Source organism: Geobacillus sp. YHL (genome assembly GCF_022341265.1).
GTDB lineage: Bacteria > Bacillota > Bacilli > Bacillales > Anoxybacillaceae > Geobacillus > Geobacillus thermoleovorans.
Genome location: NZ_JAEIGB010000016.1, coordinates 1 through 56687, shown reverse-complemented (window position 1 = coordinate 56687; position 56687 = coordinate 1). Strand labels below are relative to the sequence as shown.

Sequence of the window (56687 nt, the reverse complement as noted above, 5' to 3'; positions counted from 1 at the left end):
TGTCAATCCCGGTGATCATTTCGGTGATCGTATGCTCAACTTGAATGCGCGGATTGACTTCGATGAAATAAAACTCATCTCCGGAGACGAGAAACTCAACCGTGCCAGCGTTGACGTAGCCGACGCTTCTCATGAGCCGGACCGCCGCCTCGCAAATGCGCTCGCGCAGCTCGTCCGACAACGAGACGCTCGGCGCGACTTCCACGACTTTTTGATGGCGGCGCTGCACCGAGCAGTCGCGTTCATAAAGGTGAACGATGTTTCCTTCGTGGTCGCCCAAAATTTGCACTTCAATATGCTTCGGCTTTTCGATCAGCTTTTCAACATAAACGTCATCGCTGCCAAACGCCGCTTTCGCTTCCGACTTAGCCCGCTCAAACGCTTCCTTCACTTCCGACTTTGAGCGGACGATGCGCATGCCCCGGCCGCCGCCGCCAAGCGCCGCTTTAATGATGATCGGGTATCCGTGCGTCTCAGCAAAACGGACGACGTCTTCAAGGCCGCCGACCGGTCCATCGCTGCCCGGGATGACCGGAATGCCCGCCTTCATGGCCGCATGGCGCGCTTTCACTTTATCGCCGAACATATCCAAATGTTCTTCGTTCGGGCCGATGAAAATAATCCCCTCTTCGCGGCACCGTTTGGCAAATTGAATGTTTTCCGACAAAAACCCATAACCCGGGTGGATGGCATCGACATCGTGGGCTTTGGCGATCTCAATGATGCCTTCGATGTCCAAGTAGGCTTCGATCGGTTTTTTCCCTTCCCCGACTAAATACGCCTCATCCGCTTTGTAGCGGTGGTACGATCCGGCGTCTTCCTTTGAATAAATCGCCACGGTGCGGATATCAAGCTCCGTGCAGGCGCGGAAAACGCGAATGGCGATCTCTCCCCGGTTGGCTGCCAGCACTTTGCGAATTCGTCTTGTCCTCATTCTGTCCCTCCTCCTTTATTTAATAAAAGTATAAAAGTTTTGCCGATTTGTAAATACACTTTCTAAAAAGTCAGACCTCTTTTCTGTTTGCTGACCATCGTTTTTTCCGCTTTTTTATACCGTTGTTCGTACTTTGCAAACATCGAAATGTTCACCAAAAGACCGAGCGAAGCCATGGTCAGGACAAGCGACGTTCCCCCATAGCTGACGAGCGGCAGCGGCACCCCTGTAATCGGAATAAGGCCAACGACCCCACCAACGTTAATGAACGTTTGAAAGCCGATCATGACGGAGATGCCGATCGCAAGCAGACTCCCAAACGCATCGTGGGAGCGGCGGGCAATCCAAAGCCCGCGCAGCACGATAAACGCCAATAACCCAAGCGTGAACGCTACACCGAATAATCCGAGCTCTTCGGCGATGACCGCCATAATAAAATCGGTGTGCGACTCTGGCAGGTAGCCGTATTTTTGAATGCCTTTGCCAAGCCCCACTCCTTTCAGCCCGCCAAGCCCGATCGCCAAATACGAATTCACGAGCTGGTAGCCATCGCCGTTTGCGTATTGAAAGGGATCCAAAAAGCTGTAAAGACGCGATACCCGTTCAGGAGAAAAAATTTTTTTGCCCGCAACCGGGAGCCAAAACGGTGACAGCACCGTCCCGATCAATGTAAAAAAAAGCAGCTGCTTTAGAAGCAACACGAGGCGCAAACCGGACGAAACAATGATGCACATCGCGATGGCAAACACGATCGCCGCCGTTCCGAAGTCAGGCTGTATGGCAATCAGGAAACAAATCACCAATGTATAATAAATGGGGAACAAATTGCTTTTCGCCGGCTCGGCCAGCCGCTTCCGCTTGTTGGCGAACGCTGCGGCCAAGTATAAAATCAGACCGAGCTTCGCGAGCTCCGCCGGTTGGATCGAAAGCGCCCCGACGCGAAACCAGCTTGTTGCGTTGTTGGCCGTATGGCCGAGAAAAGCGACGGCGATCAGCATCAATGGAGAAGCAAAAAAGACGAGTTTCACCCATCGCTCCGCCCGCCACACTTTATACGGAATCGCCATCATGATGGCGAACGCGATGAATCCGGCAATCAGCCACAGTTTTTGCCGCTCGTAAAAATAGTCGCTTGGCACTTCAAAGCGGATGACAGCGGTGACCATGCTTGAGCTGTACACCATAATCAATCCGAACAACGACAGCATGATGACCGCGGTGATCAGCGGATAATCATAGCACTTCAATACTTTTTTCCATAATTGTCGTTCCATCGTTCCTCTTCCCTGTGAACATGTATGTACTTAAAATCATTCGCAGCGGCGCGCTGTTTTCCTGCCGAAAAACAGAAAAACTCAAACGACGGGAAACCAATCGTTTGAGTTGTTTTATATATCCTTTATCGCACGCGCTTTTTGGCCACGGCCTCGTGCAACGTGGAAAGTTCGCGCTCAAGCCGGTCAAGGAGCGCCTTTCCGTCTTTCGCCTCCACAAGCCCGAGGCGCACCGCAAAATCAATTTCCCGTGACAACCCGAACATTTGCGTGTCAAGCACTTCTTCATACACCGGACATTGCGGCATCGTCAAATGGTCCATTTGCACGCGGATGAGTTGGATGATTTTCTCTGCATCCGCTTGTAAAAGCGCGTACGCCTTCTCCCGATAGCTCATCGATTCGTCCGTCACATCGATCCCTCCGTTCTCTCCCCTATCCTTCTTTACATCTTAACGTGAAACAAGCCATTTTGCAAGTTGAAACCGTTGACAGCAACCGGGCCTGGAACATGACAAGCTCTTTCATTATTATTATACTAAAAACGGTGGGAACATGCAGAGGAGAGGTGTTTCATGAACGATATTATTGTGCTGACAGGAAAGGTGAAGTTTACGATCACGCTTGACCCCGGCGTCTGGATTTTCGACGACCGGAAAGTGGACATGGATGCGTATTTTTCGGAGCCGGCTCCACAGCCGACGGAAGCGGAGCAAGAGGACGAGGAAATCAAAAAGCTGTCGGCATTTTGGGACCGGGAAATTCAAGAGGGCGCGGTTTTTCCGCCGACGTTGAAAACGGAGCGGCGCTTTTTGAAGGAGAAAATCATCACCGGCTCGTTCGGCATGCCGTTCGCCCCATTTTTGCGAAACGCTGAGCCGCATGAAGACGCGTCTGAACTTGTCATTGAGACGGAACATGGAGAAACCGTGATCCCTCTGGAAAAGGCGTACGACCTGATTTTCGCTTTTTCCCAAAACGGAAAACCGTTGCGCGACGACGGTCCGGTGCACATTTATTTTGGCGACGGCTCCAACCGCGAGGCGCCGATTACTCATGTGCGTCGGCTCGTCGTCCGATGACCGGGCGCCCCATGAAGGGGCGGCCCGGTGTTTGAGCTTTTGACGCCTTCAACCGCCTTAAGCGCTTTGACCCCAGATGTTTTCCACAGCGCCCCAGGCGGCGGGCGCCTTTCGAAACGTTCGCGGCGTCGGGCCGCGCGCCTGGCACCCGTTCTTTAACGGCGGATGCTCTGAGGAACGCCTAGCTACAGCAAATCAGCGGCAAGCTGTGCGAGCGCCGAACGCTCCCCTTTGACGAGCCGGATATGGCCGGCGATTTTTTGGTCTTTAAACTTTTCGACGACGTACGTCAACCCGTTGTTATATTCATCCAAATACGGATGGTCGATCTGTTCCGGATCGCCCATTAAAATAATTTTACTTTTCTCCCCAACGCGTGTCAAAATCGTCTTCACTTCATGCTTCGTTAAATTTTGCGCCTCATCAATGATGATAAACTGCTCCGGCAGGCTCCGGCCGCGGATGTACGTGAGCGCCTCCACTTCAATCGAGCTCATGCCGGCTAAAATCGCATCGAGCTCCCCCGGTTTTTTCGTGTTGAACAAGTATTCCAAGTTGTCAAAAATCGGCTGCATCCACGGGCGCAGCTTTTCTTCCTTTTCCCCCGGCAGAAAGCCGAGATCTTTCCCCATCGGCACAATCGGCCGAGCGACGAGCAATTTTTTGTATGTGCGCAAATCTTCCGTTTGCATCAACCCCGCGGCAAGGGCAAGCAACGTCTTGCCCGTTCCGGCTTTGCCGATTAGCGTCACAAGCGGAATGTCGTCGCGCATGAGAAGCTCAAACGCCATCGTCTGCTGCACGTTGCGCGGGCGAATGCCCCATATATGTTCGTGATGGAAGATGAGCTTTTTCACTTTTTTGCCGTTTTGGTCGACAATGCCAATCGCTGACGCCGAGCTGCCAAACGCGTCTTTCATAATGATGAACTGGTTCGGATAAAACGGGTGGTCGGCGATATCAGCGAGCACGAGCTCCCCTTTGTCGTAAAACCGCTGCAGGTGGTCCTTTCCTATGTACAGCTCCAAAAATCCGCTGTAAATATGGTCGACATCAACGACGCGGTCGCTTAAAAAGTCTTCTGCCTGCAGCCCGATGGCATCCGCTTTGACGCGCACGAGCGCATCCTTGCTCACCAAAATGACAGAGCGTCCATCTTCCTTCGCCTGCTCTTCAAGCGATAAATTTTTCGCCACCGCCAGAATGCGGTTGTCATTTGTTTTTTCGACAAAAATTTCTTGCAGTTGATGAAACGAACGATGGTTCAACTCAATGCGAAGCGCCCCTCCGTTTTCAAGCGGAATTTTTTCATGCAGCTTGCCGTTTTCGCGCAGACGGTCGATGAGCTTTGACACTTGGCGGGCATTCCTACCAATTTCATCCATATATCGCTTTTTCGAATCCACTTCCTCAAGCACGACCGCTGGAATGACGACCTCATTATCCTCAAACGCGAAAATCGAATACGGATCTTGCAACAGCACGTTCGTATCGAGCACGTAAATTTTTTTTCCCAAATTCCGCTTCCCCCCATGTGAGTTTTTCATGTTTTTCCGTTGGATGGGAATGGCTGTAATACAACATATGAAAACATGTATAAAGATAGAAGGACATTTGCAAACTAAAGAAAAAAAGTCGAGGTGGCCCATTATGAAGAGAAACTGCTGGCTCGCCGTTTTCTTCCTCCCCCTTTTGATTTTCAGCGGCTGCACGTTTGGAAACGATCATGAAGCGAACGAGTCCAATCGTTCACTCGTGCGCGTCAAAAATACAGTCGATGAACGCATCGAGAATAAATCCGGGCAAGAGATCGCCCGCCGGCTTGCAGAAATCGCCGACCGTGTTCCAAACGTTCACAATGCCGCCGCGCTCGTCGTCGGCAAATATGCCATCGTCGGCATTGACGTCGGCGCCAATATGGATGCCTCGCGCGTCGGCACCATCAAATATTCCGTCGCCGAAGCATTGCAAAAAGATCCGTACGGCGCGAACGCTATTATTGTCGCTGACCCAGATCTTTACACCCGCGTGCGCAACATCGGCCGGCAAATCGATGAGGGGAGGCCGGTGCAAGCGTTCATGAACGAAATCGCCGACATCGTCGGACGAGTGATGCCGGAAGTGCCGAGCGACTTGTTTGAAACGACGCCGAAGCCGACCGAAGAAAATGACGGACAGCTGAACGAACGGGAGGAGCGGCAACTGAACGAACAGCAAAACAAGCAATCGAATGAACATTTAAATCGATAAACGGTTTCTGTGTGGGTTATAATGGAACAGAAAGCGCGGCTCATTTCCGAGGAAAGCGGGAGTGAAATGCATTTGAATCAACAAACGATGGCGGGAAATGTGGTATAATGGGAACGAAAGAACACTCTACCATTTCGCGTTTGGATGTATTGAGGTGAACAATGAGAGTCAAATGCGTGCTTTGCGACCAAATCGATACGATCGACGATGAATCGCCGCTCGCCAAGCGGCTGCGCAACCGCCCGATCCACACGTACATGTGCCGCGAATGCCACGACCGCATCGCCGAAAAAACGAAACAGCGGCTGGCAACAGGAAAGTTCCGCTTCTATCGCGGCCGCCGCGCAGACGATGATTGGTGATCCTGCAAAAAAAAACGGTGCGGAAGAGCGATCGCTTTTCCGCGCCTTTTTGGTTGTCATCATCCATACTTTTCCGGTTCGGCTTCGATCTGCCGCCACATCGCCTCAGCCAGCTCAAGCGGGAAACACGCCGCCTTTGTTTCCCCGCCGCGCACATATTCGACGATGTATTGCCCATTCGTTTCATCTTTGACGGCGTCTACGGCCGTCACACCAAAGTCGTTTTCCAAGATGGCGCGGAAAAACGAGGCCGTATCGCGCGCCGCCGCATCGTGCGGACGGGCTTTGGCGACGATGTGGATCGTCAGCCAGTTATAAAGGGCATCCTGCACGGATTTCATGACTTTTCTCCCTCTTTCGCCTGCTTCAGGCGCACTTTATAAATGATTAATACGAGGGCGGCGACGGCCAATCCTTCTGCCACCGGCAAAAAGACGGCAAAAAAGGTCAAAACCGTGCAGCCAAGCGCCAGCAAGACGTAAATGATGACGTTTTTCAACAGCGGCAGGCGGCGGGCAAAACCGAGTCGATACACAAGCGCGGCAAGCAACAACACTGTCACATACAATAGCCACATACCTCGCTCGGGATGATCGTGCACCTTATAAAGCGAGGCGAAAAACGTGAGCCGTTCGAGCACATTCACATCATTCCCCTCCCGTTCATCCTAATAGCGCCCTTCTCCAAGGCGTTTTCGATTGTTCGCAAACTAAAGACGCGCGCATGGCGCTTCCGGCTATTTCGCCTGCTCAACCGCTTTCTTTTTCTTCTCCGCCTTTTCACGCTCGCTTTTATTCAAGATTTTTTTGCGCAACCGGATCGAGGCTGGCGTCACTTCACAATATTCATCATCATTCAAATACTCGAGCGCTTCTTCAAGCGTCAACAGACGCGGCTTTTTCATCGTCACCGTCTGTTCTTTCGTCGATGAACGCATGTTGGTGACATGTTTTTCGCGGCAAATGTTGACGACCAGGTCGTTTTCGCGGTTATGCTCGCCGACGATCATCCCTTCGTACACTTCAGTGCCCGGCTCAACAAAAATGGCGCCGCGATCCTCAAGTTGCATGATGCTGTAAGCCGTCGCCTTTCCGGTTTCCATCGAGACGAGCACCCCTTGGCGGCGGCCGCCGATGGCGCCAGGCTGCACGGGGGCATAATGGTCAAACGAATGGTTTAAAATTCCATATCCGCGCGTCAACGACATAAATTCACTCCGATAGCCGATCAAGCCACGCGACGGCACAAGGAAGACGAGACGCACCTGCCCGTTGTCGCCGTGCACCATATCGACGAGCTCGCCCTTGCGGCTGCCGAGCGACTCCATGATCGCTCCCGTATATTCCTCCGGGATGTCAATGACGACCCGCTCGATCGGCTCGCACGTGACACCGTCAATCTCTTTTAGAATGACTTCCGGCTTCGATACTTGCAGTTCGTATCCTTCGCGGCGCATGCTTTCAATCAAAATCGCCAAATGAAGCTCCCCGCGGCCGGAGACAATCCACGCATCCGGCGACTCGGTCGGCTCAACGCGCAGACTGACATCCGTCTCCAGCTGGGTGCGAAGCCGCTCCTCCAGCTTTCTCGCCGTCACGTATTTGCCTTCGCGCCCCGCAAACGGGCTGTTGTTGACGAGAAACGTCATTTTCAACGTCGGCTCATCGATGCGAAGCGGCGGCAGCGGCTCTTGATGATCGGGCGGGCAAACCGTTTCACCGACATTGATGTCCTCCATCCCGGCGACCGCGACGATGTCGCCAGCGTGCGCTTCTTCAATCTCAATCCGCTTCAACCCAATAAAACCAAACAGCTTCGTGACACGAAACATCTTGACGGCACCGTCGCGCTTTAAGAGAGCGACTTGCTGGCCTGTTTTCATCGTGCCGCGGAAAATGCGGCCGATGCCGATGCGTCCGACATATTCATTATAGTCGAGCAACGCCACTTGAAACTGCAACGGTTCGTTGCGGTTGTCCGCCGGCGCCGGAATATGCTCGATGATCGTCTCAAACAAGGCGGTCATGTCACCGTCCTGGCGATCCGGATCGAGGCTTGCCGTCCCGCGCAGCGCCGATGTGTACACGACTGGAAACTCGAGCTGCTCCTCAGAAGCACCAAGTTCGATAAACAGGTCGAGCACCTCATCAACGACTTCCGCCGGCCGAGCAAATTCGCGGTCGATTTTGTTGACGACGACGATCGGCACAAGCTGCTGCTCAAGCGCCTTTTTCAGCACAAACCGCGTCTGCGGCATGCAGCCTTCATACGCATCGACGACAAGCAAGACGCCGTCGACAAGGCGCATGATCCGCTCCACTTCCCCCCCGAAATCAGCGTGTCCCGGCGTATCCAAAATGTTGATGCGCGTTCCTTTATACAAGACAGCCGTGTTTTTGGCCAAAATCGTAATGCCGCGCTCCCGCTCCAGATCGTTGCGGTCAAGCGCCCGCTCCGCGACTTGTTCGTTTTCGCGGAACGTCCCTGACTGCCGAAGCAGCTGATCAACGAGCGTCGTTTTCCCATGGTCGACGTGAGCGATGATCGCGATATTGCGGAGATCGATTCGTTTGTTCGTCAATGTCGGTCACTCCTGTTCGGCAAACTGCTTGTCTATTATATCACAACCGATAGAAAATCGGCATGTTTTCCTGTACACTAGAAAAAGACGCCCACTTTGCCAGAAAGGAGTCAACCCAGTCAACTACCCCCACTTAGCTAACGCTTGAAGTGGGGGCTTGCCACTCCCCAGAAGTGCAAACGGACTTCGTCCTCCTTCCTTGACTTGGGGTTGCATCAGGGGGCAGGTTGACGACTACCCAACGACGCAGGTCATGCCTGCATCGTTACCGATTCTCTCGGTGTGTCTGTTGGCAGTACTTGGCTTCCACACACAACAGACGGACCTACGCTCGATGTTTTACGTTGCAACGTTTCCTGCAACCAACTCCATACATCGAGTAGCAGCTATTGGAGTGCCTTTATTGAACGGTTTTCTCCACGCCTTTATTCTATCATATACAAAAGAAAGGGGGAACGCGCATTCCTCTCCCACTTACTCCCTTTGGTCGTTGAAGTGGGAGTCTCCTGCGCGAAATAGGATGAAACGGATCGAGCCTGTACCGCTGTTGCTCGCCATTCTTGCCGTCGCCGCCATCATGGCGATCGGCGTCTTCATCGCCGAGCAAAGTTTGATCGGCATCGCCGCTTCCACGGTCATCTTGATCGCCGCCATGGGCGCCGGGTTCGCCCATAAAAAACGGACGCGTTGAAAAACGGGACAAGCTGGATGCTTGTCCCGTTTTCGCGATTTCGCGCCTCATCAATCGTGAAGATAGCGCCGCAAAATTTCTTCGTGCACCCCAGGTTTCGCAGCAAGCACCGAATTGCGGCCAAGCAGATCCAGCGGCTTCCCGTCAAGGGTCGTCACCATTCCGCCCGCTTCTTCAATCAAAATCATCCCGCCGGCGAAATCCCACGGCGACAGGCGCGGCGAAATGTAGGCGTCCAAACGGCCGGCGGCAACATACGCGAGCTCAAGCGCCGCTGAACCATACGAGCGCGTGCCGCGCGCCTCTTTCGCCAGCCTCATGAGCGGGCGATGGTCGAGGCGCTTGTTTTCCATGAGCCATGTCCCGTTGATGGCGATGATCGACTCCGCCACTGGCGCGGGCTGCAGGAGGCCGAGCGGCTCCCCGTTCAAAAACACCCCCCGCCCTTTTTGCGCCGCATACAGTTCGTCAAACACGACGTCATACACGTAGCCGAGCTGCCCGATGCCATCTTCAAAAATGCCGATCGATACAGCAAAATGGCGCCGCTGATGAACGAAATTCATCGTGCCGTCGATCGGGTCAATCACCCAAACAACGCCGTCCAAGGCATCGATCCGGTCGCCAAATCCTTCTTCCCCCAACAGGCGGTGGCTAGGGAACTGGCGACGGATGTGCTCGGCGAAAAACTGCTCAATGGCGCGGTCAACATTCGTCACTAAGTCGTTCGGGTTCTCTTTCGCTTCCACCGTCAGCTGTTTGGCAAACGAGGCGCGGATGCGCTTTCCTGCTTCGTCGATCCATTGCCGGGCGTATCGGTCGATTTCTTCCCATTTTTCTGCCATATTGATTCCTCCTGCCTTCGGTTATGTATAGATCGCAACCGGAACGGGGGCGGATGCGGCTCAAGAAAAAAACGAACCGGAAAGATGGTTCGCCTTGAATCAGAATCATACTTGAAGGCGCATCAGTTCTTGGCGCAGCTTTTCAAGCCGCCGTTTGCACTCTTTTTTCTTTTCTTCATCGTTTTCCATCATGGCCTCGTACAGCGTCGCTAATTCGTAATCGAGTTCGAGCCGCAACACCGCCATGCGTTTGTCTCCATCTGGTCGCTTCAGCGAATTGGCGGTTTTTTTCATATTCGTCCGCACCCCTTTCTCGATCATCCGCTAAACTTCCGGCGCCCGTCACGAATGTGCTGCTTCATTTTGTTTTATATTATATTATGTGGAAAAAGGGGTGTATGCAACTAATTTGTGCGTTTACCTACCGCGCTTCCGTTGTGGCTCGAATGATACCACAGCGATAATCCCAGGGGAACTATGACCATCAATGATTTCTTGTGTTGACCAGTCGTAGGAAAATGGATAGGAATAACCCATTGTTCCACCTCCACCGTTAGTTTGCCCAACGGCGCCGAATTTGTTCCGCCTCTTCCATCATGCGGGCAAACAACTCAGCGACGGACGGAACGTCGTGAATGAGCCCGATCGCCTGCCCGGCCCAAGCGAATCCTTCGTCCACCTTTCCTTCGTAAATGAAGCGCCGGTTCGCTTCTCCGCTAATATATTCTTTTAAATCATCATACGTACCGCCTTGGCGCTCGATTTCCAATATTTTTTCCGCCCAGGCGTTGGCCAGCACCCGCCCTGGCGCCCCGAGCGACCGTTTAATGATGACCGTATCGTTTTCGGTGGCGTTGAGAATCATTTCTTTATATGCGGGATGAGCATGAACACATTCTTTCGTGGCGATAAACCGCGTTCCCATCTCAATCCCTTCCGCTCCAAGCGCCAATGCCGCCATCAACCCGCGTCCATCGGCGATGCCGCCCGAGGCGATGACCGGAATCGATACGGAGTCAACGACTTTCGGAATAAGGACGAACGTGCCAGTATCGTATTTGCCGAGATGCCCGCCCCCTTCCTGACCGACGACCATCACCGCATCAGCACCGAGCTCCTCTGCTTTCACTGCCTGGCGGACGGCGGCAACGAGCACGAGCTTTTTCACGTTCGTTCCTTTCAATTGTTCAAAAAACGGCGCCGGATTGCCGCCGGTGACCGAAACGACCGGCACCCCCTCATCAAGCGCTGCTTCAAGCATATGAGCAAACGGGCGGCCGTGCTGGCCAATGGCGAAATTGACGCCGAACGGCCGATCGGTTTTTTCCTTCACCTTGCGGATTTCCTCGCGCAGTTGCTCCGGTCCATCGAGCGACATCGCCGTAATTTGTCCGAGCCCACCGGCGTTCGAGACCGCTGCGGCCAAATCAGCGTACGCCAAGTAAGCGAGCCCCCCTTGAATGATCGGATATGTAATGCCGAGCAGCTCTGTCACCCTCGTTCTCCATTTCATTTCGATAACGCCCCCTTTTTGCTTTGTCTTTCTTTTATTTCTCTCTTGAACCGCTGTTTTCCTTTTTCAGCGTCCATTCATTTCTTCTTTGCAAACGGAAAAATCCATGCTATAATGCACTTGTTTTATCCTCGAGATAAAGAGGTGTGAAAAACCATTGTCGCAACTCGAGACACCATTGTTTACCGGTTTGTTGGAGCATATGAAAAAAAATCCGGTTCAATTTCACATTCCCGGCCATAAAAAAGGGGCCGGCATGGATCCGGAGTTTCGCGCTTTCATCGGAGACAACGCCTTGGCGATTGATTTAATCAACATCAGCCCGCTCGATGACTTGCACCATCCAAAAGGGATGATCAAACGGGCGCAGGAGCTCGCTGCCGAAGCGTTCGGCGCCGATTATACGTTTTTTTCCGTGCAAGGAACGAGCGGCGCCATCATGACGATGGTCATGTCGGTCGCCGGGCCGGGCGATAAAATCATCGTGCCGCGCAACGTCCATAAATCGGTCATGTCGGCCATTGTCTTTTCTGGAGCGACGCCGATTTTCATTCATCCCGAAATCGACAAGGAGCTTGGCATTTCCCATGGCATTACGCCGCAAGCAGTGGAAAAAGCGCTCCGCCAGCACCCGGACGCCAAAGGGGTGCTCGTCATCAACCCGACGTACTTTGGCATTGCCGGCGATTTGAAAAAAATCGTCGATATCGCCCACTCGTACAACGTTCCGGTGCTTGTCGACGAAGCGCACGGCGTGCACATTCATTTTCATGAGGACTTGCCGCTCTCAGCGATGCAAGCGGGCGCCGATATGGCGGCGACAAGCGTCCATAAGCTCGGCGGATCGCTGACGCAAAGCTCGATTTTGAATGTGCGCGAAGGACTCGTCTCCGCGAAACACGTGCAGGCGATTTTAAGCATGCTGACGACGACTTCAACGTCGTACTTGTTGCTCGCTTCGCTTGATGTCGCCCGCAAACAGTTGGCGACGAAAGGGCGTGAACTCATCGACAAAGCCATTCGACTCGCCGACTGGACGCGTCGGCAAATCAACGAGATTCCATATTTGTACTGCGTCGGCGAAGAGATTTTAGGCACGGAAGCAACGTACGACTACGATCCGACAAAGCTCATCATTTCGGTTAAAGAGCTCGGGCTGACCGGCCATGACGTCGAACGGTGGCTGCGCGAAACGTACAACATTGAAGTCGAGCTTTCCGATTTATACAACATTTTGTGCATCATCACCCCGGGCGATACCGAACGGGAGGCGAGCCTGCTCGTTGAAGCGCTCCGCCGCTTGTCGAAGCAGTTCAGCCATCAGGCAGAGAAAGGGATCAAGCCGAAAGTGCTCCTTCCGGACATCCCGGCGCTCGCCTTGACGCCGCGCGATGCGTTTTACGCCGAAACGGAAGTCGTACCGTTTCACGAATCGGCCGGCCGAATCATCGCCGAATTTGTGATGGTGTATCCGCCTGGCATTCCAATTTTTATTCCAGGCGAAATCATCACGGAAGAAAACTTGAAGTATATTGAGACGAACTTGGCTGCCGGCCTCCCTGTCCAAGGGCCGGAAGACGACACGTTGCAGACGTTGCGTGTCATTAAGGAATATAAACCGATCCGCTGACCGCACAAGCCGGTTTGCCTGGCTTGTGCTTGTTTGCCAAAAATAAACGGCGCGCATGTGACTTGTCGACATGCGCGCCTCTATCCGTTCCTTTCCCCCATCGGTTTGACCGTTTTATTCTTTTTCTCCGCCCTCATTGTCATGCTCGCAGCAATCACATTTCCCATAAAGCGTCGTCACTTTTTCATCTTCGAAATATGCAATCGTCGCATCACACGTTTGACATACGATCGTGCCCATCCCCAAAACCCCTTTGTGATGATAAATTCGCTTGTTGATTTCATAATAATATATCACATTTCAATTGTCAATCCTAATTTGTATATCACATTTAATAAAAAAGAACTTTTTTGAAAACGCCCTTTTTCCATTTATTGTCCGCCAACATATGGTACAATAAGGATAAAGACGCAATGGAAATGGTGGGAGGGGAAGGAATGATGAACACCGATCTAAAGCTGCCTGCGGGGAAAACGATGACCATCGAGGACGTCAAACAGCTGCTCGAGCGCTACCAGATGGCGCTCAAAAAGACAGGGGAACAGCTTGGTTGGGCGTACGAACAGGCCGCCTTCCCGTATACGGTCCGCATACACGAATCCGTTCTCTACTTGCAAGGCGACGGCCGCTTGTACAAAGGGATGGCGATTTCCGTGCGAACAGCTGGAGAAGAGACATTCATTGACATCGCACTGCCGCCGGGGGCGACGCATGGGGATAAAGGGAAGGCCAATGAATTCAGCAAATGGCTGGCGAAAACGCTCGGCGGTGAACTGCACTTGTTCAGCGGCCGGACAATGGTGTTTGGCAGCGCGTAAACAGCGGGCATTCGACCGCTGTTTTTTATTGAACGGCCTGCCAAATGACATGCTGACCGGCAAAGTACACCGCCGCCGTCCCAATCGTCGTCAGCGCCGCCTTGCGCGTCGCCAAGCCGAGCTGGCGGGCCAGCAAAAACGCGATGTACATAAAGATGCACAGCATCAGCCCGCGGAAAAACAGGCGGTCTCTTCCTGACAGCCACTCGATCAATGAGAAACTGCTCCAAATCATCATCTGCATCAAAAATGCAACGTAAGCTTTCATTTCAACTCCATCTCCCGCTTGTTCTTTACCATAACGATATGAAGCGAGAGCGGAAAATAGTATGGGAAATTGGACAAGAAATGGACCAGGCCGCTCCTTTGGACAAAAGACTGTCGACCGGGCGCAGCAACAGGCGAACATACAGCTGTCGCCGCAGATTCATTTCTTTTCTGCCAATCATCTTGCTTCTGGATGATGTTCCCTGCTTATTGCACCGCAGGAAAAAGGTGCCCCGCTGTGTTTGGGGCACCTTCGTTTTCCGTTACTTCGCAATGATATGAATCGGCGTGCCAAGCGCCACTTCCGCCGCTTCCATGGCGATTTCGCCAAGCGTCGGGTGGGCATGAATCGTCAACGCGATATCTTCCGCCGTCATGCCGGCTTCAATGGCCAGCCCAAGCTCGGCGATCATATCCGAGGCGTTCGGGCCGATGATTTGCGCTCCAATCACAACGCCGTCTTCTTTGCGGACGACAAGCTTCAGGAAACCGTCCGTATCGTTGAGTGACAGAGCGCGGCCGTTGGCGGCAAACGGGAATTTCGCCGTAATGACGTCGATGCCTTCCTCTTTCGCCTGTTGTTCAAAGTAGCCGACCGAGGCGCATTCCGGATCGGAGAAGACCACAGCCGGAATGGCGATGTAATCCACTACCGACGGATGGCCGGCGATGGCTTCCGCCGCCACTTTCCCTTCATACGACGCTTTATGAGCAAGCGCCGGGCCTGGAACGATGTCGCCGATGGCGAAAATGTTCGGCACGCTTGTCCGGCATTGTTGGTCCACTTCAATCAAGCCGCGGTTGTTCATTTTGATGCCGATTTGTTCAAGACCAAGTTCATCTGTATTCGGTCGGCGGCCGACCGTCACCAACACATAGTCGGCGTCGATCGTTTTCGTTTCGCCGTTCGCCTCATACGTGACCGTCACGCCGTCTGCACGCTCTTCGGCTCCTTTTGCGAGCGCATTCGTCACAACTTCGACCCCTTTGTTCTTCAGACGGCGCTTAATGATGGACACCATTTGCTTTTCAAAGCCGGATAAAATCTCACCGGCCCCTTCAAGAATCGTCACTTTCGCACCAAAATTGGCGTAAGCCGTACCGAGTTCGATGCCGATGTAGCCGCCGCCGATGACAACGAGCGATTTCGGGATTTCCCCGAGGTTGAGCGCACCGGTCGAGTCGAGAATGCGGCCGGAAAACTTGAAGTTCGGCAGCTCGATCGGACGCGAACCGGTGGCCAGAATCGCGTTTTTAAACGTATACGTCTGCGCGCTATCGCCGTTGACCACGCGCACCGTATTGGCGTCGACGAAGTACGCTTCCCCCTTGACGATGTCGACTTTGTTGCCTTTGAGAAGTCCTTCGACGCCGCCCGTCAATTTTTTGACGATGCTCGCTTTCCATTCTTGCACTTTCGAGAAATCAACCGTGACGTTTTCCGCCTTGATGCCCATCTCTTCGGAATGCTTCGCCTGCTCGTAGCGATGGCTTGCCGAGATAAGCGCCTTGGACGGGATGCAACCGACGTTTAAGCAGACGCCGCCCAAATTTCCTTTTTCCACAATCGTCACTTTTTGGCCGAGCTGTGCGGCGCGGATGGCGGCGACATAGCCGCCAGGGCCGGCGCCAACGACGAGCGTTTCTGTTTCAATTGCAAAATCGCCAACTACCATCGTTTTACGCCTCCATTAATAATAATTCTGGATCGCTTAACAGCTGCTTGATATGGTTGAGCGCTTTTTGCGCCGTCGCTCCGTCGATCATCCGATGGTCAAAGCTCAACGAGAGCGCCAAGACCGGAGCAGCGACAATTTCACCGTCGCGGACGATCGGTTTTTCGGCAATGCGGCCGATGCCAAGAATCGCCACTTCCGGATGGTTGATGACCGGCGTAAACCATTGCCCACCGGCTGAGCCGATGTTCGTGATCGTGCACGATGCGCCTTTCATTTCGTTTGGCATCAGTTTGCCTTCGCGCGCTTTTTCAGCGAGTTCGTTGATTTCCTTCGCCAGCGCGAAAATCGGCTTCCGGTCGGCATGTTTAATGACCGGCACGAGCAACCCTCGATCCGTATCAGCGGCGATGCCGATGTTGTAGTAATGCTTATGAATAATTTCCTCCGTCGCATCGTCGATCGACGTATTCAGCACCGGATATTCACGCAGCGCGGAAACAAGCGCTTTGACGACATACGGCAAGAACGTCAGCTTGATGCCTTTTTCCGCGGCAATGGCCTTGAATTTTTTTCGGTGAGCAACAAGCTTCGTCACATCGGCTTCGTCCATCAGCGTCACGTGCGGGGCCGTATGTTTCGAATGCACCATGGCCTTGGCGATCGCCCGACGGATGCCGCTCATTTTCTCGCGCGTTTCCGGGAATTCGCCTTCCGGCACAACCGGTTTCGCCGCTGGCGCTTGCGGCGCTGCCTTCTCTTCCGCCGCTTGCGGCGTCGGCTCAGCCGCGGCTTTCGCGCCGCCGGCGAGGAAGGCGTCAATATCTTCTTTCAAAATGCGGCCGTTTTTCCCCGTGCCTTGGACGAGGCGGATATCGACGCCTTTTTCACGCGCATATTTGCGCACAGACGGCATCGCGATGACGCGGCGGTTCGGGTCGGCTTCCGCTTCGGCCGCCGGTGCGCTCGGAGCAGCGGTCTCAACCATTTCCTTTTTCGACACCGTTTCCGCTTTTTCCTCTTTTTTCACTTCTTCGTGTTCTTGTCCTTTAAACGTCATGTTTTCATAGCCCGGCGCATCGAGCGTAATGAGCGTTTGCCCGACCGTCGCCACCGTTCCTTCCGGGACGAGAATCTCAAGCACTTTCCCCTTGACAGGAGATGGGATCTCGACGACCGCTTTGTCGTTTTGCACTTCGCACAACACGTCGTCTTCGTTCACTTCATCGCCCGGCTTGACGAACCATTTGACGATCTCGCCTTCGTGAATGCCTTCGCCAATGTCCGGCAGCTTAAATTCAAATGCCACTGTAGGTCGACCTCCTATCGTTTGCCGAAAATGAGCGGGGGAAGGCGCTTCGCTCCCCCGGACTTGTCCACATTAGAAGTTGATCACTTTTTTCGCCGTCTCGATCACGTCTTTAAAGTTCGGCAGCCACACCGATTCTGCTTGAGCGAACGGATAGACGGTATCCGGCGCGGCGACGCGCAATACAGGCGCCTCAAGGCTTAAAATCGCGCGCTCGTTAATTTCAGCAACGACGTTGGCGGCGATGCCGGCTTGCCGTTGCGCTTCTTGAACGACGATGGCGCGGCCCGTTTTTTCGACCGAACCAATGATCGTCTCAATATCGAGCGGCTGCACGGTGCGCAAGTCGACGACTTCGGCAGAAATGCCTTCTTTCTCTAATTCTGCCGCCGCCTTTAACGATTCATGCACCATGGCCCCGTACGCGATAATCGTAATGTCTTTCCCTTCACGCTTAATGTCTGCTTTGCCGATCGGAATTGTGTACTCTCCTTCGGGCACCTCTTGTCGGAACGAACGGTACAGTTTCAAATGCTCAAGGAAAATAACCGGGTCGTTGTCGCGGATCGCCGAGATGAGCAATCCTTTCGCATCATACGGCGTCGACGGGATGACGACTTTCAAGCCCGGCTGTTGGGCGACGAGTCCTTCTAAGCTGTCTGAGTGCAATTCTGGCGTATGGACGCCGCCGCCAAACGGTGAACGAATCGTAATCGGAACATGGTAGCGGCCGCCAGTGCGGTAGCGGATGCGTGCCATTTGTCCGCAAATCGCATCCATCGCCTCATAGACGAACCCGAAAAACTGAATTTCCGGCACTGGGCGAAACCCTTGCAAGGCCAAGCCGATCGCCAAACCGCCGATCCCCGATTCGGCCAGCGGCGTATCAAACACACGTTCTTCGCCAAACTCAGCTTGCAGCCCTTCGGTCACCCGGAATACGCCGCCGTTGACCCCAACGTCTTCGCCAAACACCAGCACGTTCGGATCGTTTCTCATCTCGATGCGCAGCGCATCGGTGATCGCTTGAACCATTGTCATTTGCGCCATGGCTTACTTCGACTCCTTCTCTTTATAAATTTCATACTGCTCTTTTAAGTTCGCCGGCAGCTCTTCGAACATGATGCTGATTAAGTCGGTCACTTTTTGTTTCGGCGTTTCGTCCGCTTTTTTGATCGCTTCCTTGATGTCCTCTTTCGCCTGCTCGATGACGCGGTTTTCTTCCTCTTCGCTCCATAAACCTTTCGCTTCTAAAAACTTGCGGAAGCGGACAAGCGGGTCTTTTTTCGCCCATTCGTTTTCGAGTTCTTTCGAACGATAGCGCGTCGGATCGTCGCCGGACATCGTGTGCGGACCGTAGCGGAAGCAAAGCGTTTCGATGAGCGTCGGCCCTTCGCCGTTAATGGCGCGTTCGCGGGCTGCTTTCACCGCGGCGTAGACCGCAAGCGGATCCATGCCGTCGACTTGAATGCCCGGAATGCCGGCAGCGACCGCTTTTTGCGCCAATGTTTTGGCGATCGTTTGCTTCTCCACTGGCGTCGAGATGGCAAAGCGGTTGTTTTGCACAACAAAGATGGCCGGTGCCTTAAACGCCCCCGCGAAGTTGATCCCTTCATAAAAGTCGCCTTGCGATGTGCCCCCATCGCCGGTATATGTAATGGCCACCGCCTTTTTGCCCCGCATTTTCAAGCCGAGCGCCACGCCGGCCGCTTGAATGTATTGGGCGCCGATGATGATTTGCGGCGGCAAGACGTTGACGCCTTCAGGAATTTGGTTGCCATGAAAGTGGCCGCGCGAGAACAAAAACGCTTGATAAAGCGGAAGCCCGTGCCAAATGATTTGCGGAACGTCGCGATATCCCGGCAAAATGAAATCTTCTTTCTCAAGCGCAAAATGGCTGGCGATTTGGCTCGCTTCTTGCCCGGCGGTCGGCGCGTAAAACCCGAGTCGGCCTTGGCGGTTCAACGAAATGGAGCGCTGGTCGAGGATGCGCGTATACACCATGCGGCGCATCAGCTCTTTCAGCTGCTCATCGCTTAACTCCGGCATCGCCTCTTCGTTGACGATTTCGCCGTCTTCATTCAAAATTTGAAACGTCGGGAACTGCTCGGCTACTTTCTCGAGCTGCTCCGCAAATCGAAACTGGGAGGTTTTCACACCCATGTTATTCACCTCTGCCTTTCATTAGAAATTTTAGAAATGAGAATACATTCGCCCATATACTATTAATGTACCCAAAATGAAAGAGAAATAAAAAACGGCCGCCATCCGGCGCCAACACAAGCAACAAAGGCGCCGAAATCTGTTTCACTATTTTTCAAGACTGAATTAGTACAATATGCATTTGCAAGTTTTAGTTTACACGTTCTTGGATCAACCGTCAACGACTTTGATTTCTCATGTTTTTTCGCTTTATTTTTTGGGTGAAATTGGAATTGGCAATATTCCGCCCACAAACTGTTATATTACATTCCTCACCATCTGTATGAGTTCTGTATTATATTTTCACAAAATATAAAACACACAGTGGCTTGACAAGATAATGAAAACGTTTTCTCGAATTTGTCTTATTGTTTTCCTTATACTCGAATAATATATTCGTGCGGTTGCGTTTTTATTTACGATCGATGCTCATTTTGTTAGACTAAACGATAGACAGCGATGCCAAACGTAGGGAGTGAACGAAGCGAATGATCACGATGAAGGACATCATCAAAGAGGGGCACCCGACATTGCGGAAAATCGCCGAACCCGTTCCGTTGCCGCCTTCAGAGGAAGATAAGCGCATTTTGCAAAGCTTGCTTGACTACGTGAAAATGAGCCAAGACCCGGAGCTGGCAGCGAAATACGGCCTGCGGCCCGGCATTGGCCTTGCCGCCCCGCAAATCAACGTCTCAAAGCGGATGATCGCCGTCCATGTCACCGATGAAAACGGGACGCTGTACAGCTACGCCTTGTTCAATCCGAAAATCGTCAGCCATTCCGTCCAGCAATGTTACTTGACGACCGGGGAAGGCTGCCTGTCGGTCGACCGCGACGTGCCAGGGTATGTGCCGCGCTATGCCCGCATCACGGTCACTGGGACGACGATCGACGGCGAAGAAGTCACACTGCGCTTGAAAGGGCTGCCGGCCATCGTCTTCCAACATGAAATCGATCATTTAAACGGCATTATGTTCTATGACCGCATCAACCCCGATGACCCGTTTCAAGTGCCGGACGGGGCGATTCCAATCGGGCGCTAAAAAGCCCGCTGTCAATGGCGAGCGGCCTCGCCGAAAAGGCCAAGGCCGCTTTTTATCGGATGAGCTGCAGCTGTTTCAATCCGTACCAAATGCCTTCCTTATCGACCGGTTTCGTAACGAAGTCGGCGACCCTTTTCACTTCCTCATGGGCGTTGCCCATCGCCACCCCGGTTCCGACGAACGAGAGCATTTCAATGTCATTCAATCCGTCGCCGAACGCGTACACATCCTTCTTATCGATCCCGAGCTTTTCGATCATCATGCGGATGCCTTCCGCCTTCGAGCCCCCTGCCGGCAGCACATCCGTCGAGACGTCATGCCAACGGACGAAGCGAAATTCGGGATAGTTGCGCACATACGGTTCTTCTTCCTCGGCGCGGCAAAACAGAAGCGCTTGATAAATGTCTTTGTTCTCATAATAAAGAGGGTCGACAGGCGGGTGGGCGAATTTTAGACTCGCCATGCTGACGTGGATGTGCGGATGGTCGCCGATGCTCGCTCTCATTTTCTCCGCATCCATAAAGACGAGCGGATGGCCGTTTTTGTGGGCTTCCTCTGTCAGCGCCCTGACTTTCTCGCGCCGGAGCGGCTGCTTGTATAACACGTTCCCTTCAAAAACGACGTACTGACCGTTGAAGCTGACGAACGAATCGATGCCAAGCTGTTTGCGCACATGCTCAAACATAAACGGAGCGCGTCCGGTGGCGATGGCGACATAAACGCCCGACTGCTTCAGGCGGCGAACCGCTTCGATCGTTGACAGCGGCAGCTGCTTTTGCTCATCAAGAAGCGTGCCGTCGATGTCGAAAAAGACGATTTTTCTGCCCACGTTCACTTCCCCTTGTTAAAAAATTGTTCATTGTCTACCGTACTGAAAAACGCCCGGAATGTCAACCAAGAGGCACGATCTGTTCCATTTTTACCCATGAAAAACAAACCTCCGCCTACATATCATATATAATAGAACATTTACTTTCGCCGCAAAATGAGTACAATAAAAGGTAAGGAGTGATGAAACATGTTGAAAAAGCTGAAAAAAAAGCTGCTTCAACAGTGGAAAGACCTGCTCCGGAAAAAATTGATCGCCTGACCGTTACAACAACAGCCCTTCCATTCGAAGGGCTTCTTTCCCACTTTGGCGAATAAAGCGGGCAACATTCGTCAAAGATGATGCATATCGTCGGCACATCTCACGCCTGTTTTTTGCTTTTGGCAACAAAATACATGAAAAGAAAGTTACATTCTTATATAATAGATAGAGCAACCATTGTACGATAAGGAGAGATTTCACGATGATTTTCAAAGTGTTTTACCAAGAAAACGCAGACGAGGCGCCCGTGAGAGAAAAAACGAAAACACTCTACATCGAAGCAGAATCAGAGCGGGATGTACGCCGAAAACTCGAAGGCCGTCCGATCAATATTGAGTATATTCAGCCGTTAGAGGGAGCGCATCTAGAATACGAAAAGAAAAGCCCGAACTTTCAAGTATTGGAGATTTCATCATGAAGCTGTTGACAGATCAGCAAGTTGGCGTTTTTGCCCTCGGCGGACTGGGTGAAATTGGAAAAAATACATACGGCGTACAATTCCAAGACGAAATCATTGTCATTGACGCAGGCATTAAGTTTCCGGAAGATGAGCTGCTCGGGATCGACTATGTCATTCCAGACTACTCCTATTTAGTGAAGCACGCGGACAAAGTGAAAGGACTGTTCATCACCCACGGGCACGAAGACCATATCGGCGGCATTCCGTATTTGCTCCGGCAGGTGAACATCCCGATTTACGGCGGCAAATTAGCGCTTGGGCTGATTCGCAATAAGCTTGAGGAACATGGATTGTTGCGCCAAGCGAAACTCATTGAGATTCGCGAAGACGATGTCATCCGCTTTCAAAAAACGGCCGTCACCTTTTTCCGGACGACACACAGCATTCCGGACAGCTACGGTATTGTTGTGAAAACGCCAGTCGGGCAAATCGTTCACACTGGGGATTTTAAATTCGACTTTACGCCGGTCGGCGAGCCGGCCAATTTGACAAAAATGGCCGAAATTGGGAAAGAAGGAGTTCTTTGCCTGCTGTCGGACAGCACGAACAGCGAGATCCCGCATTTTACGATGTCGGAGCGGCGCGTCGGTGAAAGCATTCACGACATTTTCCGCAAGGTGGAAGGACGCATCATTTTCGCCACATTTGCATCAAACATCCACCGTCTCCAACAGGTGACGGAAGCAGCCGTCGCCAACAACCGAAAAATCGCTGTCTTCGGTCGAAGCATGGAAGCGGCGATTGAGATCGGACAAGACCTCGGCTATATCAAATGTCCGAAAGGCACGTTCGTCGACGCGAACGAAATCAACCGCCTGCCGGCCAACCGGGTGACGATTTTATGCACCGGCAGCCAAGGGGAGCCGATGGCCGCCTTGTCGCGCATCGCCAACGGCACGCACCGGCAAATTCAAATCATCCCAGGCGACACGGTCGTCTTTTCCTCATCGCCGATTCCGGGCAACACGGTGAGCGTCAACCGGACAATCAACATGCTGTACCGCGCCGGCGCAGAAGTCATCCATGGCCCGCTCAACGACATCCATACGTCCGGCCACGGTGGGCAGGAAGAACAAAAATTGATGATCCGGCTGATGAAGCCGAAATATTTCATGCCGATCCACGGCGAATACCGCATGCAAAAAATGCACGCCAAGCTCGCCATCGACTGCGGCGTGCCGGAGGAAAACTGCTTTATTATGGACAACGGCGAAGTGCTTGGCATCAGCGACAAAGAAGCGCGCATCGTCGGCAAGATCCCGTCCGGCTCCGTCTACATCGACGGCAGCGGTGTCGGCGACATCGGCAACATCGTCTTGCGCGACCGCCGCATTTTGTCTGAGGAAGGGCTCGTGATTGTCGTCGTCAGCATCAACATGAAAGAGTTCAAAATCGCCGCCGGCCCGGACATTATTTCTCGCGGCTTCGTCTATATGCGTGAGTCAGGTGACTTAATCAGCGAAGCGCAAGTGTTGATCTCCAAGCATCTCGAAAAAGTGCTGGAACGGAAAACGAACCAATGGTCGGAGATCAAAAACGAAATTACGGAAACGCTCGCTCCGTTCTTGTACGAGCGGACGAAACGGCGGCCAATGATTTTGCCGATCATCATGGAAATCTAAAGAAAAAAGGGCGTCCTTGTAAAAGGATGCCCTTTTTCCGTCATCATCATGCACAGGCCGCCTGCCAGCCGTCAACCGACCACTTTTTCCTCAAACCGGTCAATGTCGCTGTCAGCGCCGATGACGACCAACACGTCGCCTTTGCGGATGATTTCCGAGGCGAGCGGGGAGACGATGACGCTTGTTCCACGCTTGATGGCGACGATGTTGATGCCATAGCGGGCGCGGATGTCAAGCTCCAAAAGCGAATGGCCGTCAAGCCGCTCGCTTGCCACGATTTCGACAATGCTGTATTTGTCCGACAGCTCCAGATAATCTAGGACGTTGTTGGAAATCAAGTTGTGGGCGATCCGCTCGCCCATGTCCCGTTCTGGATGCACGATTTGGTCAGCGCCGATTTTTTTCAGCACTTTCTCATGGTAATCGTTCGTTGCCTTGACCGTAATATGGTTGACGCCGAGCTCTTTTAAAATCAGGGTCGTCAAAATGCTCGCCTGGATGTTGTCGCCGATCGCGACAATGACATGGTCGAAGTTGCGGATGCCTAAACTTTTCAGCACGTTTTCATCGGTCGTGTCGCCGACGACGGCGTGCGAAGCGATCGACGCAAATTCGTTTACCCGGTCTTCATCAATATCGATGGCCAATACTTCCATCCCTTGTTCGCTCAGCGTCCGGCAGATGCTGCCGCCAAAGCGCCCGAGGCCGATGACGGCAAACTGTTTCTTTTTCATTGACACTCCTCCATCGTTGATCAAGCATTGTTTCTCCCCTTATTTTAGCAAAAAAGAAAAAGGAACGAAAACGTTCTTCGTTCCTTTTCCACCATTCCTTTACGCTATGCGATTTTGCCATTTCGCCCAAAAGCGGGCTGCCAGCGCACACAGCCCGAACGTTCGTCATCAGCGAAGTTTTTCTTCGACTTTTTGGCAAATCTCTTCTGCGGTGAGCCCGCTCGCTTCAATGACCGGACCGGACGTCACGATGTTGTGAATGCCGGCGATATTGGCGTCCAGGCCGGTAATGACGCAGCAGTCGCAGCCTCTTGCGTCTTGCTCCCCTCGGAGCGGCACAACGTCATATCCTCGCTCTTTCAACGCTTCCTGTACGTCCGTCAACGATGGCTCAACACCAATTTTCGCCATCACAATCCACCTCCTCACACTCATTAATGTGTGTTGCTAGAGGCGGAACTATACTTCATTCTGCGTTTCCTTTCCATGAAAAATAGTCGATTAAAAACGCGATGGCGCGGTCGATCGCTTCCTCGTTCGGAGCCAGTTTTGCATGGTGCAGCCCATATGGTGAGGCGACGCCAAGCCAAAACATAAAACCCGGGATGTCCGCCAGCATATAGCCGAAATCTTCGCCAGTCATCGCTTCTTTGCAACGGATCACATTCACGCCGCCGTGCGCCTTGGCAAACTTCATAAATTCCGCTGTCAGATCCGGATCATTATACACTTCATGGTACATGGCACCGTAATCGATGGATGCTTCACATTCGTACGCGACTTCAATGCCATGCACGATCGCTTCAATCCGCCGCTTCACCTTCTGCATCGCTGCAGTCGACAGCGTCCGAATCGTTCCTTCGAGCCGGGCGTGCTCCGCAATGACGTTCTGCACCGTCCCGCCGGCAATTTTTCCGATCGTAATGACCGCGCTGTCGAGCGGATCGACGTTGCGGGCGACGATCGACTGCAGCTGCGTCACCAATGCGCAGGCGGCGACGACCATGTCATTCGCTAAATGCGGAAACGCCGCGTGGCCACCTTTCCCCTTCAGATCGATAAACAGCTCCGACGTATTGGCAAACAGCAACCCTTCTTTCGTTGCAATCGTGCCGACGGGATATTCCGGCGCAATATGCAAGGCGACGATGATATCCGGCTTCCATTCCCGCATGATGTCGCTTTCTAACATCGGCTTTGCTCCGCCCGGTCCTTCCTCGGCCGGCTGGAATACAAACAGCAAATCGTCTTTCAGTGGATGATGAGCAAAATGGGTGAGCACACCAAGAGCGATGCTCATATGCACATCGTGGCCGCACGCGTGCATGCGCCCTTCATGTTTCGACCGATACGGCAAGCCGGTCTCCTCGCGAATCGGCAGCCCGTCCATATCGGCGCGGTAGCCGATCGTTTTGCGCGGCGATGTTCCGTTGACTTTGACGAAAATCCCCGTTTTCCACGTCCGGACTTGAAGCCGCTCTTGCGGCAGGGACTGGATATAGCGAAGCAAATATTGCTGCGTCTTAAACTCCTGAAACCCAAGCTCCGGAATTTGATGCAAGTCGCGGCGAATGGCGACAAATGGGCTGATCGCAGACATCGTCTCTCCTCCATGGGCAAAAAAGCTGTCCTCGTGTGAAGGGACAGCTTTTATGATGATTATAATTGGCGAAGCTCCTGCTTAATCTCCGTTTTCGCCCGCGTTTGCTCGTCGATCTGCTTAATGACGCGCGCCGGCACGCCGGCCACGACCGTATACGGCGGCACGTCTTCGACAACAACGGCGCCGGCAGCCACAACCGCTCCTTTGCCGACCGTGACGCCTTCCAAAATAACGGCATTCGCCCCGACGAGCACATCGTCTTCAATGACGACCGGCTTGGCTGATGGCGGCTCGATCACGCCTGCCAACACCGCGCCGGCGCCGATATGGCAGTTTTTCCCGACCGTCGCCCGGCCGCCGAGCACCGCATTCATGTCGATCATCGTTCCTTCGCCGACGACGGCGCCGATATTGATGACCGCTCCCATCATAATGACGGCGTTGTCGCCGATTTCGACATGGTCGCGGATGATGGCGCCCGGCTCAATGCGCGCCTTGATGCCTTTCAAATCCAGGAGCGGAATGGCCGAGTTGCGGCGGTCGTTCTCGACGACATAGTCCTCGATTTTGTCTTGATTCGCTTCGATTGCCGCTTGAATGTCTTGCCATTCGCCAAACACGACGCCGACGTTGCCCGTGATAAATGTTTTGGCGCTTGAGCCGAAATCGATGCCTTCGAGATCCCCTTTTATGTATACTTTGACTGGTGTCGATTTTTTGCTGTTTTGAATAAAGGAAATGATTTCATTGGCGTCCATCATCTTCATGGGCGATATCCTCCTTTACACCTGTATTCTTTTTTACTTTAGCAAAACAGAGATCATTGTGACAAGCACAAATTCATCGAGCAAAATGCTGTAAATATCTTCTCGAAGGCTTGCACTTGCGGAAGTTGCCACGCAGCTTCCGAACTGATCAGCCAAAGCCAGCTGCTCTTGTTATTGCACACGATTATCTTTCTGCTCATTGTTCAGCCTCTTTTCGGCCTAGCTTCCGGCCGCCATTAGGCCTGTGCAGCTGTTTATTCAGTTGCTTCAGTACTTCCCGTCGAGTGAAAATGCCTGCAAAATATCCGTCGTCATTTTCCACACACACGAACGGATGATTGACAATAAGCCCCACTGCCTTCATCAGGCTGTCGTCAAGCCGCAGGCGCGGAATGTTTCGGTTCATCACTTCTTCGACCTTCATCGTCTCGAGACGTTCAAATTCGATGCGCTCCAATCCTAAAATTGCATCCATCATCATCGTCATGCTGATGAGCCCGTGAAGCTTATAAGATGTGTCCAATACCGGAATCGCCGAATAGCCGGTTTTCGTCAGGACGAGCAGCGCATGATCCAAATAATTTCCCGGCTGCACATGCGCCACTTTATCCGCCGGAATCAGAAATGGCTTGACAGTCATTTGCATGAATTCATTGTGTTCCCATGTCATGCCGATGTTCCGCCTTTCTTCTGCATCTTCTCCTCTCCACATTGTTATCATACCATAAAAAAGACTATCGCTTCCTGCGATAGCGATAGTGCACAACAATTTTTATCCTTCCTCTTCCTCTGTCAACAGTCGGTCGTATAAACGCAACAGCTGCCGGTACCGGTGTTCATCGACCTCCTTGTCTCCGTTTTCGATATCCGCCAGCTCGGAGCGGATGAGCTCGAGTGCATATTGCTGGCTGAACAAAACGTCAAGCAATAACGCCGCTTCCTCGCCCGACAGCCTTGTCGGCAGCCGCTTCGTCATCTCCATTCCCCCTTTGCCTCTTCCGCTTCCATATATATTCGCCGGCAAAGGAAAAAAGTCGTGGAAAAAAGCGTCATTTGCGGACAGGCAAAAAGGCCACCCATATGAATGGAATGGCCTTTTTTTCAATAATAGCGCAACGCCAAATAACCAATGGCAAAAATGGCGAGCAAGACAGCGAGTACGTAAGCGAGGAACACCGGGTTGCGCAAGTAGGCATGCTCCTCGACCGTTTTCGGAATCGGCCCGTCAAGCTCCCCTTGCCAACGCTGTTGGCGTCCGAGGCGAACCGTATAGACGAACCCAATGACCGCGATCAATACAGAGAGGGCGGATAACACAAAAGTTAACTGTGCCATAAGTTTCACCTCATGTTTACTTTGCCGCAATGAGGCGATTTTATGCAGTCAATAATGGGCGTCATGCTCAAACAAATAGCTGTACGACAAGTCAATAAACAAGTAATGGCGCTCATCGATCGGATACGAATACGTCCGGATCGTTTCCCCTGTTTCAATATCCGTGTATAAATCGGACAAAATCCCTCTTCGGCGCGAGCGCATGCGAATAATGTTTTCCAAAAAATACGGGCGCCAGCTCCAGTTTTTCATATAATATTGCGGCTGAAGCTCCCACCGGCCGCCGCGCTTGAACATATTGCCCGACTGCTGGAAGCCGTCCTCATCACAAACATAAATGCGGAAGCAAACATCGTCGAGCTCGCCGGCCAACAGGGAAATGAGCTCGTTAAAATCGGCGGCTTTTTTGTATTTGCCAAGCAGCGCGCTGATCCGCTGCTGAAACTGCTCAGCAATTTGATACAGCGTTTCAAGCTTTTTCTTTTCCTGCTGGATGAAGCGATGGCACTCTTGGCGGAGCAAGTCTTTCAACAAATCGCGCGGCACAACCTCTGGCGCCGGCTTGGCCAAATAATACCCTTGATAATAGCGGCCGCCATGCCGCCAAGCATACTGAAGCTGAAATGACGTTTCGATGTCCTCATACAGGAGCGTCGCTCCGATTTTGCGCGCCAACAGCGAAATCGAGTGAACGATTTCCTGGTATGCTTGATGAACGGACGTTTTCCGCAATTCACGCAAATCGATTTTTAAAATGTCAGGCGACAAGACGCCGATTCGCTCAAGATGAATGCTATGTTCGGCGATGTTGTCGACCGCCACTTTAACGCCGTATGTACGAAGATACGTCAATAAATGGCTGAGCTGATCGACGTCTCCCTTGAAATGCTGCTCGTTGATTTCCAAAACGATGCGGCTTGGGGCCAACCCTTTCGCTTCATAGGAGAGAAGCAGCTGCAAAAACGACTCGCCGCGGTCAAGCATCAGCAAGTTGGCGTCGCGGTTTAAAAAAATGAGCAGCGTTTGATCATCAAGCGACAGAAAATAGTCGAGCGCTTTTTTCGTGATCACATCATCCACTTCGATGCGAAATTCTTCTGGAATGGTTTCATCGTGAAAAAACGGCCCAAGGCTGACCGGCCCTGTTTCCGTTTGAAACCGACCGAGCACTTCATAGCCGACGACCCCATGCTCATCGGCGCTGAAAATCGGTTGATAGTGCGGAATCACTTGCGGCAAGTTGGCCATCACGTCTAATGCATCCATCGTGTTCACCTCATCCCCATCGACCATCTTTGCCTTTATTATAGCATAATTGCCCAATCGTTCCTGACTCGTAAAAAAAGCGGCTCCCCTGACAGCAGGGAATCCGCTTGTGACAAAGGCCGTTGCGTGCAATGAGCCGGTTGCCCGCGATAAATGAAGAAATACCGCCTGCAATCCCTTTTGGGTGAGGACCATCTTGCTTTATGGCAAATTTGATTAAAACGGCCGCCGGTTCAGCCATTGGCCGCCGTCGACTGTGATGCAAGCGCCGTTAATGTAAGCGGCTTCATCCGAAAGCAAAAACGAAGCGACCGCCGCGATTTCTTCCGGCGTCCCGAGCCGCCCGAGCGGCACGCTTTCCAACGTCATCCGCTCCGCTTCCTCTGATTCCCAAAGCCGCTCCGCCCCGCCGGTCCGCTCAATCGGTCCGGGAGCGATCGCATTGACGCGGAAGCCGTACTTTTTCCCCCATTCCACAGCAAGCGTGCGCGTCATTGCCAGCACTCCAGCCTTGGCGCTCGCTGAATGAATGACCCCGGCGCCGGCATGCCAGGCATATGTCGCAACGATGTTGATAATGTTCCCTTTCAAGCCGCGCTGAATCCAGTAGTTGCCGACTTCCCGGCTGCAGTAAAACGTGCCGTTTAACACAATGTTAATGACGCTGTTCCAGCCGTTGATCGACAACTTTTCCGCCGGGCAAATGAAATTGCCAGCCGCGTTGTTGATGAGGGCATCGATGCGGCCGAATTCCGCATCAGTCCGCTCCACCATGTGCGCCACTTGTTCCGGGTTGCGCACATCCATCGGGATCGTAAGCACTTTCCCTCCATCCGGCGCGGCGATTTCCCGCTTGGCCTCTTCGAGCGCCTCGGCCCGCCTTCCCGTAATGACGACGTTGGCCCCATCAGAAACAAACCGCTTCGCCATATATTTCCCCATTCCGCTCGACCCGCCGGTCACAATGATCACTTTTCCGTTCATCCATTTCTCCTCCTATGACTGATTACTCATTCATTTTTATCATATCATAAAATAGTGGAATATTCGAACATCTTAGTCCTCCTATTGTCCTTTTCCCTCTCTTTTCGTTATAATAAAGCTGCTTGTGAAAGGACGGCGAAACGATGCACCATATCGAAACAACCAAACTAAGCCGGCGCGCCTTTTTGAAAAAGCTGGCGCGCACAAGTTTCAGCGCAGCGCTGGCGATGGCAGCCGCCTCTGGATACGCCCGCTGGATTGAGCCAGCCGAGCTGACCGTGACGCACCATGCGCTGTCGCATCCGCTGATCCCAAAGTCGTTTGCCGGCGTCAAGCTGCTGCAGTTCAGTGATCTCCATCTCGGCCATTATTACGGCTTGAAACGCTTTTACCGCATTATCGGCCGCATCAACGAACTCGGGCCCGATCTCGTCGTATTCACAGGTGATCTGCTCCATGAGGCGAACCGGTATCCGCACGTCAACGCGGTCGCTGAGGCGTTGGCTGGCGTCCGTGCTCCTCTTGGAAAATTTTGTATTTACGGAAACCATGATCACGGCGGCTACGGGACAGATATTTACCGTCGATTGATGGAACGAGCCGGGTTCCGCGTTCTCGTCAATGAGCATGCACTCGTCCGGCGCGGCCATGACGCGATCGCTATCGCCGGCAGCGACGATATGATGCTCGGACGCCCGGACTGGTCGAAAATGACGAACGGCATTCCTCGGGCGACATATACGATCGCCCTCGTTCATGAGCCGGACGGTGCCATTGAGGCTCGCCGCTTCCCTATTCACGTTCAACTCTCCGGCCATAGCCACGGCGGGCAAATTCAGTTGCCGTTTATCGGACCGCTCATCACGCCGCCGTTGTCTGAGCGGTATTATGAAGGGTTTTACCACGTCGGCGGACTCTTGTTGTACGTCAACCGCGGCCTTGGCACAACAAGGGTGCCGCTTCGCTTCTTCGCTCCGCCGGAGTTGACCGTTTTTTCGCTTACCCCCGGATAGAAGTAGGACAAACCGGGCAACAACACCGCTTCCTATGTTATAATAGAAAGAAAAAAGGAGACATGCCGATGAAACCGGTGCAATTGACGGTCGACAATATTGCCAAAGCGATTTTTACCGTCAACCGCCATGCCAAAACAGCATTGAACCCTTCGTTTCTTTATCTTCTGAAGAAAAAAGCGATCGAGAAGCTGCTTGAGGAGGGCAAGGCGAAAAAAGTGGGCCTCCATTTTTCCCGCAATCCGAGATACAGCCAACAGCAATCCGACGTGCTTGTCGCCGTCGGCGACTACTACTTCCACATCCCACCGACAAAACAAGATTTCGCCGCCCTTCCGCACCTTGGCTCTCTCAACGATTCATACCGCAACCCTCCAGCTCGGATGCCGCTGTCAGAGGCAAAAGCCATTCTCATCGCCTACACCGGACTGAAGGAAAAGCCGGAACAAAAGCCGAAACGGCTGACAAGACCCGTATTTAAACGGCTCGGCGACCGCTATTAAGCGGACGCCGAGCCGTGACCTGGCTTTTCTCTTTGAATTCATCATGTTTTCGTGAATATTCCTCTTTGGGTTCGATCACGATCACTTGGGGAGACATGCACTGATTCGTCAAGCCGAGGCGCACCCTTTTCGCTCTATTCTCTACCTATGTTTACACCGACACTCCTTTTCGCTTTATGCTCCCCCATTGCTTTTTCCGGCGAACAGCGTCGATCACCCCTTCGCACCGCCACCAAGCGGTAAGCGGACGGTACCAAAACGTCTCGGTCAACGCGAAGAAAAACAGCTTCACCAAATCAGAGATGCTCGGGAGCTTTCGCTCAGTCCACTCTTCAAGCAAGACGGCGGCGGCCGAGAAGAGCGAACCGTACAAAACCGAAACCGTCAGCAACAAAAGAGCGAATTCAACGTACAAGTTTCCGAGAAATAAGGAGAAAACAACGACAATATAGCCCATCAATTCAACGATCGGGCCAAGAAGCCCAATGAACCAAAAATACGGCAGCGAAAGAAGGCCGATTGAGCCATATTTCGGATTGAACAGCATCGATCGATGCATCCATAAGCTTTCCAAAAGCCCGCGATGCCAGCGCCGCCGCTGCCTCCGCAAATCCCCATACGTTTCCGGCGCTTCTGTCCAGCAAACCGGGTCGGGGATATAGATGATTTTTTTCTCCTCGTTTTTTTCACGCGCCAGTCGATGCAGGCGCACAACGAGTTCCATATCCTCTCCAGCTGTATCCGTATATCCGCCTGCTTCGATCACCCACGGTTGCTGCCGTGAAGACGACCAACAGCGCCATCACTCATCCAGCTCCTTCAGCAGCCGGCGCAGCCGCGCCTCAAGTTCAAACCATTTGAACGGCTTTGTCACATATTCGTCCGCTCCTCGGTTCAGCGCATGGGCAATATCCCGCTCATCTTGGCGCGACGTCAGCAGCATCACCTTGTATGGCTTTCGCTCTTGACGGAGGCGGTTCAACACCTCAAGGCCGTCCATTTTTGGCATCACCCGATCCAAAATGACGACAGATTGCCGCCCGCTTTGATAAAACGGAGATTCGAGAAACGAAAGGCCGTCGCCAAACTCGTAAATGTCTGCTTTCCTCCCCTGCTCATTGACGAGCTTGCGGACAAGATCAGCAATCATCATCCGCACGAGTTCATCGTCGTCTACGATGGCAATCGCCCATCGCCGCCGATCCGTTGATGCTTGGCTTGGGGCCTCATCCGAAGAACCGCTTTTCTCACGCGCCGCCTCTTCGATCCGATTGCCGCCGCCTCGTTTCGCCGCATACAGCGCCTTGTCGGCCAGACGCAGCCAATAGTCAAGCGGCCGATCCGGTTCATCGCACTCAACCAGGCCGGCGGAAAACGTACATGATAGAAGTGCGCCATCCGCCTCGATTTTTTCGGCGGCGAACTGGCGTTGCAGCCGCTCAAGCACTGCACGAGCCTCGCTTTTGGACGTTTTGGCCAGCCAAACGACAAACTCTTCGCCCCCAAAGCGAACGACCGTATCCACTCCACGTGTATGTTGGCGCAAAAAGGCAGCCAGCTTTTGCAATACCGCATCGCCTGCAAGGTGGCCGAAACGGTCATTGACTTGTTTGAAATGGTCCAAATCAAGCAACGCCAAACAGCTTGGCGCTCCGTAACGCTCGAGGTCGCTCCGAAGGCGGGCGTATACCCGCGGCAAATACTTCCGGTTGTACACACCTGTCAATTCGTCAATGAGCACAAGGTCATCGATTTTTCGTTTTTTTTCAATGAGCCGGCGAACGCGAACGAACAGCTCATCTGCCGCTGGGGTGGTGATGACATCATCCGCGCCAAGCTCATAACCTTTCAACCGCCCCTCTTTGCCCTCGTCTCTCCTCACAATGACAACAGGAAGATAGGGGCGCTGTCCGGCGCGCTCAAGCAAAACCGTCAAGTCCGGATTCTCCCACTCTCCCTCCTTCACGCTGACGATGATGCAATCCGGGCTGAGACGAAACATCGACGCGGCCGCCTGCTCAAGGGAGGGAATCGTCGTGAAACGCCATGGCACGGTTTGCAGGGCGCCGCGGACGTAAGCAAAAAACAGGGGATCATTTCCACAGAGGAGAATCGCTGCTTTCGGCCCTTGGCGGTGCGAAGAGGGAATGGTGGCAGAAGCCGCTTCCCCGGCTTCATAGAAGCAGCGAAGGAGAGGAACCATCTCCATCAGCGCCTCCTCCGCTGTCCATTGCCGTTCCGTTTGGCCGTTCAACCGGTGAATGAGCCGCTCTGCTTCAGCAGCGATGTCGCTAAGGCCAATCACCGCCGCCGTCCGGCCGACAGCATTGAAAAATCGGGCCAATTCCACACCGTCAAGCGGCGGTCCCGTCCTCCATCGTTCGTATTGTTCATGGATGCGATCCAACAGTGAGGCGACAGATCGATCCATATTCCCTCTCCTTTCGATCATCGTTCCGTTTTCCCCAACCGACTGACATCCTCCTTTTTTCCTATTACTAATATAATCGATCCAAGCAAAAAAATTAAAAGAAAAGACGCGCAACAGCCAACAATTTCCCAGCCGCATAAAAAAGCCGCTGCCTTTTTTTGCAACGGCTTTGTTCAATACAAAAAGTCCAATAGGCGTCGGTCAGCTAAATTCGTGTCAACCGGGCAGACTTCTGCATCACGCCCGTACTGCCACACCCAGACATTCGCGCTGCAAGGCGGGGCAGCCGGCTGATAGCGCGGCGCTTTCTGCTCTTTCGTCGTTCCCGGCCTTGGTGCGGCGCTCCAAATGACCGCCTGCACCGCCACTTGGTTGTTCCGGCTGACCGCCTCGCAATAGGCAGCGGCGAAATCCCCTTTCGTCGGGTCCGCGTACAGCCCCGGCCGGTATCCGGTCGGATAGAGCGTTTCCACCCAAGCAGCGATCCAAGCGGCATCCACAGCGAAAAAGTCTTCGATGTTGGCAAACAGCAGTTTATTTTTCGGAATGCCGAGCCGCCGCGCATGGAACACCGCGTTGCGCGCCGCCACCTGACCGTTCGCATAGCCGACCGCTTCGCGGAAGGCGTTATAAATCGGCAGCACCTTCACGCCATAGCTGCGGATGCGGGCGATCTCGTCGCGTGTCAACCCTTCGGACACGTTCGGCACTTCCGACAAATAACGGCCCCAAAATTTCGGATAGCCAAGCTCCGTCCGCACGCATTGAAACAGCTGATCCGTTACGGCTTGCGCCGAGTCGACGCCCCAAACTCCTCTTGCCATCGGTTCCCCTCCTTCGCGCTTACGCTGCCGTCATTATGTAATTATATATATGAGGGGAACAGCCCGTTTTATACGGCTACTGGCGGCGCTCCCGCTCCTCCTTCGCCCAGTCGCCTTTCAACAACTGAAACCAGCCGTTGCGCTTAAACCAGACGAACATCGTCATGCCGATCACCGCCATGGCAGCCAATACAACAAAGTATCCGTACTTCCAGTGCAATTCAGGCATATAATCAAAGTTCATCCCATAAATGCCGGCAATAAAGGAGAGCGGCATGAAAATGGTCGTAATGGCTGTAAATGTCATCATAATATTGTTCATTCGATTCGAGTTGAGCGATAAATAGCTGTCGCGGATATCCGCGGTAATTTCTCGGTTTGTCTCAATCATTTCCGACAGCTTCAGCAAATGATCATAAATGTCATGAAAGTACAGCTGCCGTTCTTTCATGCGCTGCAGCCGGTCGGAATGGATGATGCGGTACAACAAGTCGCGCATCGGCACGATCGTTCGGCGCAGCTTCGATAAATCGCCGCGGATGTCAAACACTTTTTCAATAATGTCGTGAATCGGTTCATTGTTCGTATTCTCCTCTAAATCGTTCAGCACGTCTTCAATATGGTAAAGCGGTGGAAAATAATCATCCACAAGCTTGTCGATCAGCCGGTACATGACGTGAAACGGCCCCTGCTGAACATCTTCTTCATGCTTCAATCGCTCCCACACCTCATCGACCGCGTGAATGGCCGACTTATGAAACGAAACGATGAAATTTTGCCCGACAAACAAATCGACTTCCTCAGCCTCCAGCGTCATCCCGGCAATGGCATGAAGCACAACAAACAAGTAGCGGTCATAAAAATCGAGCTTCGGCCGCTGCACATATTCGAGACAGTCTTCAATCGCCAGTGGGTGAAAACGGAAAAAGGAGGCGAGCAGCGCCGATTCCTCATCCGTCGGCTCATGAAAGTCAACCCAATACCATGAGACGTCCGGGCTGTTGACAAGCGTTAAGTCAACATCATACAAAATCTCAAATTCTTTTGTCACGACACACGTGCGAATCATCGCCATCACCTTTGCCTTGTTCTCCTCTTATCATAACCGAAAAACTGTTAAGTCCCAACAAAAAACGGGTATAAAAATCATGTAGAGAAAAAATTGACAAAAAATATTTATCTAAATTTTCTTTACATTAGCATCAAAAACGACGATAATATAAGAAAGGGAACTGTTTCGTTCCCATATGGGAGGGACTGAATCATGTACGAAAAACAATACCCGAATGAAGGCGCCGTTTTGTTCAACCAGCCGGAAGAAAAAAGCAGCTACGGGCCGATGGCCGAACAAGTGCTGAAAGAAGCGATCTTCCAGTTTCAAAGAAAAAAACTGATGGAACAAATTGATGAAGCGCTCGCGGCCGGCAACAAGCCGTTGTTTTTCAAGCTTTCCGCCCAATATAACGACCTGTTGAAAAAATACGGCGCGTAAAAGGAGCGAACGAAGTTGGAAAGTGAATCGTCGATGACCAAGTGAGCCCCATTTCCGTTTGTGGGAACAATCCGGACGGAAAGGGGCTCATTTTTGTTTTTTCGTTTTCCTCGCCAATGGTACAATAGAAACAAAAAAGAAAGGTGGACAACCGTGAAACACCTCATTCAACCACGTGTTCAAGCCATTCAGTTATCAGGCATCCGCCAATTTTTCAACCTTGTCGCCGACCGGCCGGGACTTGTTTCCTTGACGATCGGCCAGCCTGATTTCCCAACGCCCGATCATGTCAAAGCAGCCGCTCAGGAGGCGATCGCCGCCGATTTCACGACGTATACAGCGAACGCCGGCCTGCTGGAACTGCGCCAGGCGGCTTGCCAATTCGTCGCTGACAAGTACGGCCTTCGCTACACGCCGGATGAAGTCATCGCCACCGTCGGCGCCAGCCAGGCGCTTGATATTACGTTTCGCACCATTTTAGAAGAAGGGACAGAAGTGCTTCTTCCCGCACCAGTCTATCCCGGCTATGAACCACTCATTCGCCTGTGCGGGGCGAAACCGGTGTACATCGACACAAGGCCAAACGGTTTCCGTCTGTCGGCTGAGCTCATTGCGCCTTATTTGACGGAAAAGACGCGCTGCCTCGTTCTTCCATACCCATCCAATCCAACCGGGACGGCGCTGTCAGCCGAAGAGCTTGAGAACATCGCTTCCCTTTTGAAAGGACGGCCGATTTGGATCGTTTCCGATGAAATTTACAGCGAGCTCGTCTATCGCGGCCGCCATCACTCGATCGCCGAGTGGCTGCCGGAGCAGACGATCGTCATCAACGGTTTAAGCAAATCGCACTCCATGACCGGTTGGCGCATCGGGTTTGTCTTCGCTCCAGCGTTCGCCGTTGAACAAATGGTGAAAGTGCACCAATACAGCGTCTCGTGCACGTCATCGATCAGCCAAAAAGCGGCGGTGGAGGCGCTGACCGCCGGCAAACACGACGCCGAGGCGATGCGCGCCGCTTACGCCGAACGGCTTGAGTATGCCTATCATCGTCTCACCGCCATGGGGCTGCCGGTTGAGAAGCCGGATGGAGCCTTTTACTTGTTTCCGTCAATCGCCGCCTTTGGCATGTCTTCGTTTGATTTTGCCCTCGATGTCGTCGAAAACGCCGGCGTCGCCCTCGTTCCCGGCAGCGCCTTTTCCGAATACGGTGAAGGCCATGTCCGCCTGTCGTACGCTTATTCGCTCGATGTGCTCAAAGAAGGGCTCGACCGGCTCGAGCGGTATATCCAAACGAAGCGCCGCAGACCGTAATGGTTTTCAAAAATCGTATTGGCTTAGACCGCCATGCCCCCATAAGAAAAAGGCTGCTTTTCTTTCGACTTTTGTTCACCATTGGCTTTAGGGGAATATACAAGAAAAGGGGGTCCCAAAAGGATCGGGACACCCTCTTTCGTCTCTATATATACGCACTGACCGATTCTTCCGCACTATATTTTGTGTCTACCCTGAAGGCAGACAGCCTTTTGGGTCAGCCCCCTCTTCTTTACTTATGGCACAAGCAATAGCTTGCCATGCGTTTTCCGCCCCTGCAGCAGCCGATGCACTTCAGAAGCCTGCTCAAGCGGGTAGACGCCGCCGATCATCAGCTTCAGGCTTCCTTCCTGCACCCACGCGAGCAATTCCCGCAAACTTTGTTCGTACAACGCCCGCTTTTTCATGATTTGCGGCAAGAAAAAGCCGATCACTGACCAGTTTTTCGCCATCAGCCGGACTGGATTGAGACGCGTCATTTCCCCGCTCGCCGCCCCATATACGACCAGGCGGCCGAACGGAGCAAGGCAATCGAGCGTCTGATGAAAGACATCGCCGCCCGCCATTTCCAAAGCGACATCGACGCCGCGCCCACCGGTCGCCTCCATCACGTCCGCAGCCCAGCTGTCTTTTGTATAATCAATGGTGACATCAGCGCCAAGCTGTTTGGCGAGCGCTCGTTTTTCCTCCGTGCTTGCCGTGGCGATGACCATTTTGGCGCCGAACCGTTTCGCCAATTGGACGGCAATCGTCCCAACGCCGCCGGCTGCGGCATGAACGAGCACCGTCTCCCCTTCTTCCAAGCGGCCCATCGTTTTGAGAATATGGTAGGCGCTTAGCCCTTGCACCGGCAAGGCCGCCGCCTGGCGGGCATCCATTCCATCCGGAAGCGGCACGACCGCCCGTTCATCGACAGCGACAAACTCAGCGTAGCCGCCGGATTCGATCAACGCGACGACGCGTTGCCCCGGGCGGATCGTTTGCACTTCCGGACCAACTTCACGGACAACGCCGGCCACTTCCGTCCCAGGGATGAACGGAAGCGGCGTCGGCACAACATAGCGGCCTTCCCGTCGGGCTGTATCCGCATAGTTGACGCCAATCGCTTCAGCTTCAATCACGACTTGCCGCCCCGTGGGTTTCGGACGTTCGCCTTCACAAACACGCAAGACATCCGGTCCACCGTATTCAACGAATTGGACAAATTTCATGGCGATATCCCCTCTTTCGTTACTTTTGTCGACGCCATATTGCGCAGTTCCAGGCCGAACGGCCCCAGCTCAAGTTTTGGAACGGCAGAAAGCGACCCGTGCCGGTTGATGTAGTCGATTTCTTTTTCCAAGCCGTACGCCGTCATCCAACGGCCGACGCGCGAGGCAGACAACACTTCTTTCGCCTTTCCTTCATCTGAATATTGCCGGTAAAAGAACCATGCGGCCGTCGCGCTGTCGGACAGCTCCGCCGCGTTGATCCCTTGCTCGATCAAGCAGTGCACAAAGTAGCCGGCGCCATAAAAGTCTTCTAGGCAAAAACGGCCCGACGAGCCGGAACAAATCACAATGATCGTCTCTTCCTGATGCAAACGGCAAATATGCTCGCTGACCGCCGGGCTGTTCAGCAAGCTCGCCGCGTACACCGCACGGGCTGGCTGAGCTCTGCGAATCGCCACCGTGCCATTGGTCGTCGATAGCACGACTGTTTTCCCTGGACAAACCGTTTGCAAAAATAGCGGCGCCGGCGGATGAAAACCGGCGATCGTCCGCCCTTCGTATTCGCCGACGAGCTCATAGCTGCCCTCTGGCAAGCGAAGCGCGATCTCCTTGGCCTCCTCGGCATCGCGCACCGGGATCACCGAACGAGCGCCGGCAGCGAGAACTGCTGTAATCGACGAGGTGGCAAGCAAAACATCGAACACGACAGCCACCTTTCGATCAGCAAGCGCCATCTCATCAATGTCTTCTTTGCGCAGCACGACATGCACTTTTGTCATCACGCCGCCTCACCGTCCTGTCGCCAGCTGCCATGCATGCTCAATGAGCGCTTCGACAAACTGGCCAAAATGGCGAAACCGCTCATCGTTCGTCTGTCCGCGGCGGTAGCGGTAATAAATTTGCTGGCAAATGACCGCTAATTTAAAGTAGGCAAACGTTAAATAAACGTGTATATCGGACACATCACGTCCACTTTTTTTGGCATATGCCTCAATAAACTGTTCGCGCGTATAAAAACCGGGACGGACGGTGACCGGCGCGCGGCCAAACCCACTTTTAATGAGTGGAGGATCGTCTTCCTCAATCCAATAACTCATGGCCACCGCCAAATCGGCAAGCGGATCCCCGACCGTCGACATCTCCCAATCAAACAGCCCAACCATTTTGGTGATGTCGTCTTTGGCAAACAAAGCGTTATTCAGCTTAAAATCGTAATGGATTACGGTTGCTTCGCGCTGCGGTGGAATATGAGAAGCGAGCCACTTCATCAGCGCCTCGGCTTCCGGAATATCATCCGTCTTGGCCCGCTCATAGCGCTGGATCCATCCGTGCACTTGCCGTTCCATAAATCCATCCGGCTTTACCATCTGAACGAGGCGTGTGTTCGTATAATCAATTTGATGGATACGGACAAGCGTCTCGACCATCGTCTCGGAAATGCCGCGGCAAACCTCCTCCGTCGGAGTGATGCCATCGGGAAAATCACTGTCAATCACGACGCCATGCCGCCGCTCCATGACGAAAAACGGACTGCCGATCACCGATTCGTCTTCACAAAAATAGAATGGTTTCGGGGCGAGCGGGAACAGCGGATGGATTTCAGAAAGCCACGTGCTCTCCCGCTTCATATCATGCGCTTTCGGCGGCACCGGGCCAAACGGCGGCCGGCGCAGCACCGCCTCCCACTCCCCACAGCGGAGCAAATACGTCAAATTCGACCGGCCGGCGGAAAATTGCTGGATCTCGAGCTCCCCATCCGGCATGTCCGGCAGCACCGTGCGCAAAAACTTGGCCAGCTTCCCTGCCGGCAGTTCTTCCCCCTTGCGCACTGGAATAATCGCTGTCATCTCCCTCTCCCCCTTGGTCAACAATTCAAGCGCGCCATTGCCGCCGCACGAACAGCATCCATCGACACACCTCGGATCAAACTTGTTTGTCTCTCTTTTCACTCGGCTTTCGAGACAGACGGCGCGCTCATGCCATCAAGCAGGATCTCCACCATCTGCTTCGCCACCTCGGCATCGGTCAGCTCTCCGTCCGGACGAAACCATTGGTAGCTCCAATTGGCCGCCCCAAGAACGGTAAGCGTGGCGATCGATGGTGACAAATCGCAGCGCAGTTCACCGCTTTTCATTCCTTCCTCAATCAACGACTGCAGCCGATAGCGGAACAAATCGCGCTTTTCTTTTACTTTTTGTAAATGCTCCTCACTCAAATGCTTCATTTCACGAAAAAAAATGCGAGCTTCCCTTCCTTGCCGCTCGACATTATGAATGAGCATGAAGATAATGTCATACAGCTTCTCCCGCAACGGGCGCCGTTTATCGCTTATAATGCGCTCCTCTTCGTCAAGCAGCCCTTCAATGTAGCGAAGGTGAATATCCATCAACAGTTCTTCTTTGCTTGTAAAATAGTAATAAAACGTCCCTTTTGTCACCCCGAGGGCGTCAACGATGTCTTGGATCGATGTTTCGCTGAACCCATTTTGTTCAAACAGCTCAATGCTGGCAGCCATAATTTTCTCCTTCATGTTTTTACACCTCTTGCCTAAAATGTAGTCGCTGCCAGCTATTGTACCATAAAACGGCCAAGCCTGCTTCGGACTTGGCCGAAAGCCCTCTGTTATTGCGGGCGGGACGCCTCTTCACGCAAGGCGCGGCGCAAAATTTTCCCGACGTTCGTCTTCGGCAGTTCGGCACGGAACTCGACAATGCGCGGCACTTTGTACGCCGCTAAGTTTTTTCGGCAATGGGCGATGATCTCTTCCTCGCTTGCTTGCATCCCCTCTTTCAGGACGATGATCGCCTTCACCGTTTCGCCGCGGTACGGATCAGGCACACCAACTGCCGCCGCCTCTTTCACCGCTGGATGTTCGTACAGCACTTCTTCGATTTCACGCGGATAAATGTTATAGCCGCCGGCGATGATCAGATCTTTTTTCCGGTCGACAATCGTCACATACCCTTCCTCGTCAATCGAAGCCAAATCGCCAGTGTACAGCCATCCGTCGCGCAGCGCCGCCGCCGTTTCTTCCGGCATGTTCCAATAGCCTTTCATCACTTGCGGTCCACGGATAATCAGCTCGCCGACTTCGCCTGGCGGCAGCTCTTGCGTGCCAGTCGCCACATCGACGACTTTGTACTCGGTCAGCGGCATGCCGATGCCGACCGTGCCTGGCTTGCGCGCCGCAAACGGCGGATTGCAATGCGTCACTGGCGAGGCTTCGGACAAGCCGTATCCTTCAAGGATAACCGCTCCCGTTTTCGCTTCGAAATCGCGCATCAATTCAAGCGGCATCGGCGCGCTGCCGCTGTTGCACGTTTTAATGCTACTGATGCCGTATTGCTCGACTCCAGGAGTATTTGTAATAGCGACATACATCGTCGGCACGCCTGGAAACACGGTCGGTTGCTTGTCGCGAATCGTCTCCAACACTTCTTTCAGCTCAAAGCGCGGCAGCAAAATGTTTTCCGCTCCTTGGTAAATGGCCAAGTTCATTCCCGACGTCATCGCGAACACGTGGAACAACGGGATGACAGTTAAATATCGCTCTTTCCCGAACTCAAATGTCCCTTTGAAAAATTCGGCGCATTGCAAGACGTTGGCGAAAATGTTGCGGTGGGTGAGCATCGCCCCTTTTGAGCGCCCTGTCGTCCCGCCAGTATATTGCAACACAGCGACGTCATGCGTTGATTCGATCGACACCGGGCGCACAGCTCCGCTTCCTGCAGCAAGAAATTCGTCAAACGTGACATCTCCTTCAGCCAGCGAAACGGATGGCGGCGCTCCGAAGCTGACAGTGATCGCTTGTTTGACGGCTGTCTCCCCTCTGACGGCGGCAAGGCGCGGATAAAGCGGTTCATAAATGACGATCGTCTCGGCGCCGGAGTCTTTGAGCAAATAGGCAAGTTCGCGCTCAACAAGCATCGGGTTCACTTGTGTGACGATCGCGCCCGCCTGCAAAATGCCGTAGTAAGCGATGACATACTGCGGGCAGTTCGGCAGCATAATCGCGACGCGGTCGCCTTTTTGCACCCCAAGCGCCTGCAGGCTTGAGGTGAAACGGTTGACCGCCGCCTCAAGCTCGGCATAGGTGATCGTCTTGTCGTAAAATGTCAGCGCCGGCTGGGAGCCGAATTCCGCCGCTCGTTCATGCAGTACATCGCATACCGTTTTGTCGGGAATATCCATATAGAACGAAATGTGTTCCGGATAAAGAGACAACGCCCGTTTTTCGCTCATTTGCGTTTCCCCCTTTTTTAATTAAATGCCGGTCGCATGGCTGCCGCCGTCAACGACGAGGAGCGCGCCCGTGACAAAGGCGGACGCCGGGGAAGCGAGAAACAAGACGGCCCCTTTCAAGTCATCTTCGCCGCCAAAGCGGCCGAGCGGCGTATGCTCGAGCACTTTTTTCCCAACGCGTTCAAGAACGACTTTTGACATTTTCGTCGGGAAAAAGCCCGGCGCCACCGCGTTGACGCGAATGCCGTGCTTCCCCCATTTGGCTGCTAGGTCCCTCGTAAACGTAATAACCGCCCCTTTGCTCGTGTTGTAGCCGATCGTATTTAAAATGTCCGGGTGCGTGCCGCCAAGGCCAGCGACGGAAGCGATATTGATGATGGAACCGCCGGTTTGTTTGGCGATCATCACCTTGCCGACCGCCTGGCTCATGAGAAACGTGCCGGTAACGTTGACGTTGATCACCTTTTGCCATGCCTCAAGCGGCATTTCCTCGACCGGCGCTCCCCACGTCGCTCCGCTGTTGTTGACTAAAATGTCGATGCCGCCAAACTCTTTGACGGTCGTTTCGACGACATGTTTGACCTCCTCCGGATTCGTCACATCGCACCGCAGCGCCAGCGAACGGACGCCGAGCTGTTCAAGCTTTTCTTTCACTTGCTCGCACGCTTCCACTTTCCGCGAACAAACGACGACGTTCGCCCCGGCTTCGGCAAGACCGACGGCAATTTGCTCGCCGAGCCCGCGCCCACCGCCAGTGACAATGGCGGTTTTCCCCTCGATTTTAAATAAGTCCAACACATGCATACGACCACTTCCTCTCCCTTATTGTTGATATTGCCGCAATTCAAGCTTGGCAACTTGCTCTTTATGCACTTCGTCCGGCCCATCGGCCAGACGGAGCGTGCGCGAGTTCGCCCACATGGCGGCAAGCGGAAAATCGTTGCTCACCCCAGCGGCGCCAAACGCCTGAATGGCACGGTCGATGACCTTCAAAGCGACATTGGGCGCCACCACTTTAATCATCGCAATTTCTTTGCGCGCCGCTTTGTTGCCGACCGTATCCATCATGTACGCCGCCTTTAGCGTCAGCAAGCGCGCCTGCTCGATCTCAATGCGCGACTGGGCGATCCACTCGCGGATGACGCCGTGTTCAGCGAGCGGCTTGCCGAACGCCACCCGCGACTGTACGCGCCGGCACATGAGTTCAAGCGCTCGCTCCGCCGCTCCGATGAGGCGCATGCAATGGTGGATCCGTCCCGGGCCAAGCCGGCCTTGAGCGATGGCGAACCCTTTTCCTTCGCCCCAAATGATGTTTTCTTTCGGCACGCGCACATGGTCATACGTAATTTCGGCATGCCCGTGCGGCGCATGGTCAAAGCCGAACACCGGCAGCATCCGTTCGATTTTCACGCCCGGCGTATCAAGCGGAACGATGATCATCGACTGTTGCTCATGTTTTGGCGCATCGGGGTTCGTTTTTCCCATCACGATGGCGACTTTGCAGCGCGGGTCGCCGGCGCCAGACGACCACCATTTTCGTCCGTTGATGACGTATTCGTCGCCGTCGCGGACGATGGAGGCGCGAATGTTCGTCGCATCGCTTGACGCGACGTCCGGCTCCGTCATCGAAAAGCACGAGCGGATTTCTCCGTTCAAGAGCGGGATGAGCCACTTTTTCTTTTGCTCCTCTGTGCCATAGCGGACGAGCACTTCCATATTGCCCGTATCGGGCGCATTGCAGTTGAACACTTCCGGGGCGATGAGCGAGCGGCCCATTATTTCGCAAAGCGGCGCGTACTCCACATTCGTTAATCCCGCGCCGTATTCGCTGTCTGGCAAAAATAAATTCCAAAGCCCTTCTTTTTTCGCCTTTTCCTTCAATTCTTCGATGATCGGCGGCACGCCCGACCATCTCGACTCTTGTGCGTTCAGCTGCTCCTCATACACCCTCTCGTTCGGATAAATGTAATCCTCCATGAAAGCGCTTAATTTTTTGATCAACTCTTTCACTTTTGGTGAATAAGAAAAGTCCATATGCTCCCCTCCCTTTTATACTAACCGGTTGGTATGTTGTTTCTACTTTTACTATACCTCTACCAGAGGAAATATTCAATATTTTTCGATAAATACATCCGAATTTGCGCTTCCCATCTCCCCTGCTTCGCTGAGAAGACAGAGAAGATAAAAAAGGGCGAACAACCGCCCCGATTACGCCTTAACATACCGCTTGTATAGCGCTTGCGTGCCGCTGTTTTCCTCACCGGCTTGCGCCAACTCTTCGTACAGTTGTTTGGCGAGCGCCAGGCCTGGCAGCGGCAAGTTCATCCGCTCGGCTTCCTCAAGCGCAATTTTCATATCTTTAATGAAATGCTTGACGTAAAACCCAGGAGCAAAATCTCCTGACAACATGCGCGGCGCCAAGTTGCTCAGCGACCAGCTGCCGGCTGCCCCTTTGGCGATGCTTTCAAGCACTTTGAATGGATCAAGACCAGCCCGCTTCGCATACGCCATTGCCTCGCACACCCCAATCATGTTCGTCGCGATGGCAATTTGGTTGCACATTTTCGTATGCTGGCCGGCTCCAGCTCCTCCTTGCCGCACGATGTTCGTGCCAAGCCGCTCGAGAATCGGCTTGCACGCCAAAAAGACGTCCTCATCACCGCCGACCATAATCGTCAACGTTCCTTCGCGCGCGCCGATGTCGCCGCCGGACACCGGGGCGTCCAAAGCATGGATGCCCTTTTGCTTGGCCGCCTCGTAAATCGATTGCGCGAGCGTCGGCGTTGACGTCGTCATATCGATGACATATGTTCCCGGCCGCGCATTCTCCAAAATGCCGCCCTCGCCGAAATACACTTGCTCGACATCGCGCGGATCGCCAACCATCGTCATGACGACATCCGCCTCCCGCGCCAAATCAGCAACCGTTTCCTTCCAAACCGCTCCTTCTTGAAGCAAGTCTTCCGCCTTTTCTTTTGTGCGTGTATAAGCTAGAAGTGGATAGCCCGCCTTCAGCAAGTGGCGCGCCATGCTTTTCCCCATGACGCCAAGGCCGATGAATCCGATCGTTTTCATCCGGTCTTCCCTCCTGTCGGTTTGCCTTAAATCGCCTTCACCATGCCGCCATCGACAATGAGCGCTTGACCAGTAACGTACGAATTCGCTTCGGACAGCAAGAAGACGACGACATTGGCAAACTCTTCAGGGGTTCCGTAGCGGCCGAGCGGAATGGCGCTTTTCATGCGCGCTTCCATTTCTTCTTTCGTAATGCCGAGTTTCTCGGCATTCACTTTGTCCAAAAAGGCGACGCGCTCCGTCGCGATCCGACCAGGAGCCACCGTATTGATTAAAATGCCATCCGGAGCCAGCTCAACAGCAAGCGTTTTCGTCAGCCCAACGATGCCAGTGCGGAACGTGTTGGATAAAATAAGTCCCGGAATCGGCTCTTTAATCGATGACGAAGCGATGTTGACAATTTTTCCTCCCTTTTTCTTTAAGTAAGGGAGCGCTTCGCGAATGAGGCGAATATAGCTCAACAAATTGAGCTCAAACGCATATTGCCAGTCTTCGTCGCTCACCGTTTCAAACGTTCCCGCCGGAGGGCCGCCGGCGTTGTTGACGAGCAAATCGATCGTCCCAAACGTCTCGACCGTTTTGGCGACAAGCTGGCGAATGTCGTCGGCGTTGGTGACATCTGTGCGCGTATAAGCGACGCGTCCCTTATGTAAACTGTTCAATTCTTCCGCCACTTCGTGCAACTTTTCTTCGTTTCGGCTCGTGATCATCACGTTTGCTCCTTCAAGCACAAGCGCCCGGGCGATCGCCTTGCCAAGCCCTTGGCTCGAGGCAGCGACAAGCGCCGTTTTTCCCGCCAATCCAAGTTCCATCGTCATCCCTCCAACAAAAGAATGGGTGTTACGTAACCATATTCGCGCTCATTCGTCATTTTCCTTCTTTCGATCAGCGAAAAAAGTGATCCGCTGGGCGGATCACCTCTCTTCGAAAAGCGACTGAAACCGTTTCATCTCTTCCTCGACGTCAAGGCGATCAACGTGAAACGGATTCGGATTGGCAGCCTTCATCGGATCAGCATCAGTCCGCACCCCAATCGCCTCGGCGCCGTCGGCGGTCGGATCGTTGATGACGCTTTCACGCGCGCCGTCGCGGTAAAACATGTGCGGGTGATCGTTTCGTCCACGCTCTGGCATCAAATTCCCCCCTTTTTTCCGGTAGTGTTCCGTAAGACATGGAAAATCATTCACCGATCAGGGAAAGGCGGGGAAAAAGAAAGAGCCCGCGCATCGCAGGCTCCCCTTTTCCTTCCTAATCAACTTTCAAGCAGCAAATCTTCCGGATTTTCGATCAAGTCTTTCACCGTTTTTAAGAACCCTACGGCCTCTTTGCCATCGATGATGCGGTGGTCGTATGACAAGGCGACGTACATCATGGGACGGTTTTCGATCCGCTCTTCATCGACGGCGACCGGACGCAGTTTGATCGAATGCATCCCTAAAATGCCGACTTGCGGCCCGTTGAGAAGCGGGGTCGACAGAAGCGAACCGAACACACCGCCGTTCGTGATCGTAAACGTGCCGCCTTGCAAATCGGCGAGCGACAACTTGTTGCTGCGCGCTTTCGCTGCCAATTCGGCAATGTCGCGCTCAATTTCAGCGAAGTTTTTCCGGTCGCAGTCGCGCACAACCGGAACGACAAGCCCTTCGTCCGTCGACACGGCGACGCCGATATCATAATATTTTTTCAACAAAATTTCGTCGCCTTGAATTTCCGCATTGACGTACGGATATTTTTTCAGCGCGGCGACAGCCGCTTTGACGAAAAATGACATAAAGCCGAGGCGGACGTCATGCTCTTCGAAAAATTTATCTTTTTTCCGCTTGCGCAGATCGATGACCGCCGACATGTCAATTTCGTTGAACGTCGTCAACATGGCGGTCGTTTGTGTCACTTCAAGCAGCCGTTTGGCGATCGTTTGCCGACGGCGCGACATTTTTTCGCGGATGACCGGCTTGCCGGCCTCAGCGGCTGGAACGGCGGCCGGCGTCGACGTCGGCGCGGCTTGCGGAGCCGGCTGCGGGGCGGCGGCCGGTTGTGCGGCAAACGAGGCGACGTCTTGTTTGCGCACGCGCCCAAGCGGATCAACGGTCGGCACTTGCGTCAAATCAATTCCTTTTTCGCGCGCCATCTTTCGAGCGGCCGGCGAGGCGATCGGTCGTTGGCCCGGAGCTTGGGCGGCCGCGACTGGCTGCGGCGCTGGCTGTTCATTGCTGTCGGCCGGCGCGACCGTTTCCGTTTCATCGGCTGGCTGCGGAGCAGCTTGCAAAGCGGCAGTCGGTGCTGCCGCTCCTTCGCCGATAATGGCGATCGCTTGGCCAACCGCAACCGTATCGCCTTCATTGGCCAGCAGCTGCTGCAAAACACCCGACTCTTCCGCCATAATTTCCACGTTCACTTTATCCGTTTCAAGCTCGCAAATCGATTCTCCTTTTTCCACGTAGTCGCCCGGTTTTTTCAGCCATTGGGCGATCGTTCCCTCCGTGATGGATTCTGCTAACTCTGGTACTTTGATCTCAGCCACGTTGATGCCCTCCTCAAATGTTCCGTAGTCATCATTCATGCTTCGTCAATGCACAGCGGATGATGCGCTCTTGCTCTTTTCGGTGGACGACCGGATCGCCTTCCGCCGGGCTGGCCCGCCGGCGCCGCCCAATGTAGCTGACATCGACACCCTCTGGAGCCAACGCCCGCAGGCGCGGTTCCATATACAGCCATGCCCCCATGTTTTTCGGTTCTTCTTGCACCCAGACGAGTTCTTTAACGTTCGGATAGCGGGCGATGATGTCTTTCACCGCTTCTTCCGGGAACGGATACAGCTCTTCAATGCGCACGATATGCAGCCAGTCAAGACCTTCCATTTTGCCGATTTGTTCCGCCAAATCGATCATCAATTTTCCGGTGCCAAACACGATGCGTTCCACTTTGCCAGCGTCAGCGCCCAATCCCGGCTGTTCGAGCACCGGCGAGAACGCGCCGTCAACGAACGCTTCCGCATCCGACGCCGCCAGCGGATGGCGGAGCAAGCTTTTTGGCGTCATAATGATGAGCGGACGCACTTCTTCTCTTGTCAACAGCGCCGCCTGCCGCCGCAAAATATGGAAATATTGCGCGGCCGTCGATAAGTTGGCAACCGTCCAGTTGTTTTCCGCCGCCAGCTGCAAAAAGCGCTCGACGCGGCCGCTTGAATGTTCAGGGCCTTGCCCTTCGTAGCCGTGCGGCAAGAGCATGACAAGCCCGGATTTTTGCCCCCATTTCGCCCGGCCGGATGAAATGAATTGATCAAACATCACTTGCGCCATGTTGGCGAAGTCGCCAAATTGCGCTTCCCAAAGCACGAGCGTCTCCGGCGCGTAAACGTTGTAGCCGTATTCATAGCCGAGCACGGCGGCTTCCGTCAGCGGGCTGTTGTACACGACAAACGACGCTTTGGCGCCGCTGATGTGGTGAAGCGGCACATACTCTTCTCCGGTTTTCACGTCATGGAGCACCAAATGGCGCTGCGCAAACGTGCCGCGCTGCGAATCTTGCCCGGTCAAGCGGATCGGCACGCCGTCTTGCAAAATCGTGGCAAACGCTAAAATTTCCGCGTGCGCCCAATCGACTTTGCCGTTTTGCGCAAACACGCCGCTTCGCCGTTTTAAAATGCGCTCAAGCTTGTTAAAGACGTTGAATCCATCCGGAAACTGCAGCAATTCTTCGTTCACCCGATGGAGCACGTCTTTCGCCACGCCCGTTTTCACTTCCGGCAGCCGATCGACGACCGGTTTGGGCGGATCCATGATGAAATCGAGCTCGTCTTCGTTTTTCGGCACCCGCTCGTAGGCGATTTTCAGCCGTTCGACCACCTCTTGCTCCATTTCGTCGACTTCCCGCTCGGTGATGATCCCTTTTTCCATCAATTTTTGCGCATACAGCCGGCGTACGGTCGGATGTTGGTTGATGATCGCGTACATCGTCGGGTTCGTCGCCATCGGCTCATCCATTTCATTATGACCGAAACGGCGGTAACCGATTAGGTCAATGACAAAGTCTTTTTTAAACCGCTGGCGGTAGGCAAACGCCAAGCATGCGGCCGCCAAACAAGCCTCCGGGTCGTCGGCATTGACGTGCACAATCGGCACCTCAAACCCTTTCGCCATATCGGAAGCATACGTCGTCGAGCGTGAATCGTAACTCTCCGTCGTAAAGCCGATCATGTTATTGGCGATGATATGGATCGTCCCGCCGGTCGTATAGCCGCGCAGCTGGCTTAAGTTGAGCGTTTCCGCGACGATCCCTTGTCCCGGGAACGCGGCATCGCCGTGAATCAAGATGGCAAACGACGCATCCGTATTTTGCACCGGCACGCCTGGTTTTGTCCGATCTTCTTGCGCGGCGCGCGTGTAGCCAAGCACAACCGGATTGACCACTTCGAGATGGCTTGGGTTGTTAGCGAGCGTAATCCGCATCGTATGCGCGCTTTTATTGCGAAGGCGGCGCGCCGCCCCTAAGTGGTATTTGACATCGCCCGTCCACCCGTACGTGATCGCCACTGACCCTTCAGACGGAATGAAATTTTTGCTTTCCGCATGCTGAAACTCGGCGAAAATCATTTCGTACGGCTTGCCGAGCACATGGGCAAGCACATTCAGCCGGCCGCGGTGCGCCATGCCGATGTTGACAGCATCGATTTCATGTTCGATCGCTTGGCGGACGAGCTCATCCAAAAGCGGCACCATGGAATCAAGCCCTTCGATCGAAAACCGTTTTTGCCCGACATACGTCCGGTGGATGAACTTTTCAAACCCTTCCACTTCCGTCAGGCGGCGCAACAAAGCGACCCGCTCTTTGTTCGCCAAGCTCGGGTAATACGCTCCGGACTCGATTTGCTGAATGAGCCAGTTCCTCTCTTCAAGATTATGTACTTGCGAGAATTCGAACGCGATTTTGTCCGTGTAAATTTTGCGCAAATGCAAGATGGCATCCCAGCCGTTTTTGACATGCGCCGGAGCGTGCGGGCAAAGAAACGCGACCGGAATGCGCTTTAAGTCCTCTTCGGTTAAGTCGTATTCGTCAAGCTCCAAGCGGCGCAGCTTTTTCTCCTTTTTGACAAGCGGATTCGTATCGGCAACCAGATGGCCATAATGGCGAATGCTGTCCGCCAGCTTGACGGCAGCGACAAGCTTGCTGAAAATCGTCGGCGTCTCCGGCAGCCGGAACGTTTGATGCGTTTTGGCTGTTTCGTCATCCGCAGGAGAAACCGGTTCTTCCAAGACCGGCGCCCCCCACTGTTCGAACAATTGTTTCAGTTCCGGGTCGATGCTGTTAGGGTCATCGAGATACTGTTCGTACATTTCGATGACATAACCGAGGTTCGGCCCGTAAAACTGGCTCCACGGTTGAGCGTAGTTCGTCTGTTTTGCCATCGTGAAAAAACCTCCACCTTGTTTTCGCATCGTTCGGGCTGGGCAACAGCTATGCATGAAAGTCCTCATTTAGCTGCCAGTATCCCCAAACGTACAGCAAAATAACAGTATAAACGTTTTCACTGTTTATTTTAGCACTATCGCCCACTAAAATCGACGAAGAAGCTGAAAAAATTTCACTTATTATCATTGTATGAATACAAAAAAGATCGTGACTGCACGGCGGCGGGACATTCATGATTTTAAGTAAACGCCGACCGACATTCATCTCCCGCTTATTTTGGACTGCACCCTGTACAAAGCGAAAGTGAAAGTCTCCTATTCGAAAATGATTGAACGCCTCTTGCCTGCGCAAACGTTTAGCGGTGGGAGATTCTTTGGAACAACCGCTCCACGACAGGCTTGCCAGCCAAGCCATCCTCGTGTGTCCCACGGTTCCGTTGTCTTACGAAGACAGCAAGCGAAATCCTTCTTTTTTTGGGCGGCGTTAGGGAACATCCTTGATGCTTCATCCCCCACTTACGCACGCGGAAATGGGAGCCTTCTCGGCTGGAGATGATAAAAAAGGCGCCCCGTTGCCGCTAGGACGCCTTCCATTTTTTATGAAATCTTAAACTTCTCAACCAGTTGTTTCAACTGCCGGCTCATTTCGCTTAACGCCTCCGCCGATTCGGTCACCGTCGAAAGCGCCTGCAACTGATCATCAGCCGAAGCAGCCACTTCTTCCGCCGCTGCCGCTGCTTGTTGGGCGATGGCGGCGATGTTTTGCATCGCCCCGACGACATCGTCTTTGCTCGCGTTCATCCGCTTTGCTTCCTCCATAATCCCAGCAAGCGCATCAGCCACTTGCTCCATCATGCCGGTGATTTTGACAAACGAATCGCCGGTCGTGTGCACCGCTTCCCGCTGTTCGTCGTACGCCTGCTTGGAGCGGCGGACCGCCTCCATCACCAGCCCGGCTTGCTGCTGGATGGCGGCGATCGTCGCGCGGATCATCTCCGTCGCTTTCGCGGATTGTTCGGCCAGCTTGCGCACCTCATCGGCGACAACGGCAAACCCTTTCCCATGCTCGCCAGCCCGCGCCGCCTCGATGCTGGCGTTTAACGCCAGCAAATTCGTCTGTCCGGAAATGGCCGTGATCGTTTGAATGACACCGTCAATTTCATCCATCTTTTTCACAAGGTCGCTAATGACATTTTCTACAGACTCGAGTTCATTTTTCGCTTCCTCCGATTTTTTCTGCAAAATGTTTAAATGCTCCAAGCCGTCGTAGCTCGCGGTTTTCGTTTCATCGGACAGCGACTCCATGCCAGCCGTCGCATTCGTGACCGCTTCGATTTGCTGCGACAGCGCCGTCGTCCGCTCATTGATCGTATCAAGGCTTCCTGCTTGATCGGTCGTTCCTTTGGCGATTTCGCCGATCGCTTTGGCCACTTGTTCGCTTGTGGCCATCGTTTCTTCGGAGACAGCGCTCAAATGGTCGGCCGAAACGGCCAATTCATTGACCGAGCGGTTCACCTCACCGATCAGCGCGCGCATATGATCGATCATCTCGTTAAAATGGCGGGCGAGGCGGCCGATTTCATCTTTGCCAACGGTGCGCACTTGCACGGTCAAATCACCGCCCGCCGCCTTTTCGACTTGCTCTTGCAGCGCCACAATCGGCTTGGTGATTGAGCGCGCTAAGAAATAAACGACGACCAAAGCGATGATAAACGCAATCACCGTAATGACAAGCATGGTTGCTCCGAGCGAGCGGCTCATCGCCGATAAGTCTTTTTCTTTATAGACGGCGCCGACTTTCCAGCCAAGCTCTGGAATCGTAGTGAAGTAAATCACCCGCCGTTCGCCGTCTTGCTCATATTCGTGCATTCCTTTTTCATGCTCGAGCATGTAGCGGACTGTCGCATTGTTCGCCATATTTTTCCCTTTATCTTCCGGATGAACAACCGCCGTTCCCTTCGTGTCAAACAGCACCGGATAGCCGTGATAGCCGACGTCGCTCGCATTGACGATTCTTGTCACCGCATCGAGCGTCATATCGATGCCGATGACCGCAGCAATGCGGCCGTTTTCGCTCACCGCTTTGGCCAACGTCACAACGTGCTTGCCGGTAATCGCATCGACGTACGGTTCGGTCCACACCACTTCATCCGGACGCTTCATCGCTTCTTTATACCACGGGCGGCTCGTCGGATCGTATCCATCCGGGAGCTCTGTCATCGGCGATATGTACATTTTCTTCTGCTCCGTGCCAATATAGATGAATTGCACATTCTCATGCAGGCGCAAAAACGTGCGGAACTGTTTCTCAAGCTGCAGCCACATTTTTTCATCTTGAACCATTTGCAAAGCCAACGGCGATTCACTGAATTGCACTAAGCTATTCTCCTCACTTTGAAAACTGTCGCGAATATCGCCGAGCAGTCCGTCAAGCGCCGTCTGCGCCCGCTGTTTCACGTCAGCATCCACCATCTTCCGCATTTGCACAACCCCAACGAGTTGTGTTGCTGCCAATGAAATCACTAACAATAAAGCCATCAAGACGATCAATTTGCTGCGCAATGTCCGGAACACTCTCTATTTCTCCCCTCTGTTTCCTCTTTTTGTCGAACCACGTCCATTATAAAAGGACAATCGTCCTGCGTCTATAGGATGAGCTTCTTATTCATACATAGAGAGCCGCGCCTGTGGGACATTAAACGTAGGCAGGTGAACCACAATGGGCGCGATTGAACATGAGGGCTATATATTTGAGATCGAATACAGCGTCTTGCTGCAAAAAGGGGCGCTGCACGTTTATCGCGACGGTGAATTGATTGAGGAAATTGAGTTTGCATTTTGCGGCGAAAAGCCCGATGAACAGCAAATTGAAGCGCTTGTGAGCGAGTATGTCGAGCAAAAAGCCCGCGGCCGCTAACAGCGGCCGTTTTCTTTTCTTGCCATTTTTTCGAGTTTTCCGTTATGATGAGGGTAAAAAAGCAAGGGGGATCGGCATGTACTATAAACGTTTATACGTCTTTGACGGCAACACCCCGCGCGAAGCGGTCATCCGCAACTATACGAAAGACGACTTTGCTGATCTCATCCGCGTGCAGCAAGAAAGTTTTCCGCCCCCGTTTCCATCGGAGTTATGGTGGAACGAACAACAGCTTCACAACCATGTCACCTTGTTTCCCGAAGGAGCGCTTTGCGTCGAAGTCGGCGGGCGCATCGTCGGATCGATGACTGGCTTGATCGTTGACTTTGATCCAGCCCATACCGATCATACATGGGAAGAGATCACCGACGGCGGCTACATCCGCAACCACCGCCCGGATGGCAACACGCTTTATGTCGTCGACATTTGCGTCTCGCCGCCATACCGGAAGCTCGGCCTCGGCAAGTGGCTCATGCAGTCGATGTATGAAGTCGTCGTCCATCTCGGCCTTGACCGGCTGCTCGGCGGCGGGCGGATGCCTGGCTACCATCGTTACGCTAATGAATTATCACCCGAAACCTACATCGACAAAGTGGTTGCTGGCGAGCTGAACGATCCGGTCATTACATTTTTGCTCCGTTGCGGGCGAACGCCGCTTGCGATTGTCCGTAATTATTTAGAAGACGAAGAATCGCTCAACCATGCCGTGTTAATGGAATGGCGCAATCCATTTAGGCAGATGACCAAAAAAAATTAACAGACACCAAATGACAGGAATTGTCGGCAACGAACGCAAAAAAATAAGGTTCATCACCACAACGTGTACTTGACAAGCGAGGCTTTTTCTCGTGTCACCATGTAGGAAAATCGTTGATTTACTGATTTTCCTTATGCATGTAAGCAAGACATGATCTGAAACAGTCAAGTACAACTTTTGGTGAAGAGCTACAAGATCAAGCTGATGAAACGTCGGGGATACGGATACCGAAATATCCAGCGTTTTGCATTGCGGGTTCGGCTAGAAACAGCTAACATACTTTCATGACAGGTGCAAGTACAACTTTTGGTGATGAACCATATAAATTATCTTACCCTATAAGGCTTGACATGGAGCCTCTGCGTGCATGGATTATTTTGCGAAGGCCGCAGCACAAAAGGAATTCGCAGAGGCAACCAGCCTTACCATGCACGCCACTCCATGTAAAGCCGTGTCTCTGAAATTATAATTGTAAATTATCATTTTATTTCAGCACAAAACGCCCATTTTTTTGCACATTCTTTCAGAAAGCCCTCTCCCCTTTTCTGAAGGAATGTGCTAAATTTTTTGTGAATTGTTTCGGACAAAGATTTCCATTCGTTTCAATGAGGGGGAGGAAGTGTGATCCAGTTTCACGACTTTGGCATTGACATTCAAACGTATACGGATCGTGGGAAAGGGAACGATTTTCCCGACGTGAACCAAAGCCCCACTGTCCATCCCGCCGCCCCTTGCATCGTCACGGATACTACCAACGCTATGCGTTGACGGCAGAGGGGGAGTATCACCATACCCATCAAGTTAAGAATTTTGGTCTTTGTGCATCGTCAAAAACATGGTATCCTTTCTAACGAACACTCCACGTTAGAAAGGATTTTTTTCATGGAAAAACAAATGAAAGCATGGATTCAAACCATTCGTCAACTCTTTTCTCCCGAAGAATGAACCCGTCTCGCACGGAAAACAGGCTTTATCCGGCGGCAGCGTTCGTTAACGGCGGAAGCCTTTCTGACTCTCTGTGCATGGGGAGATGGCTCACTGGCCAAACAGTCGCTTCAGCGGTTGTATGCGGCCTTGACGCTCTGGCATGGCTGTTCCCTTTCAAGCGAAGGCTTGAATCAGCGTTTTACCGATCGGGCCGTGGCATTTTTGCGAGAAGTGTTTT

57 protein-coding genes and 3 pseudogenes (1 of these 60 running past the window's edge) are annotated in these 56687 nt (G+C 53.2%); 17 read left to right on the top strand and 43 right to left on the bottom strand.

Translation table 11 applies throughout. The features are described 5' to 3' along the window. The 3 genes from pyc to JCR24_RS13070 all read right to left on the bottom strand — a co-directional run. Window positions 1-934, bottom strand: partial view of a pyruvate carboxylase gene (pyc, locus tag JCR24_RS13080; protein WP_053413753.1) — the start only. 2510 nt of this gene lie to the left of the window's left edge; 934 of the gene's 3444 nt are visible here — the first part of the coding sequence; the start codon lies at window positions 932-934; its stop codon lies off the left edge, out of view. Between the two features lie 62 nt (window positions 935-996). Further along, window positions 997-2208 carry a putative lipid II flippase FtsW gene (ftsW, locus tag JCR24_RS13075; protein WP_011230578.1) on the bottom strand — a complete coding sequence of 404 codons (1212 nt, stop codon included), beginning with the start codon at window positions 2206-2208 and terminating at the stop codon, window positions 997-999. Window positions 2209-2333: 125 nt separating this feature from the next. Further along, the gene (locus JCR24_RS13070; RefSeq protein WP_011230577.1) at window positions 2334-2621 is read right to left on the bottom strand and encodes an Fpa/YlaN family protein; all 288 of its coding nucleotides are present in this window, start codon (window positions 2619-2621) and stop codon (window positions 2334-2336) included. A 162-nt stretch (window positions 2622-2783) separates the two neighbouring features. Between JCR24_RS13070 and JCR24_RS13065 the strand changes: the two genes are divergently transcribed. Beyond that, window positions 2784-3290: a molybdopterin-binding protein gene (locus JCR24_RS13065; RefSeq protein WP_011230576.1), complete on the top strand. Its 507-nt coding sequence runs from the start codon at window positions 2784-2786 to the stop codon at window positions 3288-3290. Between the two features lie 185 nt (window positions 3291-3475). Here the strand turns inward: JCR24_RS13065 and JCR24_RS13060 are convergent, their stop codons facing one another. Next, on the bottom strand, window positions 3476-4837 hold the full coding sequence (locus JCR24_RS13060; RefSeq protein ID WP_015731675.1) for a PhoH family protein: 1362 nt from the start codon (window positions 4835-4837) through the stop codon (window positions 3476-3478). Window positions 4838-4940: 103 nt separating this feature from the next. Here JCR24_RS13060 and JCR24_RS13055 point away from each other — a divergent pair, with 103 nt between their 5' ends. Then, window positions 4941-5540: a YhcN/YlaJ family sporulation lipoprotein gene (locus tag JCR24_RS13055; RefSeq protein WP_011230574.1), complete on the top strand. Its 600-nt coding sequence runs from the start codon at window positions 4941-4943 to the stop codon at window positions 5538-5540. 161 nt (window positions 5541-5701) lie between these two features. After that, on the top strand, window positions 5702-5902 hold the full coding sequence (locus JCR24_RS13050; protein WP_011230573.1) for a YlaI family protein: 201 nt from the start codon (window positions 5702-5704) through the stop codon (window positions 5900-5902). A gap of 59 nt (window positions 5903-5961) precedes the next feature. Here JCR24_RS13050 and JCR24_RS13045 read toward each other — a convergent pair whose 3' ends face one another. From JCR24_RS13045 to typA, 3 genes are all read right to left on the bottom strand, one after another. Continuing rightward, complete coding sequence (locus JCR24_RS13045) at window positions 5962-6243, bottom strand: hypothetical protein (RefSeq protein ID WP_011230572.1); 282 nt, start codon at window positions 6241-6243, stop codon at window positions 5962-5964. Then, window positions 6240-6548 carry a YlaH-like family protein gene (locus JCR24_RS13040; protein WP_011230571.1) on the bottom strand — a complete coding sequence of 103 codons (309 nt, stop codon included), beginning with the start codon at window positions 6546-6548 and terminating at the stop codon, window positions 6240-6242. Before JCR24_RS13040 ends, JCR24_RS13045 begins: the two co-directional genes overlap by 4 nt. 90 nt (window positions 6549-6638) lie before the next feature. After that, complete coding sequence (gene typA, locus JCR24_RS13035; protein ID WP_238980762.1) at window positions 6639-8483, bottom strand: translational GTPase TypA; 1845 nt, start codon at window positions 8481-8483, stop codon at window positions 6639-6641. Between the two features lie 520 nt (window positions 8484-9003). Between typA and JCR24_RS13030 the strand changes: the two genes are divergently transcribed. Further along, complete coding sequence (locus JCR24_RS13030; RefSeq protein ID WP_014195347.1) at window positions 9004-9174, top strand: DUF5325 family protein; 171 nt, start codon at window positions 9004-9006, stop codon at window positions 9172-9174. A gap of 50 nt (window positions 9175-9224) precedes the next feature. Here JCR24_RS13030 and JCR24_RS13025 read toward each other — a convergent pair whose 3' ends face one another. The 3 genes from JCR24_RS13025 to JCR24_RS13015 form a co-directional block, all read right to left on the bottom strand. Then, a complete protein-coding gene (locus tag JCR24_RS13025; protein ID WP_013523314.1) occupies window positions 9225-10019 on the bottom strand; it encodes an inositol monophosphatase family protein in 795 nt (264 codons plus the stop codon). A 105-nt stretch (window positions 10020-10124) separates the two neighbouring features. Beyond that, window positions 10125-10340 (bottom strand): hypothetical protein, encoded by a 216-nt coding sequence (locus JCR24_RS13020; RefSeq protein WP_013145893.1) that lies wholly within the window; start codon window positions 10338-10340, stop codon window positions 10125-10127. A gap of 232 nt (window positions 10341-10572) precedes the next feature. Continuing rightward, window positions 10573-11532: an NAD(P)H-dependent flavin oxidoreductase gene (locus JCR24_RS13015; protein WP_015374337.1), complete on the bottom strand. Its 960-nt coding sequence runs from the start codon at window positions 11530-11532 to the stop codon at window positions 10573-10575. 157 nt (window positions 11533-11689) lie between these two features. Between JCR24_RS13015 and JCR24_RS13010 the strand changes: the two genes are divergently transcribed. Beyond that, window positions 11690-13162: an aminotransferase class I/II-fold pyridoxal phosphate-dependent enzyme gene (locus JCR24_RS13010; RefSeq protein ID WP_011230565.1), complete on the top strand. Its 1473-nt coding sequence runs from the start codon at window positions 11690-11692 to the stop codon at window positions 13160-13162. Between the two features lie 114 nt (window positions 13163-13276). Here JCR24_RS13010 and JCR24_RS13005 read toward each other — a convergent pair whose 3' ends face one another. Further along, entirely contained in the window at window positions 13277-13402 is a 126-nt protein-coding gene (locus JCR24_RS13005; RefSeq protein WP_011230564.1) for a GapA-binding peptide SR1P, read from the bottom strand. Window positions 13403-13599: 197 nt separating this feature from the next. Between JCR24_RS13005 and JCR24_RS13000 the strand changes: the two genes are divergently transcribed. Beyond that, complete coding sequence (locus JCR24_RS13000; protein WP_013145895.1) at window positions 13600-13980, top strand: DUF1885 family protein; 381 nt, start codon at window positions 13600-13602, stop codon at window positions 13978-13980. Window positions 13981-14005: 25 nt separating this feature from the next. On the opposite strand, the gene JCR24_RS12995 is transcribed toward JCR24_RS13000, so the two are convergent. From JCR24_RS12995 to pdhA, 5 genes are all read right to left on the bottom strand, one after another. Further along, the gene (locus tag JCR24_RS12995) at window positions 14006-14248 is read right to left on the bottom strand and encodes a hypothetical protein (protein WP_011230562.1); all 243 of its coding nucleotides are present in this window, start codon (window positions 14246-14248) and stop codon (window positions 14006-14008) included. A 262-nt stretch (window positions 14249-14510) separates the two neighbouring features. Then, window positions 14511-15923 carry a dihydrolipoyl dehydrogenase gene (gene lpdA / locus JCR24_RS12990; protein ID WP_060788367.1) on the bottom strand — a complete coding sequence of 471 codons (1413 nt, stop codon included), beginning with the start codon at window positions 15921-15923 and terminating at the stop codon, window positions 14511-14513. 4 nt (window positions 15924-15927) lie between these two features. Further along, complete coding sequence (locus JCR24_RS12985; protein ID WP_013145897.1) at window positions 15928-17232, bottom strand: dihydrolipoamide acetyltransferase family protein; 1305 nt, start codon at window positions 17230-17232, stop codon at window positions 15928-15930. A 72-nt stretch (window positions 17233-17304) separates the two neighbouring features. Next, the gene (gene pdhB / locus JCR24_RS12980) at window positions 17305-18282 is read right to left on the bottom strand and encodes a pyruvate dehydrogenase complex E1 component subunit beta (RefSeq protein ID WP_011230559.1); all 978 of its coding nucleotides are present in this window, start codon (window positions 18280-18282) and stop codon (window positions 17305-17307) included. A 3-nt stretch (window positions 18283-18285) separates the two neighbouring features. Continuing rightward, on the bottom strand, window positions 18286-19395 hold the full coding sequence (pdhA, locus tag JCR24_RS12975) for a pyruvate dehydrogenase (acetyl-transferring) E1 component subunit alpha (RefSeq protein ID WP_238980761.1): 1110 nt from the start codon (window positions 19393-19395) through the stop codon (window positions 18286-18288). Window positions 19396-19922: 527 nt separating this feature from the next. Here pdhA and def point away from each other — a divergent pair. Beyond that, entirely contained in the window at window positions 19923-20477 is a 555-nt protein-coding gene (gene def / locus JCR24_RS12970) for a peptide deformylase (RefSeq protein ID WP_011230557.1), read from the top strand. 52 nt (window positions 20478-20529) lie between these two features. Here def and JCR24_RS12965 read toward each other — a convergent pair whose 3' ends face one another. Continuing rightward, window positions 20530-21312, bottom strand: a complete 783-nt coding sequence (locus tag JCR24_RS12965; protein WP_020278630.1) for a Cof-type HAD-IIB family hydrolase — start codon at window positions 21310-21312, stop codon at window positions 20530-20532. A 176-nt stretch (window positions 21313-21488) separates the two neighbouring features. Here JCR24_RS12965 and JCR24_RS17500 point away from each other — a divergent pair, with 176 nt between their 5' ends. The 3 genes from JCR24_RS17500 to rnjA all read left to right on the top strand — a co-directional run bounded on the left by JCR24_RS17500 (window position 21489) and on the right by rnjA (window position 23649). Continuing rightward, window positions 21489-21623, top strand: coding sequence for a hypothetical protein (locus JCR24_RS17500; protein ID WP_014195339.1), 135 nt, complete (start codon window positions 21489-21491; stop codon window positions 21621-21623). 146 nt (window positions 21624-21769) lie between these two features. Continuing rightward, on the top strand, window positions 21770-21985 hold the full coding sequence (locus tag JCR24_RS12960) for a DNA-dependent RNA polymerase subunit epsilon (protein WP_011230554.1): 216 nt from the start codon (window positions 21770-21772) through the stop codon (window positions 21983-21985). Then, window positions 21982-23649 (top strand): ribonuclease J1, encoded by a 1668-nt coding sequence (gene rnjA, locus JCR24_RS12955; protein ID WP_011230553.1) that lies wholly within the window; start codon window positions 21982-21984, stop codon window positions 23647-23649. Before JCR24_RS12960 ends, rnjA begins: the two co-directional genes overlap by 4 nt. Before the next feature lie 71 nt (window positions 23650-23720). On the opposite strand, the gene JCR24_RS12950 is transcribed toward rnjA, so the two are convergent. From JCR24_RS12950 to fadH, 9 genes are all read right to left on the bottom strand, one after another. Further along, window positions 23721-24383: a potassium channel family protein gene (locus JCR24_RS12950; RefSeq protein ID WP_011230552.1), complete on the bottom strand. Its 663-nt coding sequence runs from the start codon at window positions 24381-24383 to the stop codon at window positions 23721-23723. A 168-nt stretch (window positions 24384-24551) separates the two neighbouring features. Beyond that, complete coding sequence (locus JCR24_RS12945; RefSeq protein ID WP_011230551.1) at window positions 24552-24794, bottom strand: YkuS family protein; 243 nt, start codon at window positions 24792-24794, stop codon at window positions 24552-24554. 55 nt (window positions 24795-24849) lie between these two features. Further along, entirely contained in the window at window positions 24850-25983 is a 1134-nt protein-coding gene (locus JCR24_RS12940; RefSeq protein ID WP_011230550.1) for an N-acetyldiaminopimelate deacetylase, read from the bottom strand. A gap of 59 nt (window positions 25984-26042) precedes the next feature. Then, a complete protein-coding gene (gene dapD / locus JCR24_RS12935) occupies window positions 26043-26753 on the bottom strand; it encodes a 2,3,4,5-tetrahydropyridine-2,6-dicarboxylate N-acetyltransferase (protein WP_011230549.1) in 711 nt (236 codons plus the stop codon). Between the two features lie 196 nt (window positions 26754-26949). Then, on the bottom strand, window positions 26950-27423 hold the full coding sequence (gene cbpB, locus JCR24_RS12930) for a cyclic-di-AMP-binding protein CbpB (protein ID WP_011230548.1): 474 nt from the start codon (window positions 27421-27423) through the stop codon (window positions 26950-26952). Window positions 27424-27525: 102 nt separating this feature from the next. Then, a complete protein-coding gene (abbA, locus tag JCR24_RS12925; protein WP_013145903.1) occupies window positions 27526-27729 on the bottom strand; it encodes an antirepressor AbbA in 204 nt (67 codons plus the stop codon). A gap of 125 nt (window positions 27730-27854) precedes the next feature. Further along, window positions 27855-28088: a hypothetical protein gene (locus JCR24_RS12920; protein ID WP_011230546.1), complete on the bottom strand. Its 234-nt coding sequence runs from the start codon at window positions 28086-28088 to the stop codon at window positions 27855-27857. Window positions 28089-28136: 48 nt separating this feature from the next. After that, entirely contained in the window at window positions 28137-29354 is a 1218-nt protein-coding gene (locus JCR24_RS12915; RefSeq protein WP_011230545.1) for an EAL domain-containing protein, read from the bottom strand. A 216-nt stretch (window positions 29355-29570) separates the two neighbouring features. Further along, window positions 29571-30338, bottom strand: coding sequence for a 2,4-dienoyl-CoA reductase (gene fadH / locus JCR24_RS12910; RefSeq protein WP_011230544.1), 768 nt, complete (start codon window positions 30336-30338; stop codon window positions 29571-29573). 143 nt (window positions 30339-30481) lie between these two features. Between fadH and JCR24_RS12905 the strand changes: the two genes are divergently transcribed. Next, window positions 30482-31351 (top strand): metallophosphoesterase, encoded by an 870-nt coding sequence (locus tag JCR24_RS12905; RefSeq protein ID WP_020278634.1) that lies wholly within the window; start codon window positions 30482-30484, stop codon window positions 31349-31351. A 68-nt stretch (window positions 31352-31419) separates the two neighbouring features. Then, on the top strand, window positions 31420-31854 hold the full coding sequence (locus JCR24_RS12900) for a YkyB family protein (RefSeq protein ID WP_014195334.1): 435 nt from the start codon (window positions 31420-31422) through the stop codon (window positions 31852-31854). Window positions 31855-32005: 151 nt separating this feature from the next. Here JCR24_RS12900 and JCR24_RS12895 read toward each other — a convergent pair. From JCR24_RS12895 to corA, 4 genes and pseudogenes are all read right to left on the bottom strand, one after another. Beyond that, window positions 32006-32623: pseudogene (locus JCR24_RS12895) on the bottom strand (glycosyltransferase family 2 protein); the annotation flags it as partial. A gap of 33 nt (window positions 32624-32656) precedes the next feature. Then, window positions 32657-34285, bottom strand: a complete 1629-nt coding sequence (locus JCR24_RS12890) for a diguanylate cyclase (RefSeq protein WP_031212924.1) — start codon at window positions 34283-34285, stop codon at window positions 32657-32659. 173 nt (window positions 34286-34458) lie between these two features. Continuing rightward, complete coding sequence (locus tag JCR24_RS12885; protein ID WP_238980760.1) at window positions 34459-35109, bottom strand: glycoside hydrolase domain-containing protein; 651 nt, start codon at window positions 35107-35109, stop codon at window positions 34459-34461. A gap of 76 nt (window positions 35110-35185) precedes the next feature. Then, window positions 35186-36184, bottom strand: coding sequence for a magnesium/cobalt transporter CorA (gene corA / locus JCR24_RS12880; RefSeq protein ID WP_020278637.1), 999 nt, complete (start codon window positions 36182-36184; stop codon window positions 35186-35188). Window positions 36185-36373: 189 nt separating this feature from the next. Here corA and JCR24_RS12875 point away from each other — a divergent pair, with 189 nt between their 5' ends. Together JCR24_RS12875 and JCR24_RS12870 are read left to right on the top strand one after the other, a co-directional pair. Beyond that, entirely contained in the window at window positions 36374-36601 is a 228-nt protein-coding gene (locus JCR24_RS12875) for an IDEAL domain-containing protein (protein WP_011230536.1), read from the top strand. 153 nt (window positions 36602-36754) lie between these two features. Continuing rightward, window positions 36755-37912, top strand: coding sequence for an aminotransferase A (locus JCR24_RS12870; protein WP_031212926.1), 1158 nt, complete (start codon window positions 36755-36757; stop codon window positions 37910-37912). A gap of 236 nt (window positions 37913-38148) precedes the next feature. Here JCR24_RS12870 and JCR24_RS12865 read toward each other — a convergent pair whose 3' ends face one another. From JCR24_RS12865 to JCR24_RS12805, 13 genes and pseudogenes are all read right to left on the bottom strand, one after another. Continuing rightward, complete coding sequence (locus JCR24_RS12865) at window positions 38149-39123, bottom strand: quinone oxidoreductase family protein (RefSeq protein WP_011230534.1); 975 nt, start codon at window positions 39121-39123, stop codon at window positions 38149-38151. Beyond that, entirely contained in the window at window positions 39120-39902 is a 783-nt protein-coding gene (locus tag JCR24_RS12860; protein WP_033008456.1) for a 2-phosphosulfolactate phosphatase, read from the bottom strand. The genes JCR24_RS12865 and JCR24_RS12860 overlap by 4 nt, the downstream gene beginning before the upstream one ends. Window positions 39903-39911: 9 nt before the next feature. Then, window positions 39912-40970: a phosphotransferase family protein gene (locus JCR24_RS12855; protein ID WP_011230532.1), complete on the bottom strand. Its 1059-nt coding sequence runs from the start codon at window positions 40968-40970 to the stop codon at window positions 39912-39914. A gap of 98 nt (window positions 40971-41068) precedes the next feature. After that, window positions 41069-41653 carry a TetR/AcrR family transcriptional regulator gene (locus tag JCR24_RS12850; RefSeq protein ID WP_011230531.1) on the bottom strand — a complete coding sequence of 195 codons (585 nt, stop codon included), beginning with the start codon at window positions 41651-41653 and terminating at the stop codon, window positions 41069-41071. A gap of 92 nt (window positions 41654-41745) precedes the next feature. Continuing rightward, on the bottom strand, window positions 41746-43365 hold the full coding sequence (locus JCR24_RS12845; protein WP_238980759.1) for a long-chain-fatty-acid--CoA ligase: 1620 nt from the start codon (window positions 43363-43365) through the stop codon (window positions 41746-41748). Between the two features lie 21 nt (window positions 43366-43386). Then, window positions 43387-44169 (bottom strand): SDR family oxidoreductase, encoded by a 783-nt coding sequence (locus JCR24_RS12840; RefSeq protein ID WP_011230529.1) that lies wholly within the window; start codon window positions 44167-44169, stop codon window positions 43387-43389. Window positions 44170-44187: 18 nt separating this feature from the next. Continuing rightward, a complete protein-coding gene (locus JCR24_RS12835; RefSeq protein ID WP_238980758.1) occupies window positions 44188-45399 on the bottom strand; it encodes an acyl-CoA dehydrogenase in 1212 nt (403 codons plus the stop codon). Window positions 45400-45573: 174 nt separating this feature from the next. Continuing rightward, window positions 45574-46449 (bottom strand): annotated as a pseudogene (locus JCR24_RS12830) (NAD(P)-dependent oxidoreductase); the annotation flags it as partial. Window positions 46450-46466: 17 nt separating this feature from the next. Next, window positions 46467-47252, bottom strand: a complete 786-nt coding sequence (locus JCR24_RS12825; protein WP_013523290.1) for an SDR family oxidoreductase — start codon at window positions 47250-47252, stop codon at window positions 46467-46469. 102 nt (window positions 47253-47354) lie between these two features. Further along, window positions 47355-47573 carry a hypothetical protein gene (locus JCR24_RS12820; protein WP_033008438.1) on the bottom strand — a complete coding sequence of 73 codons (219 nt, stop codon included), beginning with the start codon at window positions 47571-47573 and terminating at the stop codon, window positions 47355-47357. A gap of 119 nt (window positions 47574-47692) precedes the next feature. Further along, window positions 47693-48961: a 2-oxoglutarate dehydrogenase complex dihydrolipoyllysine-residue succinyltransferase gene (gene odhB, locus JCR24_RS12815; RefSeq protein ID WP_033025026.1), complete on the bottom strand. Its 1269-nt coding sequence runs from the start codon at window positions 48959-48961 to the stop codon at window positions 47693-47695. Window positions 48962-48992: 31 nt separating this feature from the next. After that, window positions 48993-51845 carry a 2-oxoglutarate dehydrogenase E1 component gene (locus tag JCR24_RS12810; protein ID WP_238980757.1) on the bottom strand — a complete coding sequence of 951 codons (2853 nt, stop codon included), beginning with the start codon at window positions 51843-51845 and terminating at the stop codon, window positions 48993-48995. A 600-nt stretch (window positions 51846-52445) separates the two neighbouring features. Beyond that, window positions 52446-54422, bottom strand: coding sequence for a methyl-accepting chemotaxis protein (locus JCR24_RS12805; RefSeq protein ID WP_238980756.1), 1977 nt, complete (start codon window positions 54420-54422; stop codon window positions 52446-52448). 145 nt (window positions 54423-54567) lie between these two features. On the opposite strand from JCR24_RS12805, the gene JCR24_RS12800 reads away from it, so the two are divergent. The 3 genes and pseudogenes from JCR24_RS12800 to JCR24_RS12785 all read left to right on the top strand — a co-directional run. Then, on the top strand, window positions 54568-54765 hold the full coding sequence (locus JCR24_RS12800; RefSeq protein WP_238980755.1) for a YbxH family protein: 198 nt from the start codon (window positions 54568-54570) through the stop codon (window positions 54763-54765). Window positions 54766-54841: 76 nt separating this feature from the next. After that, entirely contained in the window at window positions 54842-55522 is a 681-nt protein-coding gene (locus JCR24_RS12795; protein ID WP_238980754.1) for a GNAT family N-acetyltransferase, read from the top strand. Window positions 55523-56143: 621 nt separating this feature from the next. Continuing rightward, window positions 56144-56307: pseudogene (locus tag JCR24_RS12785) on the top strand (DUF6431 domain-containing protein); the annotation flags it as partial. Window positions 56308-56687: the final 380 nt, after the last annotated feature.

What these genes read in the sequence shown, in the direction of transcription:
- def (WP_011230557.1), top strand. Translation starts at nt 19,923, where the DNA reads ATGATCACGATGAAGGACATCATCAAAGAGGGGCACCCGACATTGCGG.
- pdhA (WP_238980761.1), bottom strand. Translation starts at nt 19,395, where the DNA reads ATGGGTGTGAAAACCTCCCAGTTTCGATTTGCGGAGCAGCTCGAGAAA.
- JCR24_RS13020 (WP_013145893.1), bottom strand. Translation starts at nt 10,340, where the DNA reads ATGATCGAGAAAGGGGTGCGGACGAATATGAAAAAAACCGCCAATTCG.
- fadH (WP_011230544.1), bottom strand. Translation starts at nt 30,338, where the DNA reads ATGAACGGAAAAGTGATCATTGTGACCGGCGGGTCGAGCGGAATGGGG.
- JCR24_RS12795 (WP_238980754.1), top strand. Translation starts at nt 54,842, where the DNA reads ATGTACTATAAACGTTTATACGTCTTTGACGGCAACACCCCGCGCGAA.
- JCR24_RS12850 (WP_011230531.1), bottom strand. Translation starts at nt 41,653, where the DNA reads ATGAAGGAGAAAATTATGGCTGCCAGCATTGAGCTGTTTGAACAAAAT.
- JCR24_RS12915 (WP_011230545.1), bottom strand. Translation starts at nt 29,354, where the DNA reads ATGGATGCATTAGACGTGATGGCCAACTTGCCGCAAGTGATTCCGCAC.
- JCR24_RS12800 (WP_238980755.1), top strand. Translation starts at nt 54,568, where the DNA reads ATGGGCGCGATTGAACATGAGGGCTATATATTTGAGATCGAATACAGC.
- JCR24_RS13015 (WP_015374337.1), bottom strand. Translation starts at nt 11,532, where the DNA reads ATGAAATGGAGAACGAGGGTGACAGAGCTGCTCGGCATTACATATCCG.
- JCR24_RS12890 (WP_031212924.1), bottom strand. Translation starts at nt 34,285, where the DNA reads ATGGATCGATCTGTCGCCTCACTGTTGGATCGCATCCATGAACAATAC.
- JCR24_RS12865 (WP_011230534.1), bottom strand. Translation starts at nt 39,123, where the DNA reads ATGAAATTTGTCCAATTCGTTGAATACGGTGGACCGGATGTCTTGCGT.
- JCR24_RS12995 (WP_011230562.1), bottom strand. Translation starts at nt 14,248, where the DNA reads ATGAAAGCTTACGTTGCATTTTTGATGCAGATGATGATTTGGAGCAGT.
- JCR24_RS12810 (WP_238980757.1), bottom strand. Translation starts at nt 51,845, where the DNA reads ATGGCAAAACAGACGAACTACGCTCAACCGTGGAGCCAGTTTTACGGG.
- JCR24_RS17500 (WP_014195339.1), top strand. Translation starts at nt 21,489, where the DNA reads ATGAAACATGTTGAAAAAGCTGAAAAAAAAGCTGCTTCAACAGTGGAA.
- JCR24_RS13025 (WP_013523314.1), bottom strand. Translation starts at nt 10,019, where the DNA reads ATGGCAGAAAAATGGGAAGAAATCGACCGATACGCCCGGCAATGGATC.
- JCR24_RS12945 (WP_011230551.1), bottom strand. Translation starts at nt 24,794, where the DNA reads ATGGCGAAAATTGGTGTTGAGCCATCGTTGACGGACGTACAGGAAGCG.
- ftsW (WP_011230578.1), bottom strand. Translation starts at nt 2,208, where the DNA reads ATGGAACGACAATTATGGAAAAAAGTATTGAAGTGCTATGATTATCCG.
- dapD (WP_011230549.1), bottom strand. Translation starts at nt 26,753, where the DNA reads ATGAAGATGATGGACGCCAATGAAATCATTTCCTTTATTCAAAACAGC.
- JCR24_RS12920 (WP_011230546.1), bottom strand. Translation starts at nt 28,088, where the DNA reads ATGGCACAGTTAACTTTTGTGTTATCCGCCCTCTCTGTATTGATCGCG.
- JCR24_RS13030 (WP_014195347.1), top strand. Translation starts at nt 9,004, where the DNA reads ATGAAACGGATCGAGCCTGTACCGCTGTTGCTCGCCATTCTTGCCGTC.
- cbpB (WP_011230548.1), bottom strand. Translation starts at nt 27,423, where the DNA reads ATGACATGGGAACACAATGAATTCATGCAAATGACTGTCAAGCCATTT.
- JCR24_RS12860 (WP_033008456.1), bottom strand. Translation starts at nt 39,902, where the DNA reads ATGACAAAAGTGCATGTCGTGCTGCGCAAAGAAGACATTGATGAGATG.
- JCR24_RS12820 (WP_033008438.1), bottom strand. Translation starts at nt 47,573, where the DNA reads ATGCCAGAGCGTGGACGAAACGATCACCCGCACATGTTTTACCGCGAC.
- corA (WP_020278637.1), bottom strand. Translation starts at nt 36,184, where the DNA reads ATGGCGATGATTCGCACGTGTGTCGTGACAAAAGAATTTGAGATTTTG.
- JCR24_RS12960 (WP_011230554.1), top strand. Translation starts at nt 21,770, where the DNA reads ATGATTTTCAAAGTGTTTTACCAAGAAAACGCAGACGAGGCGCCCGTG.
- JCR24_RS12835 (WP_238980758.1), bottom strand. Translation starts at nt 45,399, where the DNA reads ATGGACTTTTCTTATTCACCAAAAGTGAAAGAGTTGATCAAAAAATTA.
- pdhB (WP_011230559.1), bottom strand. Translation starts at nt 18,282, where the DNA reads ATGGCGCAAATGACAATGGTTCAAGCGATCACCGATGCGCTGCGCATC.
- lpdA (WP_060788367.1), bottom strand. Translation starts at nt 15,923, where the DNA reads ATGGTAGTTGGCGATTTTGCAATTGAAACAGAAACGCTCGTCGTTGGC.
- JCR24_RS12825 (WP_013523290.1), bottom strand. Translation starts at nt 47,252, where the DNA reads ATGGAACTTGGATTGGCGGGAAAAACGGCGCTTGTCGCTGCCTCGAGC.
- abbA (WP_013145903.1), bottom strand. Translation starts at nt 27,729, where the DNA reads ATGACGAAGCGGCTGCCGACAAGGCTGTCGGGCGAGGAAGCGGCGTTA.
- JCR24_RS13000 (WP_013145895.1), top strand. Translation starts at nt 13,600, where the DNA reads ATGATGAACACCGATCTAAAGCTGCCTGCGGGGAAAACGATGACCATC.
- JCR24_RS12900 (WP_014195334.1), top strand. Translation starts at nt 31,420, where the DNA reads ATGAAACCGGTGCAATTGACGGTCGACAATATTGCCAAAGCGATTTTT.
- JCR24_RS13065 (WP_011230576.1), top strand. Translation starts at nt 2,784, where the DNA reads ATGAACGATATTATTGTGCTGACAGGAAAGGTGAAGTTTACGATCACG.
- JCR24_RS12855 (WP_011230532.1), bottom strand. Translation starts at nt 40,970, where the DNA reads ATGACAGCGATTATTCCAGTGCGCAAGGGGGAAGAACTGCCGGCAGGG.
- JCR24_RS12940 (WP_011230550.1), bottom strand. Translation starts at nt 25,983, where the DNA reads ATGTCTGCGATCAGCCCATTTGTCGCCATTCGCCGCGACTTGCATCAA.
- JCR24_RS12950 (WP_011230552.1), bottom strand. Translation starts at nt 24,383, where the DNA reads ATGAAAAAGAAACAGTTTGCCGTCATCGGCCTCGGGCGCTTTGGCGGC.
- JCR24_RS13045 (WP_011230572.1), bottom strand. Translation starts at nt 6,243, where the DNA reads ATGAAATCCGTGCAGGATGCCCTTTATAACTGGCTGACGATCCACATC.
- JCR24_RS12845 (WP_238980759.1), bottom strand. Translation starts at nt 43,365, where the DNA reads ATGAGCGAAAAACGGGCGTTGTCTCTTTATCCGGAACACATTTCGTTC.
- JCR24_RS12905 (WP_020278634.1), top strand. Translation starts at nt 30,482, where the DNA reads ATGCACCATATCGAAACAACCAAACTAAGCCGGCGCGCCTTTTTGAAA.
- JCR24_RS12875 (WP_011230536.1), top strand. Translation starts at nt 36,374, where the DNA reads ATGTACGAAAAACAATACCCGAATGAAGGCGCCGTTTTGTTCAACCAG.
- JCR24_RS13005 (WP_011230564.1), bottom strand. Translation starts at nt 13,402, where the DNA reads ATGGGCACGATCGTATGTCAAACGTGTGATGCGACGATTGCATATTTC.
- JCR24_RS13055 (WP_011230574.1), top strand. Translation starts at nt 4,941, where the DNA reads ATGAAGAGAAACTGCTGGCTCGCCGTTTTCTTCCTCCCCCTTTTGATT.
- JCR24_RS13050 (WP_011230573.1), top strand. Translation starts at nt 5,702, where the DNA reads ATGAGAGTCAAATGCGTGCTTTGCGACCAAATCGATACGATCGACGAT.
- JCR24_RS12885 (WP_238980760.1), bottom strand. Translation starts at nt 35,109, where the DNA reads ATGGCAAGAGGAGTTTGGGGCGTCGACTCGGCGCAAGCCGTAACGGAT.
- JCR24_RS12840 (WP_011230529.1), bottom strand. Translation starts at nt 44,169, where the DNA reads ATGCATGTGTTGGACTTATTTAAAATCGAGGGGAAAACCGCCATTGTC.
- rnjA (WP_011230553.1), top strand. Translation starts at nt 21,982, where the DNA reads ATGAAGCTGTTGACAGATCAGCAAGTTGGCGTTTTTGCCCTCGGCGGA.
- JCR24_RS13060 (WP_015731675.1), bottom strand. Translation starts at nt 4,837, where the DNA reads ATGAAAAACTCACATGGGGGGAAGCGGAATTTGGGAAAAAAAATTTAC.